Annotated in this window: 45 protein-coding genes and 3 pseudogenes (1 of these 48 running past the window's edge); 28 read left to right on the top strand and 20 right to left on the bottom strand. The window is 44.2% G+C overall.

Annotated features, from left to right (window positions below; translation table 11 throughout):
- From hemW to BSR11_RS02970, 6 genes are all read right to left on the bottom strand, one after another.
- Positions 1 to 480: the 5' end (the start) of a radical SAM family heme chaperone HemW gene (hemW, locus tag BSR11_RS02995; RefSeq protein WP_072669014.1), read on the bottom strand. It extends 690 nt beyond the left edge of the window; 480 of the gene's 1,170 nt are visible here — the first part of the coding sequence; its start codon is at positions 478 to 480; its stop codon lies beyond the left edge, outside the window.
- Entirely contained in the window at positions 474 to 1,079 is a 606-nt protein-coding gene (locus tag BSR11_RS02990; protein ID WP_072669013.1) for an XTP/dITP diphosphatase, read from the bottom strand. Before BSR11_RS02990 ends, hemW begins: the two co-directional genes overlap by 7 nt.
- 92 nt (positions 1,080 to 1,171) lie before the next feature.
- Positions 1,172 to 1,465, bottom strand: a complete 294-nt coding sequence (gene yggU / locus BSR11_RS02985; RefSeq protein ID WP_004396060.1) for a DUF167 family protein YggU — start codon at positions 1,463 to 1,465, stop codon at positions 1,172 to 1,174.
- Positions 1,465 to 2,022, bottom strand: a complete 558-nt coding sequence (locus BSR11_RS02980; protein ID WP_072669012.1) for a YggT family protein — start codon at positions 2,020 to 2,022, stop codon at positions 1,465 to 1,467. Before BSR11_RS02980 ends, yggU begins: the two co-directional genes overlap by 1 nt.
- 52 nt (positions 2,023 to 2,074) lie before the next feature.
- Positions 2,075 to 2,893, bottom strand: coding sequence for a pyrroline-5-carboxylate reductase (gene proC / locus BSR11_RS02975; protein WP_072669011.1), 819 nt, complete (start codon positions 2,891 to 2,893; stop codon positions 2,075 to 2,077).
- 85 nt (positions 2,894 to 2,978) lie between these two features.
- Positions 2,979 to 3,692, bottom strand: a complete 714-nt coding sequence (locus tag BSR11_RS02970; RefSeq protein WP_072669010.1) for a YggS family pyridoxal phosphate-dependent enzyme — start codon at positions 3,690 to 3,692, stop codon at positions 2,979 to 2,981.
- 27 nt (positions 3,693 to 3,719) lie between these two features.
- Between BSR11_RS02970 and BSR11_RS02965 the strand changes: the two genes are divergently transcribed.
- Together BSR11_RS02965 and BSR11_RS02960 are read left to right on the top strand one after the other, a co-directional pair.
- A complete protein-coding gene (locus BSR11_RS02965; RefSeq protein WP_072669009.1) occupies positions 3,720 to 4,757 on the top strand; it encodes a type IV pilus twitching motility protein PilT in 1,038 nt (345 codons plus the stop codon).
- A gap of 10 nt (positions 4,758 to 4,767) precedes the next feature.
- Positions 4,768 to 5,874, top strand: coding sequence for a PilT/PilU family type 4a pilus ATPase (locus BSR11_RS02960; RefSeq protein WP_072669008.1), 1,107 nt, complete (start codon positions 4,768 to 4,770; stop codon positions 5,872 to 5,874).
- Positions 5,875 to 5,879: 5 nt separating this feature from the next.
- Here the strand turns inward: BSR11_RS02960 and ruvX are convergent, their stop codons facing one another.
- From ruvX to metK, 7 genes are all read right to left on the bottom strand, one after another.
- Entirely contained in the window at positions 5,880 to 6,305 is a 426-nt protein-coding gene (gene ruvX / locus BSR11_RS02955) for a Holliday junction resolvase RuvX (RefSeq protein WP_072669007.1), read from the bottom strand.
- Between the two features lie 60 nt (positions 6,306 to 6,365).
- Positions 6,366 to 6,929 carry a YqgE/AlgH family protein gene (locus BSR11_RS02950; RefSeq protein ID WP_072669006.1) on the bottom strand — a complete coding sequence of 188 codons (564 nt, stop codon included), beginning with the start codon at positions 6,927 to 6,929 and terminating at the stop codon, positions 6,366 to 6,368.
- Positions 6,930 to 6,968: 39 nt separating this feature from the next.
- Positions 6,969 to 7,925, bottom strand: coding sequence for a glutathione synthase (gene gshB / locus BSR11_RS02945; protein ID WP_072669005.1), 957 nt, complete (start codon positions 7,923 to 7,925; stop codon positions 6,969 to 6,971).
- A 14-nt stretch (positions 7,926 to 7,939) separates the two neighbouring features.
- Positions 7,940 to 8,671, bottom strand: coding sequence for a 16S rRNA (uracil(1498)-N(3))-methyltransferase (gene rsmE / locus BSR11_RS02940; protein ID WP_072669004.1), 732 nt, complete (start codon positions 8,669 to 8,671; stop codon positions 7,940 to 7,942).
- A gap of 260 nt (positions 8,672 to 8,931) precedes the next feature.
- Positions 8,932 to 9,633 (bottom strand): endonuclease, encoded by a 702-nt coding sequence (locus tag BSR11_RS02935; RefSeq protein ID WP_072669003.1) that lies wholly within the window; start codon positions 9,631 to 9,633, stop codon positions 8,932 to 8,934.
- A gap of 73 nt (positions 9,634 to 9,706) precedes the next feature.
- On the bottom strand, positions 9,707 to 10,210 hold the full coding sequence (locus BSR11_RS02930) for a SprT family zinc-dependent metalloprotease (RefSeq protein ID WP_072669069.1): 504 nt from the start codon (positions 10,208 to 10,210) through the stop codon (positions 9,707 to 9,709).
- A gap of 93 nt (positions 10,211 to 10,303) precedes the next feature.
- On the bottom strand, positions 10,304 to 11,458 hold the full coding sequence (gene metK, locus BSR11_RS02925) for a methionine adenosyltransferase (RefSeq protein ID WP_072669002.1): 1,155 nt from the start codon (positions 11,456 to 11,458) through the stop codon (positions 10,304 to 10,306).
- A gap of 423 nt (positions 11,459 to 11,881) precedes the next feature.
- Between metK and tkt the strand changes: the two genes are divergently transcribed.
- Complete coding sequence (gene tkt / locus BSR11_RS02920) at positions 11,882 to 13,879, top strand: transketolase (RefSeq protein ID WP_072669001.1); 1,998 nt, start codon at positions 11,882 to 11,884, stop codon at positions 13,877 to 13,879.
- Between the two features lie 46 nt (positions 13,880 to 13,925).
- Here tkt and BSR11_RS02915 read toward each other — a convergent pair whose 3' ends face one another.
- Complete coding sequence (locus BSR11_RS02915) at positions 13,926 to 14,828, bottom strand: LysR family transcriptional regulator (protein WP_072669000.1); 903 nt, start codon at positions 14,826 to 14,828, stop codon at positions 13,926 to 13,928.
- A gap of 142 nt (positions 14,829 to 14,970) precedes the next feature.
- Between BSR11_RS02915 and BSR11_RS02910 the strand changes: the two genes are divergently transcribed.
- The 5 genes from BSR11_RS02910 (at position 14,971) to mscS (ending at position 21,699) form a co-directional block, all read left to right on the top strand.
- Positions 14,971 to 16,926, top strand: coding sequence for a TonB-dependent receptor domain-containing protein (locus BSR11_RS02910; protein WP_072668999.1), 1,956 nt, complete (start codon positions 14,971 to 14,973; stop codon positions 16,924 to 16,926).
- A gap of 125 nt (positions 16,927 to 17,051) precedes the next feature.
- Positions 17,052 to 18,077: an erythrose-4-phosphate dehydrogenase gene (gene epd / locus BSR11_RS02905; RefSeq protein ID WP_072669068.1), complete on the top strand. Its 1,026-nt coding sequence runs from the start codon at positions 17,052 to 17,054 to the stop codon at positions 18,075 to 18,077.
- Positions 18,078 to 18,225: 148 nt separating this feature from the next.
- Positions 18,226 to 19,389 (top strand): phosphoglycerate kinase, encoded by a 1,164-nt coding sequence (locus BSR11_RS02900; RefSeq protein ID WP_072668998.1) that lies wholly within the window; start codon positions 18,226 to 18,228, stop codon positions 19,387 to 19,389.
- A gap of 152 nt (positions 19,390 to 19,541) precedes the next feature.
- Positions 19,542 to 20,618, top strand: coding sequence for a class II fructose-bisphosphate aldolase (gene fbaA, locus BSR11_RS02895; protein ID WP_072668997.1), 1,077 nt, complete (start codon positions 19,542 to 19,544; stop codon positions 20,616 to 20,618).
- 217 nt (positions 20,619 to 20,835) lie between these two features.
- Complete coding sequence (gene mscS, locus BSR11_RS02890; protein WP_072668996.1) at positions 20,836 to 21,699, top strand: small-conductance mechanosensitive channel MscS; 864 nt, start codon at positions 20,836 to 20,838, stop codon at positions 21,697 to 21,699.
- A gap of 77 nt (positions 21,700 to 21,776) precedes the next feature.
- On the opposite strand, the gene BSR11_RS02885 is transcribed toward mscS, so the two are convergent.
- Positions 21,777 to 22,406: a LysE/ArgO family amino acid transporter gene (locus BSR11_RS02885; protein WP_072668995.1), complete on the bottom strand. Its 630-nt coding sequence runs from the start codon at positions 22,404 to 22,406 to the stop codon at positions 21,777 to 21,779.
- Positions 22,407 to 22,526: 120 nt separating this feature from the next.
- Here BSR11_RS02885 and BSR11_RS02880 point away from each other — a divergent pair.
- From BSR11_RS02880 to BSR11_RS02870, 3 genes and pseudogenes are all read left to right on the top strand, one after another.
- A pseudogene (locus BSR11_RS02880) lies at positions 22,527 to 23,422 on the top strand (LysR family transcriptional regulator ArgP).
- A gap of 142 nt (positions 23,423 to 23,564) precedes the next feature.
- A complete protein-coding gene (locus BSR11_RS02875) occupies positions 23,565 to 24,263 on the top strand; it encodes an oxidative stress defense protein (protein WP_072668994.1) in 699 nt (232 codons plus the stop codon).
- Positions 24,264 to 24,390: 127 nt separating this feature from the next.
- Positions 24,391 to 26,232, top strand: coding sequence for a sensor domain-containing diguanylate cyclase (locus BSR11_RS02870; protein WP_072668993.1), 1,842 nt, complete (start codon positions 24,391 to 24,393; stop codon positions 26,230 to 26,232).
- A gap of 105 nt (positions 26,233 to 26,337) precedes the next feature.
- Here BSR11_RS02870 and pykF read toward each other — a convergent pair whose 3' ends face one another.
- Positions 26,338 to 27,750: a pyruvate kinase PykF gene (gene pykF / locus BSR11_RS02865; protein WP_072668992.1), complete on the bottom strand. Its 1,413-nt coding sequence runs from the start codon at positions 27,748 to 27,750 to the stop codon at positions 26,338 to 26,340.
- A 429-nt stretch (positions 27,751 to 28,179) separates the two neighbouring features.
- Here pykF and BSR11_RS02860 point away from each other — a divergent pair, with 429 nt between their 5' ends.
- The 9 genes from BSR11_RS02860 (at position 28,180) to BSR11_RS02820 (ending at position 41,236) form a co-directional block, all read left to right on the top strand.
- Positions 28,180 to 28,941, top strand: a complete 762-nt coding sequence (locus tag BSR11_RS02860; RefSeq protein WP_072668991.1) for a DeoR/GlpR family DNA-binding transcription regulator — start codon at positions 28,180 to 28,182, stop codon at positions 28,939 to 28,941.
- 83 nt (positions 28,942 to 29,024) lie between these two features.
- Positions 29,025 to 30,857, top strand: a complete 1,833-nt coding sequence (gene glmS / locus BSR11_RS02855; protein ID WP_072668990.1) for a glutamine--fructose-6-phosphate transaminase (isomerizing) — start codon at positions 29,025 to 29,027, stop codon at positions 30,855 to 30,857.
- A 336-nt stretch (positions 30,858 to 31,193) separates the two neighbouring features.
- The gene (locus BSR11_RS02850) at positions 31,194 to 31,712 is read left to right on the top strand and encodes an Hcp family type VI secretion system effector (RefSeq protein ID WP_072668989.1); all 519 of its coding nucleotides are present in this window, start codon (positions 31,194 to 31,196) and stop codon (positions 31,710 to 31,712) included.
- A 148-nt stretch (positions 31,713 to 31,860) separates the two neighbouring features.
- Complete coding sequence (locus tag BSR11_RS02845; RefSeq protein ID WP_072668988.1) at positions 31,861 to 33,963, top strand: type VI secretion system Vgr family protein; 2,103 nt, start codon at positions 31,861 to 31,863, stop codon at positions 33,961 to 33,963.
- Positions 33,960 to 34,766: a DUF4123 domain-containing protein gene (locus BSR11_RS02840; RefSeq protein ID WP_072668987.1), complete on the top strand. Its 807-nt coding sequence runs from the start codon at positions 33,960 to 33,962 to the stop codon at positions 34,764 to 34,766. The genes BSR11_RS02845 and BSR11_RS02840 overlap by 4 nt, the downstream gene beginning before the upstream one ends.
- Positions 34,756 to 38,286 carry a toxin VasX gene (locus tag BSR11_RS02835; RefSeq protein WP_072668986.1) on the top strand — a complete coding sequence of 1,177 codons (3,531 nt, stop codon included), beginning with the start codon at positions 34,756 to 34,758 and terminating at the stop codon, positions 38,284 to 38,286. The genes BSR11_RS02840 and BSR11_RS02835 overlap by 11 nt, the downstream gene beginning before the upstream one ends.
- A gap of 37 nt (positions 38,287 to 38,323) precedes the next feature.
- Complete coding sequence (locus tag BSR11_RS02830) at positions 38,324 to 39,277, top strand: hypothetical protein (protein WP_072668985.1); 954 nt, start codon at positions 38,324 to 38,326, stop codon at positions 39,275 to 39,277.
- Between the two features lie 21 nt (positions 39,278 to 39,298).
- The gene (locus BSR11_RS02825) at positions 39,299 to 40,246 is read left to right on the top strand and encodes a hypothetical protein (RefSeq protein ID WP_072668984.1); all 948 of its coding nucleotides are present in this window, start codon (positions 39,299 to 39,301) and stop codon (positions 40,244 to 40,246) included.
- A gap of 243 nt (positions 40,247 to 40,489) precedes the next feature.
- Positions 40,490 to 41,236 (top strand): glycerophosphoryl diester phosphodiesterase, encoded by a 747-nt coding sequence (locus BSR11_RS02820; RefSeq protein WP_072668983.1) that lies wholly within the window; start codon positions 40,490 to 40,492, stop codon positions 41,234 to 41,236.
- A 105-nt stretch (positions 41,237 to 41,341) separates the two neighbouring features.
- Here BSR11_RS02820 and BSR11_RS02815 read toward each other — a convergent pair whose 3' ends face one another.
- Positions 41,342 to 42,472 (bottom strand): glycerophosphodiester phosphodiesterase, encoded by a 1,131-nt coding sequence (locus BSR11_RS02815; RefSeq protein WP_083544819.1) that lies wholly within the window; start codon positions 42,470 to 42,472, stop codon positions 41,342 to 41,344.
- Positions 42,473 to 42,685: 213 nt separating this feature from the next.
- Between BSR11_RS02815 and BSR11_RS02810 the strand changes: the two genes are divergently transcribed.
- The 6 genes from BSR11_RS02810 to BSR11_RS02785 all read left to right on the top strand — a co-directional run bounded on the left by BSR11_RS02810 (position 42,686) and on the right by BSR11_RS02785 (position 50,206).
- Positions 42,686 to 43,204, top strand: a complete 519-nt coding sequence (locus BSR11_RS02810; protein ID WP_072668982.1) for a 4Fe-4S binding protein — start codon at positions 42,686 to 42,688, stop codon at positions 43,202 to 43,204.
- Between the two features lie 136 nt (positions 43,205 to 43,340).
- On the top strand, positions 43,341 to 45,779 hold the full coding sequence (locus BSR11_RS02805) for a DMSO/selenate family reductase complex A subunit (RefSeq protein WP_072668981.1): 2,439 nt from the start codon (positions 43,341 to 43,343) through the stop codon (positions 45,777 to 45,779).
- A gap of 12 nt (positions 45,780 to 45,791) precedes the next feature.
- On the top strand, positions 45,792 to 46,409 hold the full coding sequence (locus BSR11_RS02800; RefSeq protein ID WP_040904699.1) for a DMSO/selenate family reductase complex B subunit: 618 nt from the start codon (positions 45,792 to 45,794) through the stop codon (positions 46,407 to 46,409).
- Between the two features lie 3 nt (positions 46,410 to 46,412).
- The gene (locus tag BSR11_RS02795; protein WP_072668980.1) at positions 46,413 to 47,225 is read left to right on the top strand and encodes a dimethyl sulfoxide reductase anchor subunit family protein; all 813 of its coding nucleotides are present in this window, start codon (positions 46,413 to 46,415) and stop codon (positions 47,223 to 47,225) included.
- Between the two features lie 140 nt (positions 47,226 to 47,365).
- Positions 47,366 to 47,917 (top strand): molecular chaperone TorD family protein, encoded by a 552-nt coding sequence (locus BSR11_RS02790; RefSeq protein WP_072668979.1) that lies wholly within the window; start codon positions 47,366 to 47,368, stop codon positions 47,915 to 47,917.
- Positions 47,918 to 48,148: 231 nt separating this feature from the next.
- Entirely contained in the window at positions 48,149 to 50,206 is a 2,058-nt protein-coding gene (locus tag BSR11_RS02785; protein WP_083544817.1) for a BCCT family transporter, read from the top strand.
- 88 nt (positions 50,207 to 50,294) lie between these two features.
- Here BSR11_RS02785 and BSR11_RS02780 read toward each other — a convergent pair whose 3' ends face one another.
- Together BSR11_RS02780 and leuE are read right to left on the bottom strand one after the other, a co-directional pair.
- Positions 50,295 to 52,052 (bottom strand): bifunctional lysophospholipid acyltransferase family protein/GNAT family N-acetyltransferase, encoded by a 1,758-nt coding sequence (locus BSR11_RS02780; RefSeq protein ID WP_072668978.1) that lies wholly within the window; start codon positions 52,050 to 52,052, stop codon positions 50,295 to 50,297.
- Positions 52,053 to 52,142: 90 nt separating this feature from the next.
- Positions 52,143 to 52,781 carry a leucine efflux protein LeuE gene (leuE, locus tag BSR11_RS02775; RefSeq protein ID WP_072668977.1) on the bottom strand — a complete coding sequence of 213 codons (639 nt, stop codon included), beginning with the start codon at positions 52,779 to 52,781 and terminating at the stop codon, positions 52,143 to 52,145.
- Positions 52,782 to 53,496: 715 nt separating this feature from the next.
- Between leuE and BSR11_RS02770 the strand changes: the two are divergent.
- Positions 53,497 to 53,646 (top strand): annotated as a pseudogene (locus BSR11_RS02770) (ACT domain-containing protein); the annotation flags it as partial.
- Between the two features lie 46 nt (positions 53,647 to 53,692).
- Here BSR11_RS02770 and BSR11_RS02765 read toward each other — a convergent pair.
- Positions 53,693 to 54,334, bottom strand: a pseudogene (locus BSR11_RS02765) (integrase arm-type DNA-binding domain-containing protein); the annotation flags it as partial.
- A gap of 456 nt (positions 54,335 to 54,790) precedes the next feature.
- Between BSR11_RS02765 and BSR11_RS02760 the strand changes: the two are divergent.
- The gene (locus tag BSR11_RS02760; RefSeq protein WP_072668976.1) at positions 54,791 to 56,158 is read left to right on the top strand and encodes a tyrosine-type recombinase/integrase; all 1,368 of its coding nucleotides are present in this window, start codon (positions 54,791 to 54,793) and stop codon (positions 56,156 to 56,158) included.
- Positions 56,159 to 57,671 lie beyond the last annotated feature (1,513 nt).

The following is a 57,671-nucleotide window of genomic DNA, read 5'->3' as shown; positions in this document are numbered from 1 at the left end:
ACCTATGGTATGCGCTAGCTTGGCCGCGCGCACCGCCTCTTGCTGGCCATGGATCCGTCCTAAGCGTGCTAATTTATCGGCAGCAAAGCTTTGGACGCCAATCGAGATTCGAGTGACGCCCGCGAGGCGATAAGCCGCGAAACGCTCAGCTTCAATCGTACCTGGGTTGGCTTCCATGGTGATTTCGATCTCTGGCTGAAACGGAATGCGTGCGGCAATACCGTCAATTAAATCTTGGATGCCTTGTGGTGAAATTAAGCTTGGCGTCCCCCCGCCGATAAAGATCGAATGCAATCGCCTTGGATCGTTAACAAGCTGATAGCGCTCGATATCGCGATCCAGATCTTCCAGTAGTGCCGCGATATATTGCGTTTCAGGGATCTCATCTTTTAGAGCGTGAGAGTTAAAATCACAATAAGGGCATTTTTGTACGCACCATGGGATATGGGCGTACAAGCTTAACTTGGGCGGCGTTAGCATGAGGCGCGTTGCTCTTTTAAGGCTTGAAACAGTAATTGTAGAGCCTTAGCGCGATGAGAGAGCTGCTTTTTACGTGCGGCAGGTAACTGGGCAGAAGCGCAGTTTTCTTCAGGAACAAAGAAAATCGGGTCATAACCAAAGCCATGTTCACCGCGAGGCTCAGTTAAGATTTCACCTTGCCACTGACCATGACAAACCAAAGGGGTTGGGTCGTTAGCATGGCGCAGATAGACTAAAACGCAGTGAAAGCGAGCGGTTCTCTGCTCACTGGGTACACCTTCTAAGGTGGTCAATAACTTTTGCAGGTTATCGTTATCTGAGGCATTGGCTCCGGCATAGCGCGCAGAATAAATGCCTGGCGCACCATTAAGGTAATCTACCTCAAGCCCGGAATCATCGGCAATGGCTGGCAGGCCTGTTAAGGCGGCAGCATGACGTGCCTTGATGATGGCATTTTCAATAAAGGTTAAGCCTGTTTCATCAGCGTCTGGCACATTCAATTCACTTTGTGCGATAACCTCAAAACCAAAATCGGCCAATAAATCGGCCATTTCCGCCACTTTTCCTCGGTTGCCAGTGGCTAAAACAATCTTATTCATAAATCTCTCACGTCTGAATGGGGAGCTCGACGAGACTTGTCGTCATGGCTAACGGTTATTGTACAACAGTTCGGAGAAAAAAATTCCCCACATTAAGTGGGGAACAGAGCTTGAATTTCGGCAGGGATCACCGTTGGAGAGAGGATGCGTACCTGTTTATGCCGCCCTAGCTGGCCTTTTTCTATCTCAACCGCGCTTTTCGATACTTTACACAGTTTGGCAAGATAGCGGCTTAAATGGGCATTAGCTTTACCATCAACAGGCGGCGCAGTGATGGCTATTTTGAGCTCATCACCGTGCTGCCCCACTAAGCTATCGCGGCTGGCTTTAGGCTGGACATAAATTCGCAGGCAAAGATCTTGCCCATCAAGCCAAGCGATTGACATTACAACTGATACCAAATTGGGCCAATAAAATCACCCATTAAAAAGTTAGCGAATTGTAGGATAATAAACAGCACTAAAATGCTTAAATCGAAACCACCCATCGCAGGGATAATCCGGCGAATAGGACTAAGCATAGGTTCAGTTAATTGATGGAAAACAAACTCTATCGGACTACGACCTTGGCTGACCCAGCTTAAAATCGCCCGGATCAGTAAGATCCAAAACAGTAATCCACCTGCGGCTTTGATTAGTGATAATAAGCCAAACCATAAGAAATCGAGACTGAAGACCATCGCACCTTTAGAGACCATCAGGATCAGGACGACGAATTTGAGTACCGATAACGCATAAGCGAAAAGGATGGTGGCAAGGTCAATATTACCTACCGAGGGGATCATTCGACGTAATGGTGCGACCACGGGTTGAGTGGTTTTAACAATAAATTGTGAAAATGGATTATAAAAATCAGCGCGCGCAGCTTGTAGCCAAACACGCAGAATAACCACCATGATATATATATCAAACAAGGTGGAGATTAAAAAACTCATAGCATTCATGAGAAAGCCCTTATGATAAATTGATGAATAGAGTACTGAAATGGCGGCCTATTTAAAATAGTTTTTCCATCTCTTGTGCGCGACTAACTGCTGCTCGCATGGCTTTAGCCACTATCTCAGCGAGTTGATGTTGTTCAAACGTTGCGATGGCTTGTGCTGTGGTTCCTCCTTTGGAGGTCACTTGTTCACGTAACGTTGCCAGTTCTAGCTGCGGGTTTGCTGCGACCATCTGCGCTGCGCCTAACGCTGATTGCTCTACTAGCAAGCGTGCGGTTTGTTTATCAAATCCCTGAGCGATAGCCTCAGCTTGCATGGCTTCCATAAATAAAAAAAAGTAGGCTGGTGCACTGCCTGCGGCGGCGATGACACTATTGATTGCTGATTCCTCACTCACCCAGCAAGTTTTACCCACCGAACTCATCAATTGCTCAGTAAAATTTTTGTCATTGTCACTTGCCTCTGGAGCGGCAAATAACCCTGCCATGCCTTGATTAACCAATGAGGGCGTATTCGGCATCACTCGCACTAATGCAGGTTGAGTATTGAGTAATTGTTGCAAGCGCGCTACCGAAATCCCCGCGGCGATAGAAATCACTAACTTATTTGACCAATCAATAGCTTGCATCGGTTGACACACTTCAGCCATTAATTGAGGCTTTACCGCCAGCACCACGACATCCGCTTGCTGAGCGGCGGCGAGATTATCGCTGGTGGTTTTAATCGCATACTGAGTATGTAACGAGGCTAAGTTGGCCTGGGACGGTGCGCTGGCAATGATCCGCTGCGCTGGATAACCACTGGCAATCAGGCCAGCGATGATCGCATGAGCCATATTTCCTGCGCCTATAAAAGCAATCGTTCTTTGTTCCATAATGATGTTTTATCCTACCGTTGGCTACTTTGATGGTAGCGAGTCATTGTTCGATGAATTGTGAGCGTATATTGACCAAGGATTATTATTGCGCTGAAGTAGAATAATCGCGTTGACCAAAAATCGCCGTTCCTATGCGTACCATCGTGCTGCCGGCTTCGATGGCCGCTTGCATATCACCACTCATTCCCATCGATAGAGTATCCAGTGCTGGATAGCGTTCGATTAAGCGTGCTTGCAGGTTAGCTAAGCGCTGAAAAGCAACCAATTGCTCAGCATGATCAGTAACGTTCTCTGGGATTGACATCAGCCCTCTTAATGTGAGGTTCGGTAGGCAAGAAATCAACTCTGCTAAGGGGAACAACTCTTGTTCATTAATACCGGATTTTGAGGTTTCACCACTGGTGTTTACCTGAATCAAGACCTGTAACGGTGCTTTGTGAGCCGGGCGTTGCTCACTCAGTCGCTGAGCGATTTTTGCTCTATCTAGGGTGTGCATCCAGTCAAAATGTTCGGCAATAAGACGAGTTTTATTGGATTGCAATGGACCAATAAAATGCCATTCTAAATCGAGTTGTGGATGATGCTCAGCAAAATAGCGAATTTTATTCACCCCTTCTTGAACGTAGTTTTCTCCAAAAGCACGTTGCCCAGCAAGGGCGGCTTCGAGAATTGCCTCGACAGGTTTGGTTTTACTGACCGCTAAAAGTTGCACAGAGCCTGGAGAGCGACCACACTTTTGTTGTGCGCTCTTGATCTGTGAGGTGATCTGTTCAATGTTTTGTTGAATACTACTCATGGCTCGACTTTATTAAGGAAAAAATAAATGGATATCTCAGAGTTACTGGATTTTAGTGTAAAGCATAATGCGTCAGATCTACATCTTTCTGCAGGGGTTCCCCCGATGGTTCGGATTGATGGGGAAGTTCGTAAGCTGGGAGTCCCTGCTTTTAGTCATGCCGACGTACATCGATTAATCTTTGCCATCATGAATGATGCCCAGCGCAGTGAATATGAAGAGCGTCTCGAAGTCGATTTTTCCTTTGAGCTACCGAATGTGGGACGTTTTCGGGTTAATGCCTTTCATCAGTCGCGCGGCAGCTCCGCCGTCTTTCGAACGATTCCCACAGTGATCCCAACTTTGGAACAGTTGAATGCTCCGGAGATCTTTCGAAAAATATCCAATTATGAGAAAGGGTTAGTTCTCGTTACTGGCCCTACCGGATCCGGTAAATCGACAACGTTAGCGGCAATGGTTGATTATATCAATACTCATCATAATAAACACATTTTGACCATTGAAGATCCGATAGAATTTGTGCATAGCAATAATAAGTGTTTGATTAACCAGCGTGAAGTTCATCGCGATACGCATAGTTTTAAAAATGCGTTACGTTCGGCACTGCGAGAAGATCCTGATGTGATCTTAGTCGGTGAGCTGCGTGATCAAGAGACGATCAGTTTGGCGTTAACTGCGGCTGAAACGGGACATTTAGTGTTTGGTACTTTGCACACCAGTTCGGCGGCTAAAACCATAGATCGGATTATTGATGTCTTTCCAGGCAGTGATAAAGACATGGTGCGTTCGATGTTATCGGAATCGCTACGTGCGGTGATTGCGCAAAAACTGTTTAAGCGAGTCGGAGGAGGGCGTGTGGCGTGTCACGAAATTATGCTCGCGACTCCTGCGATTCGTAACTTGATCCGGGAAGATAAAGTGGCACAGATGTATTCGATTATCCAAACGGGCGCTGCGCATGGGATGCAAACCATGGAACAGCATGCTAAACAGTTGGTGGCTCAAGGTGCGGTGGATTTGCCTGAGGTACAACAAAAACTGGGTCTAGATAGCTCATCACTCTAAGGAACGCATCATGCAATTGGATCAAATACTACAAGAAATGCTCACCCAAGGTGCGTCCGATCTCTACATCACCGTCGCGGCTCCAATTTTGTATCGCGTTAATGGCGATCTCCAACCTCAAGGGGAAGCATTAAGTGAAGCTCAAGTCAAAGGGTTGCTATTACGGATGATGGATAGCGATCGACAAACAGAGTTTAATCAAACGCGCGAGGCTAATTTTGCGATTGTACGTGATTTTGGCCGTTTCCGAGTCAGTGCCTTTTTTCAGCGTGAGCTACCGGGAGCGGTTATTCGCCGAATCGAAACGAAAATCCCTAGTTTTGATGACTTACAATTACCGGAAGTGCTGAAAGAGCTGGCGTTGACCAAGCGGGGACTAGTGTTAGTGGTTGGCGCGACCGGATCGGGAAAGTCAACCACCATGGCCGCGATGACCGGTTATCGTAATTTGAAAACCCGCGGGCACATTCTTACAGTTGAGGATCCGATTGAATTTGTTCATCCTCATCAAGGCTGTATTGTGACTCAGCGTGAAGTTGGCTTAGATACTGAGAGCTATGAAGTAGCATTGAAAAATTCACTACGCCAAGCGCCGGATATGATCCTGATTGGTGAAATACGTAGTCGTGAAACCATGGAATACGCGATGACCTTTGCCGAAACCGGGCACTTATGTATGGCAACCTTACACGCCAATAATGCTAACCAAGCCTTAGAGCGTATTTTACATTTGATGCCGAAAGAGAAAAAAGAACAGTTTCTGTTTGATTTATCGATGAACTTAAAAGGAGTGATTGGTCAGCAACTGCTGCGTGATAAACAAGGTAAAGGGCGTCATGGCGTGTTCGAGATTTTGCTCAATAGTCCAAGAATGGCGGATTTGATCCGCCGTGGCGATTTACATGAACTCAAAGCTACGATGGCCAAATCCAACGAAGTGGGGATGCAAACCTTCGATCAAGCGCTGTATCAATTGGTAATTGACGACAAAATCACGGAGCAAGATGCGCTACACAGCGCCGATTCAGCTAATGATTTACGCCTTATGCTCAAAACCCAGCGTGGAGAGGGCTACTCTTCTGGGGCGTTGGACAATATTAAAATCGATATGGATTAGTGAGTTTAGTTTGTCCACTGTGTCTCGAACCAACTTTCTAAAATAATCACTGCCGATTGGCAGTCTATATTGCCTTTACTGAGCGCCTTGTAGCCGCCATGAGCAAACAGCTCGGAGCGAGCCTCTGCCGTTGATAGGCGTTCATCGTGCAGCTCAACGGGTAAGCCAAAGCGCCCGTGTAAGCGGTTAGCAAATTTTTTCGCCCGCGGAGTGATGGTATCTAAATCTTTGCCATGTAAGTCAGTGGGTAAACCAACCACTAATAGATTGGGCTGCCACTCTTTGATCTGTTTTTCTATCTCATCCCAATTGGGGATGCCATCATTGGCTTTAAAGGCTTTTAATGGCGAGGCCGTTCCGGTAATTTCTTGACCGATAGCACTACCGATACTTTTAGTGCCGAAATCAAAGGCCATAATGGTACGTGACATAATAAACGCCTCATTGCTGTGGCGCATTAACTTGATGGTTAATGCGCCTTAAAGGTTAAGTTAGGCATGACCTGATTGATGAGCCAGCTGGGCGGGATTAATGCCTAATTTTTGAATCGCTTTTTGCCATTTTTCATGGACTGGCGTATCAAAGATTAAATCGGCATCCGCTTCAATGGTTAGCCAAGAGTTTTCGGTTAACTCTTGTTCTAATTGGCCTGGAGACCAACCAGAGTAACCTAATGCGACAATATAACCATTCGGTTCCGCCTCCGTACCAAGCACACAGAGAATATCTTTCGAAGTGGTCACGGCAATATCCTCGGTCATCTTCATCGTCGACTCATAATGATCTTTCATTCGATGCAAGACGAATCCGCGATCTTCGGAGATAGGACCACCGTTAAAAACTGGTTTCTTTAGGCTTTGCTCGCGAGAGTGCGGATAAGCGGGTTCTATCTCCACCTGTTTTAGCATTCCGCTGACCGTAATGTCGATCGGAGCATTGATCATTAGCCCCATTGCACCCTCTTCATTGTGTTCACAGACGTAGATTACGCTGCGTTTGAAGTAAGGATCTTGCATACTGGGCATGGCAACGAGAAAATGATTAGTCAGATTCATCTAATCTTCAATCCTTTGGTATTGAGGAGCGTTAAGCTCCTACATAGATAAGGCCTTAATACGACGTTCAATCGCATCCATCAGCTTGCCGGTAATCGAGATATCAAAAGCGGCTTCGATTTCACGAATACAGGTTGGGCTAGTGACATTGATTTCGGTGAGTTTATCACCAATGACATCCAAGCCGACAAAGATCAAGCCTTTTTCTTTTAATGTTGGCGCCACGGCTAACGCAATCGCTTTATCGGTTTCACTCAGTGGTCGAGCTTCTCCCCTTCCTCCAGCCGCTAAGTTACCACGGGTCTCACCTTGAGCAGGAATACGTGCTAAGCAGTAGGGCATTGGCTCGCCATCGACGACTAGGATCCGTTTGTCACCGTTACTGATATCGGGGACAAAGGTTTGTGCCATGCAGTAGGTTTGTCCGTGATTGGTCAAGGTTTCGATGATCACCGACACGTTAGGATCGCCTTGTTTAATGCGAAAGATTGATGAGCCACCCATACCATCGAGCGGTTTTAAAATCACATCGCCGTGTTGCTCGCGAAAGGCTTTAATTTTTTCCGCTTTACGAGTCACCATCGTGATAGGAGTTAACTCAGGGAACCAAGCAGTAAATAATTTTTCATTACAATCACGCAGGCTTTGCGGTTTATTGACGATCAGTGTGCCTTCTTCTTCCGCTCTTTCTAGAATATAGGTTGCGTAAATATACTCGGTATCAAAAGGGGGATCTTTGCGCATCAATACGGCATCAAGATCCGCGAGACGAATGGTTTGTTCAGACTGAAATTGATACCAAGCCGCAGGATCTTCTTTGACGCTAACCACTTTAGTATCCGCCATGGCCACCCCTTGTTCTAAATGCAGATCAGCCATTTCCATATAATGAATTTGATAACCACGACGCTGTGCTTCAAGCATCATGGCAAAGCTGGAATCTTTTTTAATATTAATCGATGAAATGGGATCCATCACGATGCCAAGTTTAATCATTGAATTTCTCCGAGTTAGCCAAGATCGCCGAAACGAACTTGTAGCGCTGTAATAGCAGTCAGTGCTGCGGTTTCGGTGCGCAGTACGCGAGGACCGAGCAATGTTTCTGCAAAGTGGTATTGTTCGGTCATGGCAATTTCTTGCTCAGATAGGCCACCTTCTGGGCCTATCAATAAACGGACTTTGTCCACCGGCTCAGGTAAGGTATTGATCGAATAAGATGCACGAGGGTGTAAGTTAAGTTTCAGTGCCTCGCTAGGCTCTGCGCACCAGGCTTCTAATTCCATCACTGGACGGATAACTGGAACGATATTTCGACCACATTGTTCACAAGCGGCAATCGCGATTTTTTGCCATTGCTGGAGCTTTTTCTCAAAGCGTTTCGGGTCAAGTTTTACTCCGCAGCGCTCTGATAACAAAGGCGTGATCGTATTGACACCAAGCTCGACCGATTTTTGAATAGTAAACTCCATTTTATCACCGCGAGAAATGACCTGTCCGAGATGTAAATTAAGCGGCGATTCAATGCTTTTTTCTACGCGTTCTTGAACCTCAACAATCAGTTGTTTTTTGTTGATTTCACGAATAATCGCAGGAAACTCAGCGTTACTCCCATCAAAGAGGATAATAGATTGATCAGGTTGCATGCGCAGGACTTTACCAATATGGTTGGCGGCATCGTCACTTAAAGTCTGAAGCCCTAAGTGCTGAATAGGGAAGGGATGATAAATTCGAGGAATACGCATGCCAAGTTCCTAGTAATTGACGATAAAGTGATACTGTCTAATTGAGTTAAAGTCTAATGAGGACACTGAGGTGATATGTGGCCTTGGACGAATGACTTCAAGTGATGAGAGTATCGGTATTGATCCAGTGCTATTGTTGATGAACAGCGATAAGTTGATGATAGCTCACCTGATCATTGGGTTGAAGATAAATTGCTTTTCTTCAACGGTTTTCTGGTCTAGATGAGTGAGCATCGTTTTGTTAGTCTGGAAAGGAACACTTAATCAGAACATTGTGTGGCAACAAATGGGTTGGGATGACCTTGAATGGCGGTAATGCGTCGGTTGCGTTCACATTCCCATTCATCAGCTGGGTATTGATTATCCCAAACTTGCATCAGTTGAGCTTGTTGTTTGGAGAGCTTAAAGCCATAGTGTTGGCTCATGTATAAGTAAGTTCTTGCGATTGCGCCTCGTGCTCTTTCTGGTGGCATCGCTTTACGCTGAGCAAAGTTAATTTGCATTTCACAACGGCCATACGTCGCGCCATCAATCCCATTCCATTGACTAAAATTGAAATTAGAGCGATCGCCGTTCACTTCGCCAATCGCGGGAGTGAGGTTGTGCAAATCAGCTTCCATTTGGCGAAATTGCTCATCGTGGCGTGCACAGTGCTTGCGCCCGCCTTCCTGCCAGCATTGTAATTGATGACCAAACTGCCAAGCGGGAACCACGTGCTCCCATTCAATTCGATTGGCCCGCGTGGCTTGTTTACGAATTTCATAGCCACAGCTTTCAAGATCAGGAATACCTCGCTGGCCTTGCCAACTGATCTCACAGCCACAATAGAAGCTGATGGGATGATCTTGGTAAAGTTTAACCGCTATTCGTTTCGCTTGAGCAAAAGAAGTCGGGGCAGCAGCGAGGCTATTGGTGGTAAAAAGAAATAAACCTAAAATGGACAGCAAACGTAAATAAAACATGGCAAAAGACTGGGATAAGTATGATTTTTCACAGTCTAGCACTCAAAAAACAACTTGCCTATTGATGACTAAGTTAAGAGTTGGTCGTTGGTTCGATAAAAATTAATGGCTGTTGGCATTGACGACAGTGATACAGACTTTGTTGACGTAACACCTTGTTATGACGACGAATGGATAATGAGTGCACTTGACACGCGCAGCGATAAGTAAACGTTTTTCCCTGGACAGAGCCTACATCGAAGCTATGGGTGGTTCTGGGGGGCAGATTAAACACCTGTGACATAACGGATTGCCATTCACGACCGTGAGGACGTACTCGCCCATAGCGTTGATAAGTGATCAGGTGAGCTATTTCATGGGGGATCACTTCATCGATAAAAGCTTGCGGATTTTCAGCCAATAAAATCGGATTTAAGCGAATTTCCCAGCGTTGTAAATAGGCTTTACCTGCGGTTTTGCCGCGTAGCTTTAGGCTAAGGCTCGGTAGGGAGAAAGGAGTATTAAAGTATTCTGAAGCAAGCTCAATACAGCGTTGTATTTGCTGCAGGGCACGGTCATGTAATTCAAAATCGATCAAAGGACCTCCAATAAAAAACCTCAGACGGATCTGAGGTTTATCCAATTATGGCTTACTACTCTTTAGGGAGTAAGCCATTTCGGCTATCAATGACTATTTTAAACCAGCAAAGTCACGCAGTAGAGCGGCTTTATCGGTGGCTTCCCAAGGAAACTCTTCACGGCCAAAGTGACCATACGCGGCAGTCTTCTTGTAGATAGGCTGTAGTAAGCTGAGCATCTCTTGTAAACCGTAAGGACGCAAGTCGAAAAACTGACGTACCGCTTCAATGATAATATCATGCGATACTTTCTCGCTACCGAAGGTTTCTACCATGATCGACGTTGGATCAGCGACACCAATGGCGTAAGAAAGTTGGATTTCACAACGATCCGCAAGACCGGCAGCCACAATGTTTTTCGCAACATAGCGAGCGGCATAAGCCGCAGAGCGGTCAACTTTGGATGGATCTTTCCCAGAGAATGCACCACCACCATGACGTGCTGCACCGCCGTAGGTATCGACGATAATTTTACGACCCGTTAAGCCACAGTCACCCATTGGACCACCAATCACGAAACGACCAGTTGGGTTAATGAAGTATTTGGTCTCTTTAGTTAGCCATTCAGCAGGTAACACTGGCTTGATAATTTCTTCCATCACGCCTTCGCGCAGATCAGCGGTAGAGACGGAATCACAATGCTGAGTAGACAGTACCACAGCATCAATACCAACGATCTTACCTTGGTCATATTGGAAAGTGACCTGAGATTTTGCATCCGGACGCAACCAAGCTAGGCTACCATTTTTACGCACTTCTGCTTGACGCTGCATTAAACGGTGTGCATAGGTAATGGGTGCGGGCATCAGGACTTCGGTTTCGTTACAAGCGTAACCAAACATAATGCCTTGGTCACCAGCACCTTGATCTTTAGGGTCGGATTTATCAACGCCTTGGTTGATATCTGGCGACTGTTTACCAATGGTATTAAGTACCGCACACGAGTTGGCATCAAACCCCATTTCAGAATTAACATAACCAATTTCACGTACCGTTTGGCGAGTTAATTCTTCAATATCAACCCAAGCTGAAGTGGTCACTTCACCACCAACCATCACCATGCCTGTTTTAACATAGGTTTCACAGGCAACACGGGCTTTTGGGTCTTGTTCTAAAATGGCATCAAGAACCGCGTCAGAGATTTGGTCGGCAATTTTATCAGGATGACCTTCTGATACAGATTCAGAAGTAAACAAATGTTTAGCCATGATAGCTCCAATTTTCATATGAGTAGCGACCCGTTATTCGATAAACGCGTCGGCAAAATTGTTCAATATGTAGGCGTTTCTACATCTAGACGTCTATTCTAGTTTTCAATGCTCAAATTACAAGCTCTTTTTTAGTTTATCTCATGGCCAAACGTTTGCTTGATTTTGTGATGTTTTTATAATTACGATGAAAATTTATGTAACCGATTACAAAAATCATCGCCATAGGCAGTAAAAGGTTTGCAGAGGCCAAGGGGCTTTGCGACAATATTGAACACTTTTTCTATACCCTTCCCACTTTAGGTCAGTGACTTGGTTTCCTTTCTATCCAGAGCAGGGTTGCTATTGATAGAGACGAAAACACTTATCGCTCATCTGTCAATTGGGGATCGCTTTTTATTTCATCGCTTTTTAGGAGCTGATATGTCTTCGCGTAAACAACTGGCTAACGCAATCCGTGCGTTAAGCATGGATGGTGTTCAACAAGCTAACTCTGGACATCCGGGAGCCCCAATGGGCATGGCGGATATCGCTGAAGTGCTGTGGCGCTCACATCTCAATCACAACCCACAAAATCCACAATGGGCTGATCGTGACCGTTTTGTTTTGTCGAACGGTCATGGCTCAATGTTGATTTATTCACTGTTACATCTAAGTGGTTATGAGTTATCGATTGATGATCTGAAAAACTTTCGTCAGTTGCATTCAAAAACCCCAGGTCATCCAGAATACGGTTACGCGCCAGGTATTGAAACAACGACGGGTCCATTAGGCCAAGGCATTACTAACGCGGTAGGGATGGCAATTGCCGAGAAAGCGCTTGCGGCGCAGTTCAATAAACCCGGCCACGACATCGTTGATCACTTTACTTATGTGTTTATGGGCGATGGTTGTTTGATGGAAGGTATCTCGCACGAAGCCTGTTCACTGGCGGGTACATTGGGTCTTGGCAAGCTGATTGCGTTCTGGGATGACAACGGCATCTCGATTGACGGCCACGTTGAAGGCTGGTTCTCAGACGACACACCAAAACGTTTTGAAGCTTACGGTTGGCATGTGATCCCAGCGGTTGATGGTCACGATGCAGACGCGATCAACGCGGCGATTGAAGCGGCCAAAGCAGAAACCTCTCGCCCGACGCTGATTTGTACTAAAACCATCATCGGTTTTGGCTCACCCAATAAAGCGGGTTCTCATGATTGCCACGGCGCACCATTAGGCCATGATGAAATTAAAGCGGCGCGTGAATTCCTCGGTTGGCAATACGGTCCATTTGAAATTCCGGCTGATATTTACGCTCAGTGGGACGCAAAAGAAGCGGGCCAAGCTAAAGAAGCGGCTTGGGATGAGAAATTTGCGGCTTATTCTGCCCAGTACCCAGCTGAAGCCGCTGAGTTCAAACGCCGCGTTAATGGCGATCTTCCTCGTGAGTGGCAAGAGAAAGCTAATGCTATCATTGCTGAGTTACAAGCGAACCCTGCCAACATTGCGTCACGTAAAGCGTCGCAAAATGCTCTTGAAGCGTTCGGTAAATTATTACCAGAATTTATGGGCGGCTCTGCAGACCTAGCGCCATCAAACCTGACCATGTGGTCTGGCTCAAAATCACTCACTGCTGAAGATTTCTCTGGCAACTATATCCATTACGGCGTACGCGAATTTGGTATGACCGCCATTATGAACGGTATCGCGTTGCACGGTGGCTTTGTGCCTTATGGCGCGACCTTCTTAATGTTTATGGAATACGCGCGTAACGCAATGCGTATGGCGGCGCTGATGAAGATCCAAAATATTCAGGTTTACACTCATGACTCGATTGGTTTGGGTGAAGATGGTCCGACTCACCAACCGGTTGAGCAAATCGCTTCACTGCGTTTAACTCCGAATATGAGCACATGGCGTCCCTGTGACCAAGTCGAATCCGCAGTAGCCTGGAAACTGGCGATTGAACGTAAAGATGGGCCATCGGCGCTGATCTTCTCGCGTCAAAACCTCGCGCAGCAACCACGCACGGCAGAGCAAGTGGCTGATATCGCTAAAGGTGGTTATATTCTTAAAGAGTGTGCTGGCAAACCTGAGCTTATTCTGATTGCAACGGGTTCTGAAGTGGAGCTAGCGGTGAAGGCGGCGGCTGAACTTGAAGCACAAGGTAAGCAAGTCCGCGTGGTTTCAATGCCATCAACCGATGCCTTTGATAAGCAAGATGCGGCTTACCGTGAAGCGGTATTACCTGCCGACGTCACTAAGCGTATTGCAATTGAAGCAGGCATTGCGGATTTCTGGTACAAATACGTTGGTTTTGGCGGCAAGATCATCGGTATGACCACCTTTGGTGAATCGGCACCAGCCGATCAGTTATTCAAGATTTTTGGTTTTACGACTGAAAATGTGGTGAAAACCGCCAACGAATTGCTGGCATAATAGTTGAAGCCCAGCTTATATTGGCTGGGCTTTTTTCTATCTTCGACTAGGCGGTTTTCCAATCATGAGGGCAAGCTTGACGCAAGGCATCGATAAATAAGCGTAACCGTAAAGGGTGACGCCCCGCTGGATAGTAACAAGCCACCTCACTAGGTGGAGATAGCCACTCAGGTAAGCAAGCAGCAAGGCTTCCTGGATGAGCGCGTTCAAAACCTTCTGCAAACCATGTTGGTAATAAACCAATACCTCTTCCTTTCGCTATCGCATCGGCTTGCATCGCTAAGCTATCACTTTGTAAACGACTTTTTAGTGCTGGTAATACCCAATCTCCTTGAGTCGAATGAGTTAAGGTTAGCCCTTCTTGGCGACAGGCAATAAAATCTATCCAAGTATGATTTATCAGCTGCTCAGGATGATTAGGCTTGGGATAAGTGGCTAAATAACTTGGAGAGGCATACGGTGAATAATGCCAATTGCCGAGAAGCTCTCGTCGCCACCCTGAATGAGAGATGGTCCCGATCCAAATCATCAAATCAGGTTCTAATAAGCTATTTTCGGCTACGTAATGGCTGTGTACTCGGATGGTCACTTCGGGATGAGCTAGCATAAATCCATCGAGTACGTGACTTATCCAACCTCGAACCAAGTTAGGATGAACGACTAACGTCAAATGACCACTAATTTGATTGTTCAGCTCTTGAAGAGCTTCAATGCCTTTTGATGCCAATTCAACTAATTGCTCGCTATAAACGGCAAACACTTGTCCAGCTTTAGTCAAGGTGAGCCGGTTACCTTGGCGAGTGATCAGCGCTTGCCCTAAATCACTTTCCAACATGGCAAGTCGTCGGCTTAGTGTCGATTTCGGTTGCTCAAGCGCTTTAGCGGCAGCGGTCAAGCTTTTATGCTGACAGAGTGCATGGAAGGCTTTGATGGCACTTAAATCATGCATGATAACAGTGACCTCGTTATTCAATACTCTTGTTGTTCCATATATGGGACTGACTATTCCATCTGTCTGTCTATCTCAATGATTCAAATTGTGAATAATTCCACTTCGAAATTAATAATCATTATCATTTATGGAGTGGTGAATGTCTAGATTAAATCCAACCCGCGTCGCTTTTGCCGTAGCGTTTGGTCTATTTGCATCGGTGCCAGTGAGTGCTCAGCAAGAGCGTCAAGTTGATGAAACACTGGTCGTGACCGCGTCAGGTTTTGAGCAGGTGGTGAGAAATGCGCCGGCCAGTATCACAGTGATCAGTGCTGAAGATATGGCCAAGGGCTCATTTAGAGATTTAACCGATGCGTTGCGCTCGGTCCCGGGCATTTATATTTCTGGTGGCGGTGCAAGTCAAGACATTAGTATTCGTGGTTTAGATGCTAAATATACGCTGATTTTAGTCGATGGAAAAAGACAAGGTAGTCGTCAGACACGCCCCAACAGCGATGGACCAGGCATCGAGCAAGGCTGGATCCCACCACTCAATATGATAGAAAGAATTGAGGTCGTACGTGGCCCAATGTCTTCGTTGTATGGTTCTGATGCAATGGGAGGGGTGATTAATATTATCACTAAAAAAGTGTCTGATACTTGGAATGGTTCACTCCGTCTAGAAAGCCAACTGCGCGATCGTGGTTATGCTGGTGATAGCCAGCAAGCCAGTGCAACTATCGCGGGTCCTCTGATTGATGGTTTACTCGGTGTTCAGCTTTCGGGTTCTGTTTCTCGACGTGCTGAAGATGACAAAATCGGTTATTACCCTGAACAAGAGATGAACAGTGCCAATGTCCGTTTTGACCTCACCCCGACCGATACACAAGATATTCGCATCGATATTAATCAAAGTCGTCAAAAGCGGGACAGTTCTAAAAAAAGTGCCGAACGTCCATCACAAGGGGATTATGAACGTTCATATTATGCCCTTTCCCACGAAGGACGTTGGGAGTTTGCAACCAGCCAATTGAGCTACAGTCACGAAAAAACGGACAATGAAAGCCGTCAAATGACGATCACCAACCAAGTGGTTGACGCCAGTTTACAACGTGCATTTGACGATCATTTTGTGACTGTTGGTGGACAATACTTTAACGAATCGTTGGATGATGCAGGTAATAAATACAATCCTAACGTTAATTCATTAGAACGTTGGCGCGGTGCCTTTTTCATTGAAGATGAGTGGCAAATGACACAAGACTTTGCCTTAACGCTTGGGGCACGTTTTAATCGCGATCAGCATTATGGCAACGAAATTACTCCCCGTGCTTATGCTGTTTGGCAATTGAATGATCACTGGACGGTCAAAGGTGGCGTGACTAATGGCTTCAGTGCTCCAGGGTTACGTGAAGTCTCTAGCGATTGGGGACAAGTGACGGGTGGTGGGCGTCGTAATGGGGTGATTTTAGGCAATCCTGATCTCAAACCTGAAAAAACGTTGAACCAAGAAATTGCGGTCTTTTATCAGCTACCAACAGGGTTTCAGGCATCACTCAGTGTATTTAATACCGATTTTAAAGATAAAGTGTTGATAACCACTCTATGTGATGATGCCAGTAACGGTGGAGGATGCGTGTCACCTTCAGGTAGTCAGCATGATTTTATTCAGCAACGAGAAAATGTCGATAAAGCACGGATTCAAGGGATAGAAACCAGTTTTAAAGTACCAGTCATGGAACAACTCGCTCTATCAGCCAATTATACGTTTACGGACTCAGAGCAGCGCAGTGGGGCGAATCGTGGTGATCCATTAAGTCGAACTCCACGCCATCAAGCATCCATCAACTTAGATTGGGATGCCAGTGAGCAACTCACGTTTTGGACACATGCGAAATACAAAGGCAGCGAATACGCAATTGTCAGAGGCGGAGCTGTTGGGGATAAATACGATGCTTACCAAACCTTAGATATTGGTGGCAATTACCAAGTCAACAAAGAGACACGTTTACTGTTTGGTATCTATAACCTAACCGATACCGATATTTCACAAGATAAACATGGCAAAGTACTGGATGGACGCAGCTATTGGATAGGGGCGGATATCAGTTTCTAAAAGCGTTATACTGGGCTCACTTTATTTAGTGAGCCTTTTTTATCGACGATGGATGAGTTGGGGTGTTGCTCTTAAAGGCTATCAGTTACTATCCTCCTCTCGAAAACAATTAAGACGATGGAATGATGCTTAAAGTCGCGATCAATGGGTTTGGGCGTATCGGGCGCAATGTTTTGCGCGCGATATATGAGAGTGGAAAAAATCAGCAAATCAAAGTCGTGGCGGTGAATGAGCTGGCATTACCCGATGCGATGGCTCACCTTCTACAATACGATACGAGTCATGGCCGATTTGGTAAAAAAATTACTAATGATCAAGAGCATATCTATGTTCATCATGAGGCCAGTGTCTATGATTCGATTCGGATTCTTCATCTTAGCGAAATCAAACTGCTGCCTTGGCGTGATCTTGGGGTTGATATTGTTCTCGATTGTACCGGAGTCTATGGCTCAAAAGCCGATGGTCTAGCCCATATTACCGCGGGTGCTAAGAAAGTGCTCTTTTCCCATCCCGGGAGTCATGATCTCGATAACACCATCATTTATGGTGTAAACCATCAAACGCTGACTGCTGAGCACCGCGTGGTGTCAAATGGCTCTTGTACCACCAACTGCATTGTGCCGATCATAAAAGTTTTGGATGAGGCTTTTGGTATTGATTCCGGCACCATCACCACCATTCATTCGGCGATGAATGATCAGCCCGTTATTGATGCCTATCATACCGATTTACGTCGCACACGTTCTGCTAGCCAATCGATCATTCCCGTTGATACGAAATTACACAAAGGCATTGAAAGAATTTTTCCGAAATTTTCTAACAAATTTGAGGCAATTTCAGTGCGTGTACCGACAGTTAATGTCACAGCGATGGATTTAAGTGTCACATTAAATACAAATGTGAAAGTTAATGACGTAAATCAAACCATCATACACGCATCTCGGTGTACATTAGATGGCATTGTTGACTATACTGAAGCTCCATTGGTATCCATCGATTTTAACCATGATCCTCACAGTGCCATTGTTGATGGTTCACAAACAAGGGTCAGCAACGGGCAACTGGTGAAAATGCTCGTTTGGTGCGATAACGAATGGGGCTTTGCGAACCGCATGCTGGATACGGCGCTCGCAATGCAAGCATCCGAGTAGGAGCAGGATGATGGAGAACCATCGGGTATTGAGCTTGAAATACATCGTGACGGTCTCCATATCAATAACCAGTTTGAAGAATTATTAGGCTCGGCAGGGTTGCCGGGTTTCCAAAAACTTTATTTATCAATATTTGAGAGGACAAACCATGTCTGTAATCAAGATGACTGACCTGGATTTAGCAGGTAAACGCGTATTTATTCGTGCTGACCTAAACGTACCAGTGAAAGATGGCAAAGTGACTTCGGATGCACGTATTCTTGCGTCTTTACCAACGATTCAGCACTGCTTAGCCGCTGGCGCTAAAGTAATGGTGACTTCTCACCTCGGTCGTCCTACTGAAGGCGAATACTCAGAAGAGTTCTCTCTACTGCCTGTCGTTAACTACTTAAAAGACGCACTTGAGTGCGACGTTAAGCTTGCTAAAGATTATCTTGATGGTTTGGAATTGAACGCTGGCGAGTTGGTGGTTCTTGAAAACGTTCGCTTTAACAAGGGCGAAAAGAAAAACGAAGAAGAATTATCGAAAAAATACGCGGCTCTATGTGACGTGTTTGTTATGGATGCATTTGGTACGGCGCACCGTGCTCAAGCTTCTACGCATGGCGTTGGTATGTTCGCACCGATCGCTTGTGCAGGCCCACTATTGGCGGCAGAACTTGAAGCATTGGGTAAAGCGATGGATAACCCAGAGCGTCCATTAGTGGCTATCGTTGGTGGCTCGAAAGTATCGACTAAGCTGACTGTACTAGAATCCCTTTCTAAAATCGCCGACCAATTAGTGGTGGGTGGTGGTATTGCCAATACCTTTATCGCGGCAGCAGGCCACAATGTGGGTAAATCACTATACGAAGCGGACCTGATTGGAACTGCACAGAAGTTGATGAAAGAGTGCTCTATTCCAGTAGCCACTGATGTAGCTTGTGCGAAAGCGTTTGATGAAAACGCCGCAGCAGAAATTAAACATGTGTCTGAAGTACAAGATGACGACATGATTTTCGACTTAGGTCCAGATTCAACCGCGGCATTGGCTGAAATCATTGCTAACGCAAAAACCATTTTGTGGAATGGCCCAGTCGGCGTATTTGAGTTCAAAAACTTCGAAGCAGGTACCAAAGGTATCTCTGAAGCGATCGCCAAATCAGCGGGCTTCTCAGTGGCGGGTGGCGGTGACACGCTAGCGGCGATTGATAAGTTTGGTATCAAAGCTGACGTGTCTTATATTTCAACCGGTGGCGGTGCTTTCCTTGAGTTTGTGGAAGGTAAAGTATTACCAGCAGTAGAAATGCTAGAAGCACGCGCGAAAGCATAACGACGATGAGAGCGGGGGGTAACTCCCGCTTTCTTGTTTGCTGCACGAGGGTATTTATTCTGCTAGAATAGCGCCAGTTGTGAGCAAACGTTTGCAAGAATGTAAACTTAACTGTTTTATTTTTAAACGACAGAAAAAATAGGATCAAATCCATGTCTAAGATCTTCGATTTCGTAAAACCTGGTGTGATTTCTGGTGATGACGTACAGAAAGTATTTGCTGTAGCGAAAGAGCATAACTTTGCTCTACCTGCTGTTAACGTTGTCAATACTGACTCTATCAACGCAGTACTAGAAGCCGCGGCCAAAGTGAAAGCACCGGTAGTGGTGCAGTTCTCTAACGGTGGCGCTGCTTTCTTTGTTGGTAAAGGCGTTAAACTTGAAGGCCAAGGTGCCCAAATCCTTGGTGCCGTGGCTGGTGCAAAATACGTTCACGCTGTTGCTGAAACTTACGGTGTGCCAGTGATTCTACACACTGACCACGCTGCGAAGAAATTACTGCCTTGGATCGATGGTCTACTTGATGCTGGCGAAGAGTTCTTTGCTCAAACAGGTAAGCCTCTGTTCTCTTCTCACATGCTAGATCTTTCTGAAGAGTCTCTAGAAGAAAACGTTGAAACGTGTGCGAAATACCTAGAGCGTATGGCGAAAATGGGTATGACCATCGAAATCGAACTTGGTTGTACTGGCGGTGAAGAAGACGGCGTTGATAACTCTCATATGGATTCATCTGAGCTGTACACTTCTCCAGAAGACGTGGCTTACGCTTATGAAAAACTCAGCGCAGTCAGCCATCGTTTCACCATCGCTGCTTCTTTCGGTAACGTTCACGGTGTTTACCAAGCTGGCAACGTGGTATTAACTCCAACCATTCTACGTGATTCTCAAGCGTACGTTTCTGAGAAATTTGGCCTTCCAGCGAACTCTCTCAACTTCGTATTCCACGGTGGTTCTGGTTCGTCTGAAGCAGAAATCAAAGAATCGATCAGCTACGGTGTTATCAAAATGAACATCGATACTGATACTCAGTGGGCAACATGGGATGGTATCCGTAAATACGAAGCGGAAAACCACGATTACCTACAAGGCCAAATCGGTAACCCAACTGGTGAAGCTGCACCAAACAAAAAATACTACGATCCACGTGTATGGCTACGTGCAGGCCAAACCTCAATGGTGGCTCGTCTAGAGAAAGCTTTTGCAGACCTTAACGCCGTTAACGTGCTGTAATTAGTGTCTAGTTAGTCATTAGCCGTCCTTGTTGGGGCGGCTTTTTTTATAGCTAGTGATTAGGAAATAGATCTGCTAGTTTAAAGAATAATCTTATGTTTGCTGAGATTTAAATAAGTATACTTTGTGTGGAGATATTACATAGAGCAGTTGTCACTCCTTTGTATACATCAAACCAAAAGAATATCGATATCATTGATTGTAGAGGATATACAAGATGGCGAATGAGTCAGTGGGACTTGAAGTTCCTGGTGTTGAAAGCTTACATCAGGTCAATAATTGGCTAACCAATAACTCAGATTTATTGATTCAATACGGTGTGAATATTATTTCCGCCATTTTGATTTTGTTTATTGGTAACATCATTGTTAAAACGATTGCAGGTAGTGTAGCAAACGTGTTGATGAAAAAAGAGATGGATAAGGCGGTTGTCGATTTTATCCAAGGCATCGTACGTTACACACTATTCATTATTGTATTGGTTGCCGCATTAAGTCGTATTGGCGTTCAAACCGCGTCCGTTGTGGCCATTATCGGTGCGGCGGGTTTAGCGGTGGGTTTAGCGCTGCAAGGTTCGCTATCCAACTTTGCTGCTGGAGTGTTAATCGTTGCTTTCCGTCCGTTTAAATCCGGTGACTATATCGAAGTGGCTGGAACCGCTGGATCGGTTGATTCTATCCATATTTTTCAGACAATTTTAAAAACACCCGATAACAAAATGGTGGTATTACCTAACTCAGCGGTAGTGAATGGCGCAATTGTCAATTATTCACGCCATGCTACACGTCGTGTTGATTTACTGATTGGCGTATCTTATAAATCGGATCTGAATAAAACCAAGCAGGTACTGCGTGATGTGGTTGAGCGCGATCCTCGGGTATTAAAAGATCCTGCTGTTCGAGTTGAAGTACATCAACTTGGTGAATCATCGATTAATTTTATCGTTCGCCCTTGGGTGGAGAGTGCAGATTACTGGCCCGTTTATTGGGAACTAACCCACAAGATTAAAGAAGCGCTCGATGAAAATGGTATTGAAATTCCATTCCCACAAATGGATGTTCATTTGAATAAAATCAGCTAACGGACGTTATTGGTTGAGCTGAGTAAATTGATGAACAGTAGAAAATAAAAACGGAGGTGTTGGCCTCCGTTTTTATTTTAGTTCCAATATTGCTGAAGGTTATTCGCCAATAGAAAAGCAATGGTAAACATCATTGCCGCGATCACCAGATCGATGCCTTTTTTGACGGCGGGGTTGGATAAGGTTGGCCCTAATTTGGCTGCGCCTATCGATAATGAATAAAACCACACAAAGGAAGCGATCATCGTTCCTAAGGCAAATGAAAGCCTGTCATGGCCTTCAAATTGACCGCCAATCGATCCTAAAATTACTACCGTATCTAAGTATAGATGTGGGTTAAGTACCGTGACCGCTAATGCTCCAAGAATTACGGTTCGTTTACCTCGCGCCGTGATCTCAGAAGATGATTCTTGTTGTCGCGACGGTTTAAAAGCACTTTTTAATGCTAACAAGCCATAACCAGTTAAAAAGGCGATTCCACCTAAAGTAACTGCAATCAATAAGCTTTCATTTTGTGACAGTAATGCGCCGCCACCAAATATTCCCAAGGAGATAAAGATAACATCTAACACACTACAGATGGTTGCCGTAGTTAGGTGGTGATGACGCTTAATGCCTTGATTTAAAACGTAAGCGTTTTGTGCTCCGATGGGAATAATCATCGTTGCCCCGAGTCCGAAGCCTTGTAGCAAAATCCAGAAGTTCACAGTTGTCTCATTAATAGAATGCCAAATAATGGTCGCAAGATACCCAGAGTTATTTGATTAGTATAATTAATGATTTTAATATCAAATAAGTTTGGCTTATTTTCTGTAGGATAGACAAGAATGCGTGGCTTAGATTACAAATGGATAGAAGCACTGGATGCGGTTTTACAATATGGCAGTTTTGAGCGTGCGGCTGAAAAGTTATTCATTTCTCAGTCCGCTGTTTCTCAGCGTATCAAACAACTAGAGAAATTTATTGCGCAGCCAGCACTGGTGCGTAGTGCTCCCCCTAAGCCGACCCTAATAGGCAAAAAATTGCTTGGGTTGTATCGGCGGGTTCTTCTGCTTGAGCAAGAAACCATGCCAGAGTTATTAAATGATACCTCAGCACGTCCGGTCACCTTATCAATTGCTACTAATGCTGACAGTTTAGCCAGTTGGGTTATTCCTGCTTTACGGCCGATCATGAGTAAAGAAAACGTCGCTTTTCAATTCTCTATTCTTGATGAATCTCGTTCGATAGAAAAAATGAAGAATGGCGAAGTCGTGGGAGCGATCAGTTTAGATGATCAACCGTTACCGGGTTGTCGAGCGGAATACTTGGGCAAAATGGATTACTTATGTGTCGCTAGCCCCAGCTTTATGACGCGCTATTTTTCGAATGGTGTGAATGCACAAACTCTGATCCATGCCCATCGGTGTCATTTGATATGCAAGATAGCCAGCATAAACAATTTTTAAAGCAACATTTCGCTGTGCAAAGTGAGATGCGAATTAATCATAAAGTCGGCAGTTCAGAGGCTTTCGTTGCCCTTGCAAAAGCAGGATTGGCTTATTGCTTAATTCCACGTTTACAAATTGAGGATGAGTTGGCAAAAGGCGAGCTGGTTGAGGTGACGCCTGGGCAAACCGTAACCAATGTGATCTATTGGCATCATTGGCTATTAGAAACGGGGATTTTAGCTCAGTTATCAACAGGCATTGTTGATTATGCTCGGGCACATTTGCCACAGTAAGTATGCTTGTATCAATACGTTAAAACTGTGTCAGTTTATCAGCAATACCAAGTGAATCGTTCTATATTGGCTTATGATAGTCCAGTGACTTAAGTCAATTTAGGTATCACAGTGTTTTCCCAACATATAAAGGATGAGTAATATGAAATGGCTACGTCAATGGCTTATGGTTTTATGCAGTCTTACGGCGGTGAGTGTGCAAGCTCAGCAAATGAACTTTCCTCATATCGTGACTTCCGGCTATGGTGAAGTGATTGCTCAACCAGATAGAGCACAGTTTTCCGTTAAGGTGGTTGAAACCACGATGAATGCTGAGCAAGCGAAAGCAACGGTAGATAAAGTGGTCGCGGACTTTGTCGATAGTCTTAAGCAATCTGGCGTAAAAAGTGAAGATATCTCCAGTTCAAATTTGTATCTCACTCCCCAGTATCATTATCCAAAGTCTGGACAGCCTGAGTTAGTTGGCTATCGAGCGCAGAGAAGTGTCACCGTTGATGTGGAAAAACTCAGTGCTTTGAATCAGTACTTAGACTTAGCATTGGCTTTGGGTATTAATCAGGTCGATAACGTTCAGCTAAAAGTCAGTGAACAAGCCAAATACCAACAGCAAGCGAGAATGGCAGCGATTGAAGATGCCAAACAAAAAGCCAATTCATTAGCAGCTGGCTTTCAAAGCAAGTTGGGGCCTGTATGGCGTATTGAATACAGTTCAATCACTCCTCAGCCGGTGATGATGCGTTCAGTTAGTATGGCCGATAGCGCAGAAGTGAGTCAGAGTTATCAAGATTCAACCATTGTTATTCGTGATCGAGTCGATGTGATTTATAAATTGACCCATTAAATTTTGCCTCAAGCGCACCCGATTGCACTGGTGCGCTTGATTGACATTCGCTAGTTTTTTGTTCAGCAATAAGAAAATGCTGTTATAATGCGCATTCTAAAACGACTGAGTGTATAAAATTAGGGTTATGAGATTTTCTAGAACGATTGCTTTTCTTCTCATTGCCTGTGCTTTGACCACCTCAATCATCGTTTTCTATTATGCTCAGCGTTATCAAAATATTAAGCAAAATCATATTAATCACGCCGCTCAGCAAGCGCTTCATCAACTCTCTTATGGTGTGAGAGAGTACGCCAATATTCAAGATCAGCTTTTATCTATCATTCATCTACTCAGTCATAGTCAGACGACTTGTGACTATGCCTTCTCGCCTGAGCCGAACAATCAGCGTCTACTCGAAGAGGCTTTTGCGTCCGTTGCTCATTATCAAAAATGGTATAACTCAATCGTCTTTTTTGATAATGAAGGCCAAGCCAATGTCGGGGTGATGTACTCGGCTACAGAGTCGAGCAAAGTGATCAGTCATGCACTGGACAATCAACTCAGTAGTGAACGACTTGCACTTGCTGAGCTGCTCAGTGACGAGCAAGTGGGGATTTGGGGGTGGAATACTCCCGATCCGATGCCATCGATGCAGCTCATCACGCCAGTTAAGGTATTTGGACTGCGTTACGGCTATATCATGATGGATATTAATCTTTGGCGTTTAGCCGAGCGAGTCAGTTATAGCTTACAACGCGATTTACAACCCGAAATCGTCACTGACCAAGGGGTTGTCTTGAGTCATAAGTTATCACAACACGCGTTAATGAAGCCTTTTATACTGGACGATAATCTCGCACAACGTTTTCCGCTGACGTGGCAACGTATGCAGACCGCAAATACGGGATATCAGCTTGAACAGGGGCATTTAATAGCCTTTGCATCTATTTCATTAACCGATGATCAAGCGATGTATTTGATTGTTCATTTAACTCCGGAAGAATTAGCACAGCGCGCCGAACGTGATTTAAATGACCTAATCAAAGAAGGGTTATTTGTATTGCTCATGGTGATGCTTTTTACTTTACCGACCTTATCGATGGTGTTGCATTACCATCGACGCGATATAGAAAGTAAGCTTGCACGCGCAGCACTAAATGGTATGACCGCGGTGATGATCGCCGATAAACATCATCAAATCATGATGGTTAATAATGAGTTCGAACGTATGACGGGGTTACCAAAAGCGTGGGCGATCGGCCGTAACGGACTGAAAACCTTGCTTTATCATAACGGCATGCCATTTATATTAAGTGTCTTAGAGCGAATTACCAGCGAGCAATATTGGCAAGGGGAAGTCGAGTTCGCTACTGCGCAAGGTGATATGTTGACTACGTTAATACGTATTCAAGGAATTATCGAGGCTGGGCGAGTAAGTTATTATATTACTTCAATTGTTGATATCTCTGAGCGCAAACTATTAGAGAATAAGCTGCGTGAATTAAGTGAGAAAGATAGCCTGACTCAGTTATGGAATCGACGTAAGTTTGAATTAGAGCTTACTCATCAGGTGGAGCGTATTCAAGCTGAGGGGAATGCTTATCCCGTCTGTTTGGTGTTATTAGATATTGATTTCTTTAAGCGTGTTAATGATGAACAAGGTCACGATCAAGGTGATCGAGTGATCATCGATGTGGCGCGTTTACTGACTCAACATCTTCGCAGTTATGACTTTATCGCACGAATTGGTGGTGAAGAGTTCGCCGTTATTATGCCCTCGACCCGCATTGAGCAAGCGCAGCAGATTATTGAGCAATTAAGAGGGGCGGTGGAAGCCGAACCGCATTTATCCGTGACCGTCAGTGCTGGCATTACTGACTTAACTCTTGATGCGACACGTTCCTATAAGTGCGCCGATATCGCTCTGTATGAGTCGAAAAAATCGGGGCGCAATCAGGTGTCGACTTTTTTAAGTCAGGAGAGCTAATCATCGGTTAAGATAATCTTGGTGTCGGTATTAGCGAGATAAAAAAACGGGGCTTTCAGCCCCGCTTTGCGTTTAGTTGATCACTTTCTCGGTATCGAGCAACGATTATAGAACGTGAACAGAAGCGGTATTGGTTGTACCTGATGCAACCAATGCACCTGAAACCATCACCGCGATGTCGCCTTTCTTACCTAAACCAGATTCTAGAGCAATCTCTTTTCCTAGACGGTAAAAATCATCAGTGCTTTCAATCGCATCAACCACGACAGGAGTGACGCCTTTGCTCAGTACGAGTTGAGCGGCCGTTTTCTTGTTGGTTGTTACCGCAATAATGTTAGCGGTTGGGAAATATTTACGTACTGAACGTGCAGATTTACCTGCTTCAGTTGCCACAACAATTAATGGTGCTGCTAGTTTCTCAGCAGTATCCACCGCGCCTTTACAAACGGCTTCAGTAATACGTAGACGTGGGCTATCTAAACGAGAACCAAGCTCAGCTTTTAATGCTGCATCAGTACGGTTAGCGATTTGCGCCATGATAGTGACGGCTTCAACTGGGTATTTCCCTTTAGCCGTTTCACCAGAAAGCATGACTGCGTCAGTACCGTCCATGATTGCGTTAGCCACATCACCCGCTTCTGCGCGCGTTGGACGTGGGTTTTTGATCATTGAATCTAGCATTTGCGTTGCCGTAATAACCACTTTACGTGCGCGGTTACATTTCTCAATCATCATCTTTTGCGCAAAGATAACTTCTTCAGCAGGGATCTCAACACCTAGGTCACCACGAGCGACCATGATACCGTCAGAAAGCTCAAGAATTTCGTCGAAGTTATCCACGCCTTCTTGGTTTTCAATTTTAGAGATAATTTGGATATCTGCGCCGCCGTTGGCAGTCAGCAGTTCGCGAATTTCACGTACGTCATCTGCCTTACGAATGAAAGAAGCAGCAACGAAATCAACACCTTGCTCACAACCAAATTTTAGGTCAGCTTTATCTTTTTCAGAAAGCGCTGGTAGGTTAACTGAAACGTTAGGTAGGTTAACGCCTTTATTTTCGCCCAGTGCGCCGTTGTTAAGGACTTTACATTTCACTTCAGTCTCAGTGGTGGCAATCACTTTCATTTCGATCAGGCCGTCATCGACTAAAATAGTGTTACCTGCTGCGAGATCTTTAGCAAAACCTGCGTAAGTTACAGCAACGATGTCTTTGTTACCGACAACTGAAGTATCGGTAGTAAACGTGAACTCTTGACCAGCAACGAGATCAACATCATCCCCATTTTCTAGTTTGATAGTGCGAATTTCAGGACCTTTAGTATCCAATAGAATCGCTAGTTGCTTACCGGTGTTTTCCATTACCTTGCGGAAGTTGGCGATACGAGTGCCGTGCTCAACGAAGTCACCGTGAGAGAAGTTAAGACGCATGACGTTCATGCCCGCATTGACTAGCTCAGTCAGTTTTTCTACAGATTCAGTTTTAGGGCCAATCGTACAAACGATTTTGGTCTTTTTCATGGAAAGTGCTCTCCGGTAAATAAATTTAAGATGAATTTAAAGGGTAATGCTTAACCTTAAAGTGTTCTCGGTAATGGCAAGCGTCTCCGTTTGCCTCTTAGGTTTCACGAGTCTGTTTCACTCTAAAGCTGAAAGTCTTTCAACAGATTTAGTCATTTTATGACTGCTTATCTGAGGTGAAATTTCACAAACAAAGCCACAACGTCTACAAATAGCCATTGTGGTTAAAAATTTACGTCAAGTTCTGTAATTTTTTTTCTTTTCGGATGCGAATTCTATCACCTAATGCTGCCAATATCACGATTTAAGACTTGTCTTAGAACAAGGTTTTAGCGCTAATTATTAATTTTTTGTATCGAAATAAATAGACTAAAATGTTTCGAAGTGATTATAATTGGTTTCGAATCGAAACTTAAAAAGTCAAACCTCATGTCGAAACGAAATACCCAGCTACGAAGACACGCGATCGCCAGTTTAGTCAATCAACAAGGCGAGGTAAGTGTCGAAGCACTTTCCCAGCAGTTTTCTACCTCAGAAGTCACGATTAGAAAGGATCTTGCCTCATTAGAAACCAATGGTCTATTACTTAGACGTTATGGTGGCGCGATCGCTTTGCCAAAAGAAGTGATGGCAGATGAATTGAATGAAAAAGTTTCGGTTCGAAAGGTGGAGCTAGCCAAACAAGCCGCTAAGCTGATCAGAGATCATAATCGAATTGTGATTGATAGTGGCAGTACCACGGCAGCACTGATCCAGCAATTGAACGATAAACGTGGCTTAGTGGTTATGACCAACTCATTGCATGTTGCCAATGCCCTCAATGAGCTAGAAAGTGAGCCGACACTACTGATGACCGGTGGCACTTGGGACACTCATTCTGAATCTTTCCAAGGTCAGGTTGCTGAATCTGTGTTGCGTTCTTACGACTTTGATCAGTTATTTATTGGTGCTGATGGTGTTGATCTTGATCGTGGCACGACTACGTTCAATGAGTTAACCGGATTAAGCAAAGTGATGGCGGAAGTGTCACGCGAAGTGATCGTGATGATTGAATCAGAAAAGATTGGCCGAAAAATCCCCAACTTAGAGCTGGCTTGGGATTGTATTGATGTCTTAGTGACGGACAGCGATCTCAGCGACGCCTATCTCAAACAAATTGAATCTCATCGTGTACGAGTGATTCGAGCGTAAACATGATTATCTACTCATCAGTATATGGCTGTTAACGGGCGATCTACTGGTGGAAAAAAGATCGAAATAAATGGAGTGTGAAGATGTGTGGAATTGTTGGCGCGGTTGCGCAGCGTGATGTGGCGGAAATTTTAGTCGAAGGTTTACGTCGTTTGGAATATCGAGGCTATGATTCTGCCGGCGTTGCGGTGGTGGATAGTGAGAATACGCTCACTCGCGTACGTCGCTTAGGAAAAGTGCAAGAATTAGCGGATGCGGTCGAGCAGCAAAAAGTCATTGGCGGTACAGGCATTGCCCATACTCGTTGGGCGACTCATGGTGAACCGTCAGAAATTAATGCTCATCCACATCTATCGGGCACGATTACCGTGGTCCATAATGGCATTATTGAAAACCACGCATCACTGCGAACCGTATTACAAGACCGTGGCTATGTTTTTGAATCACAAACCGATACCGAGGTTATTGCTCATTTGGTTGAGTGGGAGCGTCGCTCTGCAAGCACTTTGCTTGAAGCGGTACAAAAAACGGTTAAACAGCTGGAAGGCGCGTACGGTACCGTCGTGCTCGATTGCACCGATCCTAGCCGAGTTGTCGTCGCTCGCTCAGGCAGCCCAATTGTGATTGGTTTAGGTGTGGGTGAAAACTTCTTGGCTTCTGATCAATTGGCGTTACTCAATGTGACTCGCCGTTTTATGTTCCTTGAAGAGGGCGATGTTGCTGAAGTGACTCGCCGTGAGGTGAATATTTTTGCTGCCAATGGCGAGCAGGTAATGCGTGAAGTGATTGAGTCGAACGCTGAACACGATGCTGGTGATAAAGGTAAGTTTCGCCACTTTATGCAAAAAGAAATTTTCGAGCAACCCACAGCGCTGATCAATACGATGGAAGGGCGCATCACTCACGATAGCGTGATCACCGAGAGTATTGGCGTCAATGCTGCGGAAATTTTAGCGAAAGTTGAGCACATCCAAATTGTCGCCTGTGGTACCTCGTACAACGCAGGTATGACGGCTCGTTACTGGTTTGAAGCTTTATCCGGCGTGAGCTGCGATGTTGAAATTGCCTCTGAATTTCGCTACCGTAAATTTGTTGCTCGCCCCAATAGCCTATTAATCACCTTATCTCAATCAGGCGAAACCGCCGATACACTGGCAGCATTGCGCCTAGCGAAAGAGAAAGGCTACATGGCGGCGATGACGATTTGTAACGTCGCGGGTTCATCTTTAGTTCGCGAGTCTGATTTTGCTTTTATGACTCGTGCTGGAACAGAAATTGGCGTTGCATCAACCAAAGCTTTTACCACTCAGCTCGCTGCTTTACTCATGCTTGTCACCGCATTAGGCAAACAAAAGCAAGTCATAAACCGCGCGTTAGAAGCTGAAATTGTTCAAGCGTTGCATGCCTTACCAAGACAAATAGAGCAAGCCCTTGGCTGTGAAAAACAGATTGAAGCGATTGCTGAAGAGTTTGCCGATAAACACCACACGCTATTTTTAGGCCGTGGTGAGTTTTACCCTATTGCCGTTGAGGCGTCATTAAAACTCAAAGAAATCTCTTACATCCACGCAGAAGCTTATGCGGCAGGTGAGTTAAAACATGGGCCACTCGCACTGATTGATGCTGATATGCCAGTCGTTGTTGTGGCTCCAAGTAATGATTTACTTGAAAAGCTCAAATCAAACATCGAAGAAGTGCGAGCGCGTGGTGGTTTGTTGTATGTCTTTGCCGATCAAGACGCTGGTTTTGCTGAAGATGCGACGATGAAAATCATCACTATGCCGCCCGTTAGTACTATTACTGCGCCGATCTATTACACGATTCCGATGCAGTTATTGTCTTATCACGTCGCCTTGATCAAAGGGACAGATGTTGATCAACCACGTAACCTTGCCAAAGCAGTGACAGTCGAATAATCATGCTTCGATGATGCTGAGCTGATGTAGGAGAGGAATAAAGCTTCAAGTAGGAAGGTTATATCCTTTTGGGTGAGTTGGCTAATGTGGAAGGATGCAAAGTATAGTGTCAGATAACACTGGGTAATATGGTTATCTCTCTACATTTCTGCAAGCAAGATCTTGCCCGGGCGAGCAAAAAGTTGCCCAGCTGGGCAAGATCTTGCTCAGCTTAAATTGATCATTTTTTAAATGATTGAAATTGTTGATATTTATTTTTGGCATGCTCCTTGCTTTGTTGGTGTTGCATATTGCGACGATGTGCGTCGCGTTTATTCACACAATAAGGAATTTGCAATGCCAACTCCATGTTATATCTCTATCGAAGGCGAAACTCAGGGTCTTATCACAGCGGGTGCTCTGTCTACTGATTCTATCGGTGATGCATTTGTTGAAGGCCATGAAGACCAAATGCTGGTTCAACAATTTGACCACGTGGTGACGGTACCGACTGACCCGCAATCAGGCCAGCCTTCAGGTCAACGTGTCCACAAGCCATTCAAATTTACGGTAGCACTGAACAAAGCGGTTCCTCTTCTGTACAACGCATTGGCATCTGGTGAGAAGATGAAGTCGGTCGAGCTTAAATGGTACCGCACCTCTATCGAAGGCAAACAAGAGAACTTCTTTACCACCAAACTAGAAAGTGCTTCTATTGTTGATATTCGTTGTGAGATGCCGCACTGCCAAGATCCAACGAATTCTGATTTCACTCAAAACGTGACGGTTTCTATGTCTTACCGCAAGATCCTATGGGATCATGTGAACGCAGGCACGTCAGGCTCTGACGATTGGCGTAAGCCAGTTGAAGCGTAATCACGCTAAGTAATGTGGGGCGCTCATCCGTATTTCATATCCTTGGGGTGAGCGCCCTGTTTAAAAAACCTTAAGCACAATACCGAGTGGTGGCGGTGTTGTGCTTAAGGTTTTTCGACATTGATGATGTAGATGGAAGGAAAGAGCAATGGCAAGGTTACGTTTTCGGCTAAAAGTGGATGGGTTGGCAGACGATGTCTTGATGGTGCATAAATATCAAGGTGTCGAATCGCTGTCGGACAGCCAGCAGGATGGTCAGCATTGTTATGGTTTTCGTTACCACATCCAGCTTGCCAGCCGCCGCTCAGACTTAACCGCGCTAGACGTTGTTGATAAAACAGCACAGTTAGAAATGTGGCGTGATGGCTTACTCGTGCAGCGGGTGCATGGTATTGTCCGTCAGTTCAGCCAAGGCAACATTGGGCATCGCCATACCTTTTATGGATTAACGCTGGTGCCCGCTTTAGAGCGTTTATCGCTGCGCCATAACAGTCGCATCTTTCAGCTCCAGACGGCTCCCGACATCATCGCCACGTTATTAGAAGAGATGGGCATTACCGATTACGCCTTTTCCTTGCAGCGTGACTGTGCCCAACGTGAGTTTTGTGTTCAGTATCGAGAAACCGACTTGGCTTTTCTGCATCGCTTAGCGGCGGAAGAGGGGCTGGTGTATCACTTTATTCATGAAGACGAGAAACACACCTTACTGTTCACCGACGACAGCCAAGGGCTCCCCAAACTGGATACGCCGATCCCTTTTAATGCACTAGCGGGGGGCGTGATAGACAGCCCGTATATTTCTGCTTTTGAGCAACACACCCAAAGTCACGTCAGTCACACCGTCTTACAAGATTACAGCTTTAAAAAGCCAAGTTATTCCTTTGCTCAGCAAGCACACGGGCAAGGGATAGACTATCAGCGCGACACCTACGAATACTTTGATGCGCCGGGGCGCTTTAAAGACGATGTCAGCGGCAAAGCCTTTAACCAGATACGTTTAGAGTACCTACGTCGAGACGCGCGCACCGCAACGGGAAAAAGTAACCATCCAGACCTACACGCGGGCGCTAAGTTTGATTTACAAGACCATCTCGATGAGAGCGTGAACCGTGATTGGGTGGTGGTCTACGTGCAGCATGAGGGTCATCAGCCCCAAGCCTTGGAAGAAGAAGGGGGCAGCGGCGCGACCACTTACAGTAACCAATTTACCCTTATCCCAGCCGAGGTGAACTGGCGTGCGACGCCTCAAGTGAAGCCGCAAGTGGATGGCCCGTGTATCGCGATGGTGGTCGGTCCGGAAAACGAAGAAATCTTCTGTGATGAACATGGCCGCGTTAAGCTGCATTTTCCGTGGGACAGATATTCGAACGGCGATGAGCACAGCTCTTGTTGGGTGCGAGTGTCACAAGGTTGGGCGGGCAGTCAATACGGCATGATGGCTATTCCGCGAGTGGGTCATGAAGTGATCGTTTCGTTTTTAAACGGCGACCCAGACCAGCCTATCGTCACCGGTCGCACTTATCACGCGACCAACCAACCGCCTTACTCTTTGCCAGAGCACAAAACCAAAACGGTGCTGCGCAGTGAAAGCCACCAAGGGGAAGGGTTTAACGAACTGAGCTTTGAAGACCAAGCTGGGCAAGAGAAAATCTACCTGCATGCACAAAAGGATGTTGAGGGCTTGGTGCTTAATGATGCGACGATGCACATTAAACACGATAAGCATCTGACGGTAGAGAACGACCAGTTTAGCCATATCCACCATCATCAGCATCTGACGGTGGATGGCGAGCGTCGCTTGAAAGTCGGTCAAGACCACAGTGTCGAGGTTGGCGGTGCACTACAGCAAAAAGTAGCGGATAAGATGGTGATGGACGCTGGCAATGAAGTGCATTTAAAAGCGGGCAATAAACTGGTGTTAGACGCAGGGAGTGAAATTACTATTCAAGCGGGCGGCAGTTTTGTCAAAGTCGATGCTGGCGGTGTGCATGTGGTGGGCGCGGCCATTAATTTAAACTCCGGCGGTAGCGCAGGCAGCGGCTCGGGCTATGGCGGTAAAATGGCCGAGTTGCCTTTTGGGTTACAAGCTCCAAGTGTCCCACAAGTTATGCCTTTTGTGCAACCTACGGCGAGTTTAACTCAACAAGTCATCGCTGATATTAAAACAGAGACGCCGATCACTCAGGTTTGTCAGAAGCGTTCTGATGGAAGTTGTCCGTTAAGTGATTGCCCTTGTGGAAATAATCAATGATGTTAGTCCTTGAAAAACATTGTAATAATATTGCTGTGAATTGGTTTGCGCTCGTTAACCATTACCACAATATGCAGGCTGAGGTTTATGAGAGTATCTCTGGTCACTTGGTTGAGCCTTTATATTTATCGACCCCGGTTGAATCGTTACTCAATAGAAGTCCTCTAGTGATTGCTCTGCAAGCTGAAGATCCAATAGTAAATAGCTTACCCAAAGAGCACACACTGTATTTCTCAGCACCGTTGCACGTCTCCTTCGATGAAGCTATTGCTCATTTGAGAAACCGTTTATATGTTCAATTTTCAGGTAACCGAAGAGGATTATTTCATTATTATCTTCCTTCTGTTGCCAGTTATTTTTTTCAGCGTTCAAATGCAGTAGATACGGCGAAATGGCTAGGGTGTTTCAGTGGCCTTTATTTCTATCGTCAAACACACAGTGATTTAGCGAACTGGATAAATGTTGTCGGTGAGGGAGAACTGCAGGCGTTAACTCTTTGGCAGCTTACCGAATCTCAGGAGAGCGCCCTCAACGATAAATACGATGAAAGTGATATCGCTCAGTGGGCGATAGCAAACCGTATTGACGGGGTGAATTGGCAGAAGCAGAAAATGGCGCCTCTCTTTTTTTCACAACACCAAATAACGGATCCTCAATTATGTTCTCGATTACGCCACGTAATTCATCGCTATGATGTTGATCTCAATGGGCTTAATTTTCAGTCTAAACCTCATCAAACATCAGAGAATATCGTCGAACAGTTAGAACACTTACTGTCTAGGGAGAATAAACATGTCTACTAAGTTTGCTTCGAATCCGAGCTGTGATGGTAAGAAGTTTTTTATTGAAGTTACAGGTATACAGCATGGATCAGAACATGACTTTGAGTTTTATGATTTAGCGGATACGTCACAACAGGTCGCTCTTGATGCGAAAAAAAACATTGATCCTGAACTTGATGACAGTACGGTATACAGTTGGGATTGGTGTGATGAGAGCGACAATCGGAATGTGTGGCTGAAAATTGAAGCGGAAGGTGAACCAATCAAATTACCGCTTTTCCATGATGTTACCGCTATATCTAGAAAGCAAAATGAGCAAGATTACTTGGTGCACGCTGTTTTACCTTTCACCCTTCTGCCCACGTATCAATCGTCTTTAACCTATAGAGATAGAATCGCTCCTGTTCGTGCTGGTTTTATTTATATTTTTTACAATCACAAAGCATGGCGTGAAATTCAAATAAGCCCAGAAGAGAGTGGCGAGTATTCTCTTAAAGATGTGCATCTTCATCACTATCGTACTGGTAGAGATGAGCCGTTTAAAGAGGAAGCTCGAATGGCAACAGGTGCTGCATTAAAAGAGATTTGGGTACCGGCGAAAGAAAAGAATAACAATGCGCGTGTTCATATTGCCTTTTCAGAAGTTCAGTGGAGTGCGCAATACCTTAATTATCTTGAAGCGAATCAAAACGAATTAGTGCAACGAGCCTTTGCCCTCCATCAACTGAATGTAGAGGGCAATACCGATGTATTGAAAGCCAGTTTACTGCCGACAATGCGCGCAAGAACGCCAGAGCTTGAGTTGTTTCTTGCTGAGCCAAGTAATCTCAACCGTGATCTCTCTGGGCAGTGGGTAACACGCACTTATCAAACCATCAAAGAGGAAATGTTATCCGCTGATGATGATGGAGATAAAGCTGTACAGGTATTTAAATATGCACAGCCTTACCGATATGAATATGCTATGAAGCAAGCGGCGTTAGTGGAGATAATTAACGCCGACCCTGCTCAAGCAGAATCATGGACAATAGGGGGCTCGAGTGATGTTTTAGAAGACGCGAAACAACGCCATTTAAGGGCGATTGTCGTTGATGATCCCTTGTTTGATTTAAGACATCACGCTTTTCTGACTCAATCAGCGGTTGGGTATTTACAACAGGTTTATGTGGATATGAGCCAGCAGAAGTACTACCGCAGTGCGGAACTCGTGCAGAAACTGGTGCTTCCAGCCAAATTTGGACAACAAGATAATCCGTACTATCAATATCGTAATGCTATGGATAATTACTACGGGGGTGTTTTCCACCGAACCTTACGTACCACCGAACGACAATGCTGCTGTACAGATGTGAAGTGGTTACAAGGCCAGCTCCAATCACTGGTGAACCAGCAGCGATTAGCTGATGTTTTACGTGATATTAGCTCAATGAACGATATTAACGCATCGGCCGCGCATGTGATTGTTGGTTATGCGCTGAGTGCGCTGAGCGTGAATATTGATAAATTGGATCAAATGTCAAACCCTGAAAGTGATGTTCATTCGCCCTATTTAGACACCGCCAGACAAATTCTTTCTTCCACCGATAACCATCCTTTGCACCGACTTTTGTTTTCAGAAGATGGCGCGATAAGTTTGGAAGAGGCCAGCTATAGCGCGCCAGAACCTTCTAACTCAGGCTCTGGGTTTGCCACGCTTGAATCGTTAGCTTTGTGGTCAAAAGAGGATATGCTCATTCAAGATGAGCAGTTGCAAGTGATGGACCTAGCTTTTATGTCGCCAGCCAATAGCAACCAAGAAAAAGCTTTTAATCTTGAGCGGCGAGTCGCTAACATTATGGATGAAATTTTAAGAGGGTATTTTGATACTTTATTAAATCTCAGCCAAGATCTTGCCAATGAAGCAAAAGTGATTCAATTTAACGCTGCTTATGCGCCTGTACTCGGTTTAATGAAAGCCACTAATGCCAAAATGTGGGGAGATATCACTTATGTACCCGTCAGTGGTGCTGAGCTGAAAGGTACGGTGGTTGGTGTGCATGGTCATGGCTTGAGTTATGGATTGAGCGCCGCTGATCGTGAATTTGTCGACTCGAAGAAGAAATCAGCGTTTGGTCGTTTGTATGATCGTTCGGGTAAATTGGTGGCATCGACCAATAAAAATGCTTTTAGTTCCAGCGATCTGATTTCAGAAAGTCGAGGTTCAGTCGGGGCTAAATCACCACTTAAAGTGGTGGTGGTCTCTCAAGAAAGCCGCATGGCGGCGGCCCTCAATCAAGCGAATACACAAAGGGCGTTACGAGATATGAATCGTACCGATCTCAACGTCAGTAATGCTTATGAAAAATTCAGAGTCCCTTACTTTATTGCGGTAGTGGAATTGATTAACCTGAAAAATAATCAGCAATACATGAAGAATATTTTTGATGAAAAAGATGTGTTTTTCTCAGGATCTAACGCGCTAAGTGCAGCTCTGGATCTTGGTATCGCTATTACCCATGCTTCAAACCTGTATACACAAAATGCCTCTCGTTTGGCAGCAGTTTCACATAAAACCGCACTTGTTATGCCTGACTTCCTTGTGAAAAAAATGACGTTTAGAAATGGTAAGGTGGGTTTGGTTTCCAGCATTAGTCGATTAGGTGTCATAAGTATTGGTGCTGGTTTTTTAACTGCGGGTATTGCTGGTTGGGATGCCATGCGTCATTGGCAAAACAACGATCGTGATGCCAGCGTTGCGCTGGGTATGGTGGCGCTAGGGACGCTAACCACCACGGTTGCAACGGGTTTTTTTACCACCAGCGCTCCGGTGTTATTTGGTATGGGGCCAGTGGCATGGTTAGGGATTGGACTAGCCGTTGCAGGCTTCGCGCTCTATATGTTTTGGAAGGATACGCCAATGGAGGCATGGCTGAAAAATGGCCCGTTTGGTCAGTCCCCCTCGTCGACTTACGCGCATTTGCAAGACCCAACCACGGCGTTTGAGCGGTTTATTGGGCTGATTTTTACTCTATCGGTCAACGCGTACCGCTTAGGCGCGCAGACCGAATTTCCTGAAGCGTTCACCGAGCAGATGCAACGATTGGGAGCCACCCATGTGATTTATGTCAACACCAATTTAGCGGCATTGCTCAATGCTCAATCGGTCAGGGTTGAGTTTTACGCTCGGCAAGCGATTGAAAAAAAGACCACAACAAGTAGCCGAACGGGATCAAGGGAAAGCAGTGAACTGATTAACTTAAGCTCGCACAATGTCACGGTTATCCATCAAGAGCAGCGTAATGAAGGTACTGCCTATTTTGTGAAATATGATTTAACCGTCCCCGAATACAGTACCGATTTTAGCTTACTGATGATGCGCTCTTATCAGTATCGCTATCAGCCTGTTTTTGTGCTCAGAACCAAGCTACACGTTGAGCAGGCCAGCTTTCCGACATTAGCATTAGAAGAGCGTGATGATTCTCGTATTGTGAATGTGGTTCCAACGTTTGCTTTAGATAACAACAGCGATCAAGATTGGGCGAAAAATACCGTATTAGCGTAAAGCGTAGTATCGGTCATCAAAAACATTAGGAATGATAATGGCATACAACTCAGAGCAATTAACCCTACAGCCTTCTAAGGAAGCACAAGGTTTTTTACGGCGTGTCTTAACCAAAGGGCAGGTGTTTCCTTTTACGAAAGCCAATGAGACCATTGCTCTCTCCTTGGCTGGGGAAATTACACCTTCGCATATCAAAGAGACTGAAAAGGAGGATAAACTTTCTTATTGGGATGAAAACTCTTTAGAAAGTGAAACTTTTTCGAATTGGACTCAGTTGTACTTATTTATTGTAGGTTTAGCAAAAATGTCGCTAGTGGTTATCTTACCGCTTGGCTATTTAATATTTTTTATTGGTTTTATTGGTGCAAGCCTTAAGGGAGGTGGGAAGAGTTATCCCGATGTGTTTTATAAACTGACATTGTATACAACACTTCCTTGTTTACTTATTTATGGCCATTTTAAGTTGGTTAGCGCTGGGCATCTTTTTCTGGCGCCCTTTTTAAAAAGTAAGCGAGTCTATAGCCTTAATCGCCAAACTGGCATGGTGACGCTGTTTAAAAAAGGCAATAAAGAGCGTTTTAGCCATCCGTTTATTGAGTTTGACTGTGTGCTGATGTCCGCCCCTAGCCCACAAGGGCATCTAAATTACAACTTGATGTTGGTGCATCGTTATCATAATTATTCCGTTGGGGTGCCGATCGGTAACCTTATTGGCAGTAATGAGCGGGTGGCAGAGTATTATCGGTTGTGGAATATGATTCAACGTTACATGGATATCAGCCAACCCATGCCCGATATTTTAGTGCTTGAGCCAGCGCGGGAGAGAGACCCAACCACCGCCGCCTATGATAAGCAGACTGGGCGCAATCCGCGATACTGGCGTGATATGAGTGATGATGAATACCAGCAAACTCTGAAACAAATCGCAGAGCAGCAAAAAAAGCAGCCAGATAGCGGCCCAACATTAAACATTTTCGCACCATCAGTTTAAGCTAAGCAGAGTTAAGTGAGCATGGCATACCACTCAGAGCAATTAACCCTTCAACCAGCTAAAGAAGCGCAAGGTTTTTTACGGCGCGTCTTAACCAAAGGGCAGGTGTTTCCTTTTACGAAAGCCAATGAGACGATTGCTCTCTCCTTGGCTGGGGAAATTACACCTTCGCATATCAAAGAGACTGAAAAGGAGGATAAACTTTCTTATTGGGATGAAAACTCTTTAGAAAGTGAAACTTTTTCGAATTGGACTCAGTTGTACTTATTTATTGTAGGCTTAGCTAAAGCTGCATTGTTTTTTTTCTTACCACTTCTCTATCTGATCATGATTTCTGGCATGATATTTGGACCGTATGGATGGAAAGATTGGGCTGGAGATTTTGGTACTGTTACTTTGTATACAACACTTCCTTGTTTACTTATTTATGGTCATTTTAAATTGGTCAGTGCTGGGCATCTTTTTCTGGCCCCCTTTTTAAAAAGTAAGCGAGTCTATAGCCTTAATCGCCAAACCGGTATGGTGACGCTGTTTAAAAAAGGCAATAAAGAGCGTTTTAGCCATCCGTTTATTGAGTTTGACTGTGTGCTGATGTCCGCCCCTAGCCCACAAGGGCACCTAAATTACAACTTGATGTTGGTGCATCGTTATCATAATTATTCCGTTGGGGTGCCGATCGGTAACCTTATTGGCAGTAATGAGCGGGTGGCAGAGTATTATCGGTTGTGGAATATGATCCAACGTTATATGGATATCAGCCAACCCATGCCCGATATTTTAGTGCTTGAGCCAGCGCGGGAGAGAGACCCAACCACCGCCGCTTATGATAAGCAGACTGGGCGCAATCCGCGATACTGGCGTGATATGAGTGATGAAGAATATCAGCAAACCCTGAAACAAATCGCAGAGCAGCAAAAAAATCAGCCAGATAGTGGCCCAACATTAAACATTTTCGCACCATCAGTTTGAGCTAAGCAGAGTTAAGAGAGCATGGCATACCACTCAGAGCTGTTTATTCTTCAAATTGTCAACGGTCCATCCATCAATAGTTAGGAAATAGAGGGAGCCGCAGGGCTGATTTTCAACGGCTAATCACATTTCTGAACCGTCCACTCTATTGTTAACAATTTGACTCCGGTATAGTGCATTTCAAGCTCGAACGAGCGATTATCTGCGCTCGAAATGCAACAATTCACAGAGAGTTGATTGAAAATGAACACACTTTTTGCCCATCGTGGCATGTCATCGTTAGCCCCTGAAAATACCTTAGCTGCTTTTCGTCTTTGCCATACACATAAGGTGCAGTGGCTAGAATGTGATGTTGATATCCTTGGTGATGATACGATAGTGATCTCTCACGATGACACATTAGATCGTTGTACCAATCGCAGTGGTAGCTTGTATGGATTGAGTCAACAGGATTTAGCGAATATTGATGCTGGTGGCTGGTTCTCTGATACGTTTGTTGGTGAGCCGATTCCGACTTTTCGCCAATTTATTGAACTGCTTAATGAGCTAAAACTCGACGCTAATATTGAGATAAAATCCTGTACGGCAGGGTGGGAGAAAACGCTCAAGTTAATTGATGGCGTGATTGAGGGACTAAAGCAGCTTGATAGCGACAGAAAAGTGATTATTTCAAGTTTTAATCATATTGCTCTCTATGAATTTAAACGGCGTGCGCCACACTATCCGACCGCTTGTTTATTTACTAAAGAGACACTGTCGGAAGATTGGGAATCAATTTTACAAGCATGCCAAGCTGAATATATTCACCCAGAAAATGAAGGATTGTCTCGTGAACAGGTTGCCGCTTTTAAAGCCAAAGGCTACAAAGTGAACGTTTATACCGTCAATAACCTACTAAGAGCCAACCAATTATTTAACTGGGGCGTAGATGGTGTCTTTACCGATATTGCTCAGACATTCCCTCGTTCATTCCACTCTGCTACCAATTAGCTGCGTTAAATCGGTAGCTTGAGTGAAGCAACTTATTGCCAGATAAATAAAAAATCCCGTATTGATGCGGGATTTTTTTATAGAAACCATCAACGTTTATTGAGATTAATAACCAAGTTTTACTAGCGTTGCGGTAACGTTTTTCGCTGGACGTCCAGTTAATGCTTCGACGGCGAGATTAGGACGGTTAGTGAAAAAGCCGGTCACTCCTCGATCGCGATAGCGGATAAGATCTTCAGCATCATCTAAGGTGTAAATATGAGTCACTAACCCTTTTTGCTGATTCATCTCTATCATCCAAGGTTTAGCGAGATCCATATAACTAAAATTACTTGACCATGAGTCAGCAAAGTTGGCTTGAGTCCCTGATGGGCCAACGCCAATCGCGCCATTGTCTTTAGCAAAATCTATCCATTCTTCATAAGCCGATTTTGATGCGACTTGCACTCGTGCGTAGTAAGCCGCCCAGCTTTCATCATCTTGTTTCGGCTCTGTGGGCTTCATATCGATATAACCGTCGCCAGTCCATAGCAGAAGGACTTTAGGGATATTAGGCATTTCCGCTTGCAGTTGAACTAAGCTCTCTTTTTCAAAGGTTTGTAAAATAACCTTACCTTTCATTTCCTTATCTAACCAGCCGTGTTGTTGCAAGTTCGCTCTGAGATCCGCTTCGATACCAGGAAACAGTTCAGGTAATTTGGTTTCGATATAAAGGCCTGGTTGGTGTGAGCAATTCTCAGCAACCTCTCTGACTTGATCTAAGGTCATTAATTGCAAGCCACGATAACTTTCTCTTGCGCGTTCTGGATAGGCGTTATTGAACCAAGATCCCGCATCTAATTTCTCTAATTCAGCCCAAGTAAAACTGCTTACTGGACTATCGGCTCGTTCTGGGTAGATTTCCGCAATATTGGTTTTATTGCGTAAATTATTATCATGTACGGCAATTAAAACGCCGTCTTTACTGCGCTGTAGATCGACTTCAAGATAGTCTGCCCCAAATTCACAGGCTAATTGATAAGCCGGTAAGGTCGCTTCTGGTGCGTTATAAGAATCGCCGCGATGAGCAATAATCGCGTTATCTGGAATAGAAAGCTGTGCTGACAGTGTCGACGATGTGCTTGAGCAGCCTGATAATGAGAGTACGCCAATAACGCCTAATGCGCTGTAGAGAAATGGTGCTGTCAGGCTCATTAATGTGCTACGAGCGGTATGGTGCTGTGAAGAAAGATTCAACGTAATACTCCTTTTAGTTGAATGAGGCTAAATAATATAGGTTTGGTGTATATTTTGGTTTGTTTTTTAACATAAATAGAGCAAATATTCAAAAATGTCGCAAGTCAGTAAGCGCAAGCTAAGTCATCTGCTTTTTGACTATGAACAGGACTTTTAGCTTTACGTCTTTTCGCGCTATGATTGAAGTGTGTTGTTTATCCTAGTTTGGTGATGATGAGTCAGAGTCCCCGTAATTTTAGTCGCCGTGATCTTTTTCGTGGTTTAGTTGCCAGAGGTAAGGCTGCTTATCATGAGGTGGATGACCAACTGAAACGCACTGTACCTCGTCCGCCGGGGGCATTAGCAGAAGCACAGTTTAGGCCGTTGTGTGATGGTTGCGGTTTGTGTGTTGAAGCGTGCCCAAGCTCCGTTATCCAGTTAACCGGCCAGTGGCCTGAGTTGTGTCTAGATTACAATCATTGCCAATTATGTTCTCAGTGCGCGCAAGTCTGTCCGACGGGCGCGCTGCTGCCTGCCATGAAAACCGAGCTCTTACCGACCTTTGCTTATCAATGTCATAATCGTTTATTGGGTTATTGTGAATTGTGTAGTGAGCAGTGCCCCACTCAAGCGATTCATTGCGAGCCTAATCAACAACCCGTAGTGAATGAGGACTTATGTAATGGGTGTGGTGAATGCCGTCCGATTTGTCCTGCTAATGCGATTGATTGGCAATTTCGCAAATCCACATAAAACTAATGATAATTATTATTGTTAATATTTAATGCTAAATGTTTAAAAATGTAACGCCTAATTACATTTTCATTGATAGTGATCATAGGGTGAAGCATACAAGGTTTGGATAATAGACCGATACATTGGAGGGTCTATGTCCACATCAATAATCAAAAAACTATTTACGCGCCGTGAGTTTATCCAAAGCTCTGCGGTTGCTTCTGGCGCAGCGATTGCCGCCAGCTCAATCAGCTTGCCATTCAATGCTCTGGCCACACCAGCGCCATCATCCCCACTCACTCCAGAACAGATCCGTTATAGTGCTTGTTTAGTGAATTGTGGCAGTCGTTGTCCATTTAAAGTTCATGTGCGCGACGGTGTGGCAGTTAAGATCTCTCCAGAAGATGGGGTCAATGAAGCCATTTTTGGTCAGCATCAAATCCGCCCTTGTTTACGGGGGCGCTCAGCTCGTTTTCGTACCTATAACCCTGACCGTCTAAAGTACCCAATGAAGCGGGTCGGTGAGCGTGGTGAAGGTAAATTTAAGCGCATCAGTTGGGATGAGGCCACGACCATTGTGGCTGAGCAATTGCAACGAGTGATCAATACTTATGGTAATGAAGCCATTTACTATCAATATGGTAGTGGAACGACAGGGGCGAATTTACAAGGCCGTAATACGTGTAAGCGCCTGCTTAATTTAGCTGGTGGCTTCTTAGACATGCACAATACCTATTCAGAAGCTCAACTTAACCGGATTCAGCCGTTTGTCTTTGGGCAAGCGGGAAATATCTACGGGACTGAGCAACAAACGCTTTTTGCTGAGATCAAAAATTCCGACTTAGTGGTGATGTTTGGCCAAAACTTGGCAGAGACACGCATGTCCGGTGGTGGACAAATTGCGGAAATTTATCATGCTCTCGAACAAAGCGGCGCGAAGGTTATTTTGATTGATCCTCGCCGCACCGACAGCGTGACGGCATTTAATGCCGAATGGTTACCGATTCGTCCTGGAACCGATGCAGCGTTAGTTGCGGCAATTGGCCATACCTTAATTAAAGAAAATCTGCTTGATGAGGCCATGCTTAATCAATATACGGTCGGTTGGAGTGAAGAAACCTTACCTGCCAGTGCGCCAGCGAACTCATCATACAAAGCGTATATTCTCGGTCTTGGGGAAGACAAGATTGAAAAAACGCCAGAATGGGCGGAAGCATTGACCGAAATTCCCGCGCAACGTATTCGTCAGTTGGCTCGTGAAATTGCTAGCGCTAAAGCGGCGTGGATTTCTCAAGGTTGGGGAGTGCAACGCACACAAAATGGTGAGCATGCTGCGCGTGCGATCATGATGCTGCCCATTATGACTGGGCATTTTGGTCGTCCTGGAACCAACATTGGTACTTGGGGAGGCAGTGTCAATTATCCACTAGCGGGGCTGGCGATACCAAACCCAGTCAAAGTGTCGATTCCATGTTTTAGCTGGGTCGATGCGATTACTCGCGGCACCGAGATGACAGCAAACAAAGATTACATCAAAGGTCGAGATCGTTTAACGACCAATGTGAAGTTTCTATGGAATTACGCGTCTAATATCACCGCTAATCAGCATTCGGATCTTAACCAAGTCGATAAAGTGCTGCGTGATGAGTCTTTGTGTGAATTTATTCTGGTATGGGATAACCACATGACAGCCAGCGCTAAATATGCCGACTTATTACTGCCCGATGTTTCAACCTTAGAATCCGATGAGTTAATTAATAACTCTTATCAATCAGGCTCTTATCATTATTTGGTTCGCTTACAAAAAGCGATTGAGCCGATGTGGGAAAATCGGCCGACTTACGATGTCTTGGCAGAAATCGCCGATAAGATGGGGTTGAAAGAAGCGTTTACCGAAGGTCGCACCTATCAAGAGTGGATTGAACACGCTTATAACCAAGTGCGCAAACAAGAACCGCATTTGCCTCCATTTGAACAAACCGATGGTATGGGCGTCATTGATCGTCGGATTGCCGATAGCAGTAAACATATTGCGCTGAAAGATTTTCGTGATGATCCACAGCAACATCCGCTGAAAACGCCATCAGGAAAAATTGAGATTTATTCAGAGCAGTTAGCAGAATTGGCGACTCAATGGCAATTACTGCCCGGAGATAAAATTTCGGCGATCCCAGAATACTGGCCAGCCGTCGAAGGTATCGAAGATAAACCGATGCTGAATAAATATCCGTTGCAATTGACAGGGTTTCATACCAAAGGCCATTGCCACTCAACGTATTCGTCCGTTGCTCAATTGAAAGAGGTCGCGCCGGATGTTTTGTGGATCAACCCCATCGATGCACAAGCGAGAGGTATTCACAATGATGACTTTGTCGAAGTCTTTAATGACAGAGGAAGAGTGCGAATTAAAGCGAAGGTATCACCACGCATTATGCCCGGTGTAACGGCTATGCCAGAGGGTGCATGGGCGCAGACTAATAAACAAGGTGTTGATGTCGGTGGCTGTATTAACCGCCTCACCTCGCTACGGCCAACGGCGTTAGCTAAAGGTAACCCACAACACACCAATTTAGTCGACGTTAAGCGCATCTGAGGAGATTTTTAAATGAAACAATATGGCTTTTTTGTCGACTCATCCAAATGTACTGGCTGCAAAACGTGCCAAATCAGTTGTAAAGATGAGAAGGCGCAAGAGGTAGGCCCAAAATATCGCCGAGTATATGAGTATGGTGGTGGTGAGTGGCAGAAAGTAGGCAATGCTTGGCAGCAAAATACCTTCAACTACTATTTATCCATCTCCTGTAATCACTGTGCTGAACCAACGTGTGTGAAAGGTTGCCCGACAGGAGCAATGCATAAGCGGAAGCAAGATGGTTTGGTGGTGGTTGATCAAGATAAATGTATTGGCTGTCGCTATTGTGAAATGCGTTGTCCTTATGGCGCGCCGCAGTTTGATGAACAAAAGAAAGTGATGTCGAAGTGCGATGGTTGCTATGAGCGAGTGGCTCAAGGTTTAAAACCCGTGTGTGTCGAGTCTTGCCCACAGCGCGCGCTTGATTTTGATGAGATAGCGACATTACGCGCCAAATATGGCGATACCAATGCGGTCGCGCCCTTACCGGATCCGCAACTGACCAAACCCAGTTTAGTCATCAAAGCGCACGCGGATGCCCGTATGACTGGTGATAAAACCGGTGCTGTTCAAAACCCTTCAGAGGTGTAAACGATGCATGAATTACCTTTAGTCTTTTTTACGGTGTTAGGCCAAACCGCGGTTGGTATGATGTTATTGGCTTTTCTTGCTGGTCTTGTTGGACAAATTACCAATGCTCAGCGTCATAAAATCAATCTGGTTGCCGTAATTTTGTTTGCTGTAGGCATGGCAATTGGTGGCTTACATATGGGACAACCTCAGCGTGCGTTTAACTTGCTGTTTGGTTTATTCCGTTCACCGATGAGTAATGAAATTGTTTTAAGTGGTCTCTATTTCGGTTGTGCTTTTTTAACAGTAGCACTCAGTGCACCTCGCCTACGCGATATACTGAAAACCAAGTTTAACGTTACCGTTACCGATACATTGCACCAATGGTTAAATGGAATTGCGGTATTATTAGGCCTTGCGTTTGCTTGGTCGATTACGCAGGTTTATCAATTGGCCACCGTCCCGGCTTGGAATAGCCATTATACGTCGCTACATTTGTGGCTAACCGTTGCTATCTCTGGTGGGATGTGTGCTTTAGCACTCGGTGCTAAACGACTCGGTGCGTTAGCGGTCATCGTTGGGGCGGCGATTTCGTTTGCGACTCGTACCGGTTATATGGCGTTTTTAACTGAGCAAGTACCGCATTTAGTCAATGCACAAACGATGTTTTGGTACACCTATTTGTTCGCGATGACTATCGCGCTGGTGCTTGCTTTGTGGGTCTTACTGAAAAAACAAGCCGTTAAACCTTTGCTTTTTAGCGGTGCGGCACTGATGATCCTTGGTGAGCTGGCTTCACGTATTACCTTCTATAACTTATGGTGGATAACCATGTAGTGGCAGTTGGGAGGATACTTTGAGCGTATTCTTCTCCTAAACAGCATGTACCGTTCAGCCTGTGAGAGCAGCGACCTTAAGCTAATACGCTGGGAGTTGGCTCACGGGCTGAGCACTTTTTACAACAGAAAGGAAAGCCAATGTTAGCCATTGTTCCTCGAATCCTTGGTAGTTTATTTTACTATCCACCGCAGAGTGAGCCTGCGCAGTATGCGTTACACGATCTGCCTCAATTAGCCCATTATTTCTCTTGGAGCGATCCTAAGGCGATCGAAACCCTGTGTCATCGTCTACCGGAACCACAACCTGAGCGCTTTAGTGTACTATTTGAAGGGCTAGGGGATATGCCCGCTCCGCCTTGGGGATCGGTATACTTAGATCCTGAGCATATCGTGATGGGCGAAAGTACCTTGGCTTATCGTCAATTTCTTCAGCGTCATGGTTTAGCGGTGCAACTCGCCCGTCAGGAACCAGAAGATCAATTTGGATTAATGTTATTAGCCCTTGCTCATTTCCTCGAACAAGGTCAGGAATCTGCGGTTATTGAGTTATTAACGGATCATCTTTTTCCTTGGGCGACACTCTATTTACAACGCTTAAAATCCACCTGTGATGAAGATGATTTTTATTATTCTTTAGCCCTATTAGCCGAATGTTTTTTAGCTGAATTGTTGAATGATAATACTGAATAATCGTACACGTTTTTCTGAATAAATGGTCATTAATTGCATAAGTTTAATTATTTTAATTTGATGTGTTAATTTGGTTTAACTTTATGTTTTAGAATGGTTTTTATTATTGTTAATACTTGTTTTTATCATGATGTTTTTTATTGAATTGGCAGTGTCATTCGCAGTGAAAGGCAAAATGTTATATGATGAGGAGGTTTTTTTTCAATAAGAACTAATAAAGCAGGAGGCTTTATGATAGATAAGTTAGAGAAATCTAACTCGACAGTACTTATTCCGGTTTTTATTCCGGCGGTAATTGTCATAGCACTAATGGTAGTAGGAACCATATCAAATCCTAGTCTCGCGGGTAACGTTTTTTCGACGACGCTAGCCTATATAACCGAAACCTTTGGTTGGTTCTATATGTTAGCGGTGGCCCTATTTTTAATTTTTATTGTCTCGTTAGCTTTTACGCGCTGGGGAAATATAAAACTTGGTCCCGATCATGCGGAGCCTGAATATAGCTTTCCAGCTTGGTTCGCGATGCTCTTCTCCGCAGGATACGGTATTGCTTTACTTTTCTTTGGTGTCGCCGAGCCAGTATTGCATTATGCCTCACCACCGACAGGCAGCGGTGAAACCATTGAAGCGGCTAAACAAGCCATGCAAATTGCCTATTTCCATTGGGGATTTCATATTTGGGCTATTTATGGTTTGGTCGGCTTGTGTTTAGCCTATTTTGCTTTCCGACATGGTTTGCCTTTATCAATGCGATCAACCTTATATCCTTTGATTGGTGAACGTATTCATGGTCCGATTGGTCATATTGTCGATATCTTCGCTATTCTTGGTACCTTATTTGGTATTGCTACGACATTAGGTTTATCGGTTGCCCAAATTAATGCTGGAGTCAATTATTTATGGCCAAGTGTCGAAGTGGGAGTACCTTTCCAAATTGGTGCGATTGCGGTGATTACTTGCTTAGCTTTATTTTCAGTGCTCGCAGGTATGGATAAAGGTGTTAAGCGTTTATCGATTATTAATATGCTGTTAGCAATCAGTTTGATGCTATTTGTATTTGTCGTTGGACCGACCATCTTTATCTTAGAGACCTTTTTAGAAAATACGGGAAGTTATTTAAGTAATATTGTTGAACGAACATTTAGTTTGCAAGCTTATGAATCGAGTGACTGGATTGGTAACTGGACCCTATTTATTTTTGGCTGGACGATAGCTTGGGCTCCATTTGTCGGCTTATTTATTGCCAAAATAAGTCGCGGTCGAACGATTCGACAATTTGTGGTTGGAGTCATGTTGGTTCCGTCTATCTTTACCTTTCTTTGGTTCTCTATTTTTGGCGATACCGCACTGCATTTAATTATGGTTGAAGGCTATAGCTCGCTGATTACCTATGTTCAGGCCGATCATGCTGTCGCGCTTTTTCAGTTATTTGAGCTGTTGCCTCTTTCTTCCGTAGTGTCTTTTATTACGGTATTACTGATCATCACTTTCTTTGTCACCTCTTCAGATTCCGGTTCATTGGTGATTGATTCACTTGCATCGGGCGGCGCAATGCATACACCAGTCTGGCAGCGTACATTTTGGGTAGTGACGCAAGGACTGGTTGCCTCGGTATTACTACTGGCAGGAGGGCTCAGCGCTTTGCAAACGGCATCAATCGTGAGTGCCTTACCATTTGCAATTATCATGTTAATCGGTGGCATTGGCATGTGGCGAGCGTTAGTGATTGAAGGGCATCATGAGACCAGTTTACAGCACGATATGAAGTTACCTGTGCATCTACAAGGTAAAACCAATTGGAAAAAGCGATTGTCGCATCTTATTGATTTCCCATCTAAAACCAGTGTGGAGAAATTTATTGAGCAGACTGGCCTTACCGCAATGAATACGGTTAAGCAGGAGCTTGAAAATAAAGGTTGGCAAGCAAAAGTGACCTTTGATGATCTCAATACTCGCTGCATCATTGATGTTGAGAAAGCGGGTGAAGTAGAGTTTATTTATGAGATTCGTCTGCGTGCTTATGAGATGCCCGAGTTTGCTTCCGAGCAAGAAAAACAAATCGATGATGATTACTATTATCGAGCGGAAGTCTTTCTGCGCCGAGGCGGTCAAGCTTATGATGTCTACGGTTATGAAGAGCGCGACATCATCAATGATATTTTGGATCAATTTGAGAAATATCTGCACTTTCTACATATTTCACCGGGGAGTTTGCCTTGGCGAATGGAAGAGCATGATGATGATTTACAAAGCGAAGATCCTAGCACAGTGACATCACCCAGCTCATGAGAGTGTCGGTTGGTCATGCTAGCAAAGAGCTACTATAGATTAAAAATATAATAATCAGGCACGCCACTTTATAAGCGTGCCTGTTTTTTTAATCCATTTTATATCGCGTTAAATAGCGATGAGCAGCGTCAACCCCCATATAACGAGCGAGCGTTCGTACCGGAACTTGGCGCAAATCGACGACAATCAATCCGTCTAATGAGTCATTAAAATCAGGATCAACGTTAAAGCAAACTAAGCGACCATTTAAGCCTAAATATTGGCGCAGCAACACGGGAATCCCTTTCCCATCATCAATGCGTGCTATCACTCGTGATAAAAGTTGCAGGTCAGCTAAAGCCGATAGTAGGCTAGCATTCCATAGTTGATGGGTACTTGATAGCGGGTGGCTGGCACTGACTAAATTGGCCTGTTGTTGATCGTAGTAGTGCAGCGTCATGGTGTCGGCTAATAGTTGACGCGCAAGTTCACTGTAATCGCTACTAATGCTGACTGGGCCAAAAAGGTGTGTGTATTCAGGGTGGCGATCAATATAGGTTGCAATGCCTTTCCAGAGCAGCAGTAATGGCGCGACGCTTTTTTGATAAGCACTATCGATCACTGAACGCCCCATCTCAATCGATTTCCCCATACTATCGATAAAGCGCTGATCGTAGTGAAATAAAGTACTGGTGTACAAACCATGGATACCATGTCGCTCAACCAATTTATCAACCAATCCGAGACGATAAGCACCAACCAACACATTTTTTTCTCGATCCCAGATAAAAAGATGCTGATAATTACGATCAAAGTGATCAATATCTAAAGCTAGCCCTGTTCCTTCGCCAACTTGGCGAAAATTCAACTCTCTGACTCGACCAATTTCATGCAAAACTGCCGGAATTTGCTCAGCATTGGCACAATAGACGGCAAAGTTTTGATGATCCAATAAATGACATTCTTGAGGTAGGGCAGCAATATCTTGTTGTAAAATATCGTCGCTTAGCCTTTCAACGACAGGCGGTAGACTTCGATCTTGCTGTGTTTTATCGCGAGTTATCCAGCGCTGGCTTTGTAGTAAATAGGTATTTAAACGTAAATAATTGACCAATTGTTGGTCATCTAAGGCGGCGATTTCTGAGCAAGCAATGGTTTCTCCTATCGCTATTTCGATACAACTTTGCTGCTTGTTGAGTAGTTCTCTGCCCAGCAATAGTGTGCGAAGTAATGGATGTATTTTCCCAGCCATATAAAATCGTTTTGAATTTTGACCATCAATATAGACCGGTAAAACGGTGGCTTGATGTTTTTTTACCAACCGGCTGACGGATTGGCTCCACTCTTTATCCTCAACTCGCTGCAGTTTATTGCCCACCCACTGTGAGACTTCGCCTGCAGGAAACATCAATAAAACGCCGCCATTGGCAAGGTGCTTATGCGCCTGACGTAATGCCGAGAGATTCGCGTGGCTTGCATTCTCGCCAGTAAATACATCAACCCCAATAAACAGTTCATCGAGTTCTGGTACGGTTTTTAAATAGTGATTAGCGAGAATTTTTACATCATCACGAACCGATAGCAGTAGTTCAGCAAGGATAATACCTTCAACACATCCGAGAGGATGATTCGCCACGACAATCGTCGCTCCTAGGTTTGGTACTTGTGATGCACAGCCTTTAGTGACGCGATAATCAATCCCTAATATCTCTAAGGTAAAGCGTAAAAATTCCGCACTGGAGCATTGTGCTGGGCGTTGATGGTAAAATTTATCGAGTTTGCTTAATCCCGTTGCCCATTCTGCAAGGTTTTCAGCCAGTCCAAAAGGGGTTTTTCGGGGTAATTTAAAAGGGCTGGTAGATAGCATAACGTCCTCACAAACAGTGATCTTGACGTTATGCTAAGTAGGATTTGTGTCAACGTGGCGGCATTGTGATGAAGTTTTTATGGCGAAAGACTAAGCGGTTAAAGCCAATCTTAAAGCAAACATCACAAACAGTGAGCCAATAAAAGTATTGGATAGCGTCGCTAGTTTTTTATGTTGTTTAACTTTATTCGTGATGCCAAAACCAGCAAAAATCAGTAGCGAGAGATAAAGCATGCTACACAACTGTAAAATTGCGCCCAAAACTAAAAACGATAAGCCGGTACTTTGCGCATTAAAATCAATGAATTGAATAAAAAATGAGACATAAAAAATAATCATCTTAGGATTGAGGATACTCAGTCCTAACGCTTTAAAATAGATCCCTCTACTGCCTTGAACTGATTTTACCTCAGGCTGAGACTCTTTAACTCTTAAGCTCTGAGTGATGGTTTTTATACCGAGATAAAGTAGGTAGGCCGCACCCAAATATTGAATGGCATGAAACAGGGCCGGTGAGTTTTTGACCACGGTAGCCACGCCCAAAAAGGCTAAAAAAATCAGCAGTGCATCACCAGTAAAGACGCCCATTGCGGCTTTATATCCGCCACGCACACCATGCTTTGCGCTGGCCGTTAGCACGAAGATAGAGTTTGGCCCTGGAACAATAACAATTAAAAAAACGCCGACTAAATAGGCCCAAAGGTTAACGATGCCAATGCTTTCCAACATATGATTCTTACCTAATAATATCAATCAAAGTACACTGGTATACCCAAACGACTTGAAGTTGTAGCGGTGTTTGCGCGTTCGTTCATCCCAAGCACATCGTGTATCGATGTTCATGGCGTTTTATGCACTTGCCGTTTTCTCTTCACTCTAAGAGGCTTTGGTATATAACTATTTAATAAAAATAGATTTTATCTTTCAAAAGACCCTAAGCAGTGGATAAGCACCCTTGGATGCAGATTATTTCTAGGTCATTTTTCGTGTATCATAACTCTATTTTTAAAATTTGGAATATGTGACCATTTGATTTGTTATTAATGGTGTTTTTATCTGGTGATTTGTTTTTTAATTGAAATTTAAATCTAATTTTTGTTTTTATTTTGAACTTTAATTTTAGTAATTATCCTGTATTTGGTGGTCGTTTGTTTTGTGAAGAATTCTTCGTTTTAAATGCTAATTAACCTTCGATTCTCAGTTTTTTATCCTGATGGAATTGATTGTTGTGAATGAGTGTGATGATGATAAGTCAGCTTTTTTTGTCGTAGTCCAACGTTAAAGCAACCATGTAACAGCAATCTATTTCTCTCTTTCTTCTATTTATTTAGTTTATCTAGTGCTGGATATTAGCTTTTCTTATGTTTCATTAATATCATGAATTAAACTTATTTTATTTCACCGTATATTCTTCACGTTTGTAGGTAGTAGATAAGGTTAGAAAATGTCAGCAATTAGCGAGTTAGAGGTATTACTAAAGTCGATGTCACCACAGATCATCGAGGGCAATTACGTATTTTGTACCGTGAAGGGGCCGTTATCTGAGTATTGGCACCTAGATCCAATCGCAACGTTTCGAGAGCAAGAGGGCTTAATGTAGTGGTATGGTGAATTTGGTCACTAAGTGACCAAATTCACCATACCACTACAATATGCTGGCGTTTAGGGGCCGGAAAGAGCTTGGTGATGTCTGCTAAGTAGTTTACTTCAATGTCACCTGACGCTACAGCAAGACGCATAACCTCGTTGATTATACGGCAGAGTCTTTTAACTGTTTCTAGAGTTCCTTGTGCTTTTACTGGCTCAAGAATACTGAGTACCGTTCTGGGTTTGATGTCTTGGATGGGGACATTCCCAAGTTTAGGTAGGATATATTTCTCAAGAGCACGATAAGCTTTATCTGCTGTTTCTGGTTTTACGCTCTCTCTCTTGAGTGCCAACCATCTATCAGAAAATTTACCAAAGGTATTTTCAAGCTCTGCTCTTTCTTTTAAAAGCTGTTCATCTTTATGGTGTTTTGGATCGATATTGAGAGCTAAAAGAGTTTTTGCTTCAGAACGTCTTTTCCTTGCCTCGGCAAGAGAGACATCAGGAAAACTACCAAAGCTTATGTTGTTTCTTTTTTTGGTTATTGGATGAGTGTATTTCAGAATCCATAACTTTGTGCCATTCGTTTTAACACGCAATTGAAGGCCATCACCATCAGAGAGAGTGTATTCTTTGTCGGATTCTTTAGCTTGTTTAACTTGGGTGTTAGTTAAAGGGACTACTCTTTTTGCCATGATGTACCACCAAAATAGTCGATATTTAGCCGTTGGTACATTCGATGGTACATCAAAACGCGGATGTTACAAGATGAGCATAGACTGCTATAGACAAAGACTGCTTGCTAAGTATTGATTTTACTGGGGTGGATAGACGTTGGTAGACATATGTAGAAGAGAAAGTGGTGGCCCCTCGCAGACTTGAACTGCGGACCAATCGATTATGAGTCCTACCAGGTTCATTTTTATGAGTATGCAATGCTTGGTAATTTCTATTAAATTCAAATGTTTATCTGTTTGTCTTTGTTGCGTTAGTTTGCATTGATTTTCATGTCACTTTTCTCTTGTCTGACCCATTACCTGACCTAGCTTTGCTTAGGCAGGAAATCTGTCAATATTATTTTTGGCTGCTTTTAGGTTATGTCTATTGACCTAGAAAGTTAACTTCGCCAAAAAAGACAAGAGAAAATCAGAATGTTAACTGTTACTAAAATTCAATCCGCGACCAGTAGTAAAAATTCCTATTATCTCTGGGATCAATCAGGTCAACGCGGTACAGGGCGTTTGGGAGTAAAAATTTTCACTAGTGGGAAAAAGCAGTTCGTGTTTCGCTACTACCAGCACCAGAAAGAAAAATTTATCTCAATCGGTTTATTCAGTGCACGTGCTGGCAGCATGACTCTTACAGAAGCTCGCGAGAAAGCCCAAGTTTTCTCACAACTGTTGCTCGGCGGAAAAGATCCTAAATTGCACCTTGAACAACAAGAGAGCGAGCAGAAAAAAATTGATGCTGAGAGTAAAAGCTTAGGAACCATTGATGAGCTATTTCATAGCTACACGGAGCGCATGAAAATAGATGGAAAGAGAACGTATGAAGACGTGCGAAATGCGCTGGTACGAGAGTTCTATCCATATATAGACAAAAACACCAAAGCGTGTGATGTAACGACAGATGATATTAAATACGTTATTAGTATGATGATCCAGCGTGGAGCTATCACCCAAAGCAACCGAGTACGTAGCTATGTGATGGCGGCGTTTAACCATGGGATGTGCTTTGATAACGATCCTCGCTATTTCTCTTTAGAGTCGAAATTTGGCATAAAATACAATCCAGTAGCACCAATTCCAAAGCAAAAAGATGGAGAGCGCATTGGTGAAAGGTTCTTAGAATGGCGAGAGTTACGGCGTCTACTAAAAGATCTTCGTGAAAACTATGATCTTGTACCCATCGGACAAGATTTGAGGCACTTACTTCAACTGTGCATCTATCTAGGGGGGCAACGACCATATGAGGTGATTACACTTGAATGGTGGAATGTTGATTGGGAAGAAAGGTTTGTCTGCATCACTAAAGAACGTTCCAAAAACAAAAAAGATCATATCGTACCGTTGAACGGATTGGCTTTTGAAATACTTCAGAAACAATATGAGCTTTCTGGTGGTGGACGATATGTTTTTCCAAATCCCAAAGATGCAGAAGAACCCATGAAAACTAGCTCAATTTGTCGTGCAGTGACTCGTTATCGCGATGCCGTAGGATTCGATAAGTTTGTGCCTAAAGATCTTCGCCGAACGTGTAAAACTTTGATGGGGGCATGCCGAATCAGCAAGGAAGTTCGAGATCGTATTCAAAATCACGCGTTACAAGATGTGAGTACACGTCACTATGATCGCTATGACTATTTTGACGATAAGTTAGTTGGGCTTGAAGCCTGGAGCAGTAAATTGAAAGAGTTGATTGGGTATGTTCCACCAGCGTTGTCAGTTGTACCCTCCGCTGAAACGTTACCTTTTCCAGACATTAAAAGTCCCCAGTCGCTAAGAGCTAATCTTAAATAAAGATTGTTTTTGAAAGCCCCTCTGGGGCTTTCTGTCTATTAGTTGCTTCAATTAAAGCCGCTTGATGATGTAGGTTCGTTCTGCACTACTATGACGTCTAACTTTTAGTGTCTAACTTTTAGTTGCACATAATTATATGATATTTAGTGTGTTTTTTACTTTTGTGTGTCTTTTGAAGAGTACATTGATGTTTTGACGTATTACTATCGAAATTCTCCATCTTTATTTTTAAGATAATGATTTATATATGTTTTATTGTTAGGTTTGAATTTTCGATTGGTCAGCAGGGAATCTGTTGAGCAGTACTTCAAATTTGTGTGTAGCAGCTATCTTAATTGGGTCTACAAGTGAGCTGCACCATAAAAATGCTAGTGCAGGAGTGATCAGAACTAGATATGTGAGATGTTAGATACAATAGAAGAACAACGATATCAAAGCGCTATGAATTGTATTTAAATGTCTGATAATAATGAAAATTTCAAGGTGTTATTCTCATGTAACCTTTGACCGATCATAAACATCGTTGGGTAAGAATCAAAAATTCATCTCAGAGGTCAAGAAAAACAACGATAGAGCTTCTTTCATTTTTTGCGGGCAGTGTTCATGGAAAACAACGATATAAAAACCAATCTTTTTCATTATAAGGTTATGAAATTAAACAGGTTAAGTCAGTCTAGCTTCGAGATAACCTTTGACCGATCATAAACACCGTTGGGTAAGATTCAATAATGCATCTTAGAGATTAAGCAAAACAACGATAGAACTTATTTCACTTTTTTCGGCCAGTGTTCATGGAAAACAACGATATAAAAACCAACCTTTTTCACTCTAAGATTATGAAATTAAACAGGTTACGTCAGTCTGGCTTCGAGATAACTTTTGACCGATCATAAACATCGTTGGGTAAGATTCAATAATGCATATTAGAGGTCAAGCAAAACAACGATAGAGCTTCTTTCACTTTTTGCAGTCAGTGATCATGGAAAACAACGATATAAAAACCAATATTTTTCACTATAACGTTATGAAATTAAACAGGTTACGTCAGTCTGACTTCGAGATAACCTTTGACCGATCATAAACATCGTTGGGGAAGATTCAACAATGCATATTAGAGGTCAAGCAAAACAACGATAGAGCTTCTTTCACTTTTTGCGGCCAGTGTTCATGGAAAACAACGATATAAAAACCAATTCTATTTTCTCTAAGTTTATGAAATTAAAAAGATTAAATCAGTCTGGCTTCGAGATAACCTTTGACCGATCATAAACATCGTTGGGTAAGATTCAATAATGCATATTAGAGGTCAAGCAAAACAACGATATAAAAACCAATATTTTTCACTATAAGGTTATGAAATTAAACAGGTTACGTCAGTCTGACTTCGAGATAACCTTTGACCGATCATAAACATCGTTGGGGAAGATTCAACAATGCATCTTAGAGATCAAGCAAAACAACGATAGAGCTTCTTTCACTTTTTGCAGTCAGTGATCATGGAAAACAACGATAC

The organism is Vibrio injensis, from assembly GCF_001895205.1.
Taxonomy (GTDB): Bacteria; Pseudomonadota; Gammaproteobacteria; order Enterobacterales; family Vibrionaceae; genus Vibrio; species Vibrio injensis.
This window is presented reverse-complemented; position numbering and strand designations above follow the sequence as displayed.

Bases quoted from the DNA above. Each gene is read 5' to 3' on its own strand.
- BSR11_RS02990 (WP_072669013.1), bottom strand. From the start codon at position 1,079: ATGAATAAGATTGTTTTAGCCACTGGCAACCGAGGAAAAGTGGCGGAA.
- yggU (WP_004396060.1), bottom strand. From the start codon at position 1,465: ATGTCAATCGCTTGGCTTGATGGGCAAGATCTTTGCCTGCGAATTTAT.
- BSR11_RS02980 (WP_072669012.1), bottom strand. From the start codon at position 2,022: ATGAATGCTATGAGTTTTTTAATCTCCACCTTGTTTGATATATATATC.
- proC (WP_072669011.1), bottom strand. From the start codon at position 2,893: ATGGAACAAAGAACGATTGCTTTTATAGGCGCAGGAAATATGGCTCAT.
- BSR11_RS02970 (WP_072669010.1), bottom strand. From the start codon at position 3,692: ATGAGTAGTATTCAACAAAACATTGAACAGATCACCTCACAGATCAAG.
- BSR11_RS02965 (WP_072669009.1), top strand. From the start codon at position 3,720: ATGGATATCTCAGAGTTACTGGATTTTAGTGTAAAGCATAATGCGTCA.
- BSR11_RS02960 (WP_072669008.1), top strand. From the start codon at position 4,768: ATGCAATTGGATCAAATACTACAAGAAATGCTCACCCAAGGTGCGTCC.
- ruvX (WP_072669007.1), bottom strand. From the start codon at position 6,305: ATGTCACGTACCATTATGGCCTTTGATTTCGGCACTAAAAGTATCGGT.
- BSR11_RS02950 (WP_072669006.1), bottom strand. From the start codon at position 6,929: ATGAATCTGACTAATCATTTTCTCGTTGCCATGCCCAGTATGCAAGAT.
- gshB (WP_072669005.1), bottom strand. From the start codon at position 7,925: ATGATTAAACTTGGCATCGTGATGGATCCCATTTCATCGATTAATATT.
- rsmE (WP_072669004.1), bottom strand. From the start codon at position 8,671: ATGCGTATTCCTCGAATTTATCATCCCTTCCCTATTCAGCACTTAGGG.
- BSR11_RS02935 (WP_072669003.1), bottom strand. From the start codon at position 9,633: ATGTTTTATTTACGTTTGCTGTCCATTTTAGGTTTATTTCTTTTTACC.
- metK (WP_072669002.1), bottom strand. From the start codon at position 11,458: ATGGCTAAACATTTGTTTACTTCTGAATCTGTATCAGAAGGTCATCCT.
- tkt (WP_072669001.1), top strand. From the start codon at position 11,882: ATGTCTTCGCGTAAACAACTGGCTAACGCAATCCGTGCGTTAAGCATG.
- BSR11_RS02915 (WP_072669000.1), bottom strand. From the start codon at position 14,828: ATGCATGATTTAAGTGCCATCAAAGCCTTCCATGCACTCTGTCAGCAT.
- BSR11_RS02910 (WP_072668999.1), top strand. From the start codon at position 14,971: ATGTCTAGATTAAATCCAACCCGCGTCGCTTTTGCCGTAGCGTTTGGT.
- epd (WP_072669068.1), top strand. From the start codon at position 17,052: ATGCTTAAAGTCGCGATCAATGGGTTTGGGCGTATCGGGCGCAATGTT.
- BSR11_RS02900 (WP_072668998.1), top strand. From the start codon at position 18,226: ATGTCTGTAATCAAGATGACTGACCTGGATTTAGCAGGTAAACGCGTA.
- fbaA (WP_072668997.1), top strand. From the start codon at position 19,542: ATGTCTAAGATCTTCGATTTCGTAAAACCTGGTGTGATTTCTGGTGAT.
- mscS (WP_072668996.1), top strand. From the start codon at position 20,836: ATGGCGAATGAGTCAGTGGGACTTGAAGTTCCTGGTGTTGAAAGCTTA.
- BSR11_RS02875 (WP_072668994.1), top strand. From the start codon at position 23,565: ATGAAATGGCTACGTCAATGGCTTATGGTTTTATGCAGTCTTACGGCG.
- BSR11_RS02870 (WP_072668993.1), top strand. From the start codon at position 24,391: ATGAGATTTTCTAGAACGATTGCTTTTCTTCTCATTGCCTGTGCTTTG.
- pykF (WP_072668992.1), bottom strand. From the start codon at position 27,750: ATGAAAAAGACCAAAATCGTTTGTACGATTGGCCCTAAAACTGAATCT.
- BSR11_RS02860 (WP_072668991.1), top strand. From the start codon at position 28,180: ATGTCGAAACGAAATACCCAGCTACGAAGACACGCGATCGCCAGTTTA.
- glmS (WP_072668990.1), top strand. From the start codon at position 29,025: ATGTGTGGAATTGTTGGCGCGGTTGCGCAGCGTGATGTGGCGGAAATT.
- BSR11_RS02850 (WP_072668989.1), top strand. From the start codon at position 31,194: ATGCCAACTCCATGTTATATCTCTATCGAAGGCGAAACTCAGGGTCTT.
- BSR11_RS02845 (WP_072668988.1), top strand. From the start codon at position 31,861: ATGGCAAGGTTACGTTTTCGGCTAAAAGTGGATGGGTTGGCAGACGAT.
- BSR11_RS02840 (WP_072668987.1), top strand. From the start codon at position 33,960: ATGATGTTAGTCCTTGAAAAACATTGTAATAATATTGCTGTGAATTGG.
- BSR11_RS02835 (WP_072668986.1), top strand. From the start codon at position 34,756: ATGTCTACTAAGTTTGCTTCGAATCCGAGCTGTGATGGTAAGAAGTTT.
- BSR11_RS02830 (WP_072668985.1), top strand. From the start codon at position 38,324: ATGGCATACAACTCAGAGCAATTAACCCTACAGCCTTCTAAGGAAGCA.
- BSR11_RS02825 (WP_072668984.1), top strand. From the start codon at position 39,299: ATGGCATACCACTCAGAGCAATTAACCCTTCAACCAGCTAAAGAAGCG.
- BSR11_RS02820 (WP_072668983.1), top strand. From the start codon at position 40,490: ATGAACACACTTTTTGCCCATCGTGGCATGTCATCGTTAGCCCCTGAA.
- BSR11_RS02810 (WP_072668982.1), top strand. From the start codon at position 42,686: ATGAGTCAGAGTCCCCGTAATTTTAGTCGCCGTGATCTTTTTCGTGGT.
- BSR11_RS02805 (WP_072668981.1), top strand. From the start codon at position 43,341: ATGTCCACATCAATAATCAAAAAACTATTTACGCGCCGTGAGTTTATC.
- BSR11_RS02800 (WP_040904699.1), top strand. From the start codon at position 45,792: ATGAAACAATATGGCTTTTTTGTCGACTCATCCAAATGTACTGGCTGC.
- BSR11_RS02795 (WP_072668980.1), top strand. From the start codon at position 46,413: ATGCATGAATTACCTTTAGTCTTTTTTACGGTGTTAGGCCAAACCGCG.
- BSR11_RS02790 (WP_072668979.1), top strand. From the start codon at position 47,366: ATGTTAGCCATTGTTCCTCGAATCCTTGGTAGTTTATTTTACTATCCA.
- BSR11_RS02785 (WP_083544817.1), top strand. From the start codon at position 48,149: ATGATAGATAAGTTAGAGAAATCTAACTCGACAGTACTTATTCCGGTT.
- BSR11_RS02780 (WP_072668978.1), bottom strand. From the start codon at position 52,052: ATGCTATCTACCAGCCCTTTTAAATTACCCCGAAAAACCCCTTTTGGA.
- leuE (WP_072668977.1), bottom strand. From the start codon at position 52,781: ATGTTGGAAAGCATTGGCATCGTTAACCTTTGGGCCTATTTAGTCGGC.
- BSR11_RS02760 (WP_072668976.1), top strand. From the start codon at position 54,791: ATGTTAACTGTTACTAAAATTCAATCCGCGACCAGTAGTAAAAATTCC.